Here is a 57,671-nt window from a genome sequence, read left to right as displayed (position 1 = left end):
TCGCCACTTGGCGCAAACGCCAGCGTGTAAGCCACGCCCAGGCTCATCAGCCAGAAATTGCCGATAAAGAAGCCAAGGGCGGTGCCGCCGAAGACATTTTTGGCGCGCTTGCCGAAGCGCGAGTAGTCGGCGATCAGCGGCAACCACGACAGCGGCATGGCGATGGCGATATCAAACCCCACCGCAAACGGCATCGAGCCGTCACCGGCCGTGGCCCACAGTGCAGCCAGGTCGGCCTTGGCGAACAGGTTCCAGGTCAGCCACAGGCAGGCGGCCAGCAACAGCCATATGCCCCATTTGCGCAGGATCTGGCGCACAAACGTCAGCGGGCCACTGACGGCGAGCAGCGTCGCCAAGCCGCCGAAAAACAGCGTCCACAGTAAAGGGCTGGCCAATAGGCTGCCTTCGCTGAAGGCTCGTGTGCCCAACACGCTGGCGGCATCGCGCATCACGATGATTTCGAACGAGCCCCAACCGATCAGTTGCAGCAAGTTCAGCAGCGCCGGCAGGCTGGCGCCCTTGGCACCGAGGCTAAGCTTGAGCGCGGCCATGGCCGACAGGCCGGTGTCGCTGCCAATCACGCCGACGGCGGCCAGCAACAGCACACCGACCAGGGTGCCGAGGAAAATCGCCAGCAACGAACCGGACAAGCCCAGGCCCGGTGCAAGCAAGGCGCCGGTTTGCAGGACCATCAGGCCGATGCCGAGGGAAAACCACAGGGAAAACAGGTCGCGGGCGCCGAACACGCGTTTGTCGCTCGGCACCGCTATATCAGGAGAGTAGGTACTCGGTTGAATGCTCAAGGGTGTTATCTCTGAGGGGCATGATCGTTCCCACGCTCTGCGTGGGAATGCCGCTATGGACGCTCTGCGTCCGCCTTTGTGACGCGGAGCGTCACTGGATGCATTCCCACGCAGAGCGTGGGAACGATCGTGGGTGTCAGACCTTCTTGTACAACTGACTCCCTTCCTGCTTGAACCGCTGCGCCTGCTCGGCCAAGCCCTTGGCCACGTCCACATCCACCGCTTCAATACGCTGGTTGGCCGCGTACTCACGCACTTCCTGGGTGATTTTCATCGAGCAGAATTTCGGCCCACACATCGAGCAGAAATGCGCGACCTTGGCCGAGTCCTTCGGCAAGGTTTCATCGTGGTACGACCGCGCCGTGTCTGGGTCCAGGCCGAGATTGAACTGGTCTTCCCAGCGGAACTCGAAGCGCGCCTTGCTCAAGGCGTCATCGCGAATCTGCGCACCCGGGTGCCCCTTGGCCAAGTCGGCCGCATGTGCGGCGATCTTGTAGGTGATGATCCCGGTCTTCACGTCATCCTTGTTCGGCAAGCCCAGGTGTTCCTTAGGCGTGACGTAGCAGAGCATGGCGCAACCGAACCAGCCGATCATCGCCGCGCCGATGCCCGAGGTGATGTGGTCGTAGCCCGGCGCAATGTCGGTGGTCAACGGGCCGAGGGTGTAGAACGGCGCCTCGTCGCAGCATTCCAACTGCTTGTCCATGTTCTCCTTGATCAGTTGCATCGGCACGTGGCCGGGGCCTTCGATCATGGTTTGCACGTCGTGCTTCCAGGCGATCTTGGTCAGTTCGCCCAGAGTTTCCAGCTCACCGAATTGCGCGGCGTCGTTGGCGTCGGCAATCGAGCCAGGGCGCAGGCCGTCGCCGAGGGAGAAGCTAACGTCATAGGCCTTCATGATTTCGCAGATTTCTTCGAAATGCGTGTAGGCAAAGTTCTCTTTGTGGTGCGCCAGGCACCACTTGGCCATGATCGAACCGCCACGGGACACGATGCCAGTGACGCGTTTCGCGGTCAGCGGCACGTAGCGCAGCAACACGCCGGCGTGGATGGTGAAGTAGTCAACGCCCTGCTCGGCCTGTTCGATCAGGGTGTCGCGGAACAACTCCCAGGTCAGGTCTTCGGCGGCGCCGCCGACTTTTTCCAGGGCCTGGTAGATCGGCACAGTACCGATCGGCACTGGCGAGTTGCGGATGATCCACTCGCGGGTTTCGTGGATGTGCTTGCCGGTGGACAAGTCCATGATGTTGTCCGAACCCCAGCGAATCCCCCAGGTCATTTTCGCCACTTCTTCTTCAATGGACGAACCCAGGGCGCTGTTGCCGATGTTGCCGTTAATCTTCACCAGGAAGTTACGGCCAATGATCATCGGTTCCAATTCGGTGTGGTTGATGTTGGCCGGGATGATTGCGCGGCCACGGGCGATTTCTTCGCGTACAAATTCGGGCGTGATAATTTTCGGCACGCTGGCGCCGAAGCTGTGGCCAGGGTGTTGCTGCTCAAGCAGGCCGTTGGCGCGAGCTTCTTCAAGCTTCATGTTTTCGCGGATGGCGACGAATTCCATCTCCGGCGTGATGATGCCTTTGCGCGCGTAGTGCATCTGGCTGACGTTGGCGCCGGCCTTGGCTCGGCGAGGGTTTTGCAAGTGGGCAAAACGCAGCGACGCCAGCTCCGGATCGTTGAGGCGCTCCCGACCGTAGTGGGAGCTCAGGCCTGCCAGGCGCTCGGTGTCACCGCGCTCCTCAATCCATGGCGAACGGATATCGGCCAAGCCTTTGCGCACATCAATGATGACGTTCGGGTCGGTATAAGGGCCGGAGGTATCGTAGACCACCACGGGGGCGTTGATTTCGCCACCGAGATCGGTGGGTGTCACGTCAAGACTGATTTCCCGCATCGGTACGCGGATGTCTGGCCGAGTGCCTTGCACATAGATTTTTTGCGAGCGGGTAAACGGCTGCACGGAACCGGAATCGACCTTGGCCGACTCACTCAAGTGCACGGTGTTTTTCAGTTTTGTACTTTTTATTTCTGTGCTCATCACGGGCTCTCCAACTATCCAGGTGGTGGATTTTTGTCGGAGCGAACCTGTGACGGATGGACGCACTGAAACCAGTGCTGTGCTTGACGCACAAGAGCTGTTCGATTGTCGAACAACATCCCGGACGAAGCACAAGAGGACTCGCCGGGTGACGAGAAATCTTGTTCCCTACGCAGGCGCTAACCTGATCAGGTTCAACGGGATCCGGTATTTACCGATCTCAGCCTTCCAACAAGGCACCCCGACAAGAACGCGGCCAGTCTAGACCATGGCGTGGGCAAATTGCCAATAGCGGTGCATTCAGCGTGATGAATGGCGTGATTGCGGGATTGTTGCGCCGGGTCAGCGCCACTACACTCGGGCACTGCCACAATGCTTGACGCCAGGAATGGCCAGCCTTAGCCTTGGGCGCTAAATTATCGCCGTAATATTCACACTAGGGATCGCCTCATGCTGCGCAAACTCTCACTGGCTCTTGCCGTGTCTTGTGCGACCAATGGAATGGTCTGGGCAGCTGAAGCGCCCTTGTCCGCCAACACCGATTTGGTCAGCGTCTACCAAGAAGCGGTGAACAACAACGCCGACCTGGCCGCCGCCCGCGCCCAATATGGCGCGCAAAAAGAAGTGGTGCCCCAGGCCCGCGCCGGCTTGCTGCCGAACCTGTCGGCCGGCGCCGACAGCAACAACGTGCGCACCCAGATCAACCAACCGGCGGCCACCGCCAACCGTGACGCCCACTCCTGGCGTGCGACCTTGAGCCAGCCGCTGTTCCGCGCCGACCGCTGGTTCCAGCTGCAAGCCGCCGAAGCCGTCAACGAACAAGCCTCCCTGCAACTGTCGGCTACCGAACAGAACCTGATCCTGCAAAGCGCCGAGAACTACTTCGCCGTGCTGCGCGCCCAGGACAACCTGGCCTCGACCAAGGCCGAAGAAAACGCCTTCAAGCGCCAGCTCGACCAGTCCAACGAACGCTTTGACGTGGGCCTGTCGGACAAGACCGACGTGCTGCAATCCCAGGCCAGCTACGACACCGCGCGCGCCAACCGCATCGTCGCCCAGCGCCAGGTGGACGACGCCTTCGAAGCGCTGATCACCCTGACCAACCGCGAGTACAACGCCATCCAGGGCATCGTGCACACGCTGCCGGTGCTGCCGCCGGCGCCGAATGACGCCAAGGCCTGGGTCGAAACCGCCGGCCGCCAGAACCTCAACCTGCTGGCCAGCAACTACGCGGTCACCGCCGCCGAAGAAACCCTGCGCCAGCGCAAGGCTGGCCATTTGCCGACCCTCGACGCCGTGGCGCAATACGAAAAGGGTGACAACGACGCGCTGGGTTTCAGCAACCCCAACCAACTGCCGATCCCTTACGGCGGTGATGTATCGCAACGCACCATCGGCCTGCGCCTGAACATCCCGATCTACAGCGGCGGCCTCACCAGCTCGCAAGTGCGCGAATCCTATTCGCGCCTCGATCAGAGCGAGCAGCAACGCGAAGGCCTGCGCCGCCAAGTGGTGGAAAACACCCGCAACCTGCACCGCGCGGTGAACACCGATGTGGAACAGGTACAGGCACGCCGCCAGTCAATCATCTCGAACCAGAGCGCGGTGGAAGCCACGGAGATCGGTTATCAGGTGGGCACGCGCAACATCGTCGACGTGCTGGATTCACAGCGCCAGCTCTACTCGTCGGTGCGCAACTACAACAACAGCCGCTACGACTACATCCTCGACAACCTGCGCTTGAAGCAGGCCGCGGGCACGTTGAACCCAGGGGATTTGCAGGACCTGTCGCGTTACCTCAAGGCTGATTACAACCCGGACAAGGACTTCCTGCCGCCAGACCTGGCAAAAGCGGCTGCCGAGCAGCTAAAGGCCCGCCCCGGCTACTAAGCACAGCGCAAAACCAATGTGGGAGCTGGCTTGGCTGCGATGCAGGCACCGCGGTGTTGCACTTGATGCTATCGCAGGCAAGCCAGCTCCCACATTTGGATCAGGTTGGGTCAGTGATTGATCAGCCTGTCCAAGCCATCCAGCAAGCGCTTGAGCGCGCCCTGGTTGGCCTGCATCACCGCAAGCCCCGCCTCTGCCATCTTGCACGCATCCTGCGGCAGCTCGAACAGTTGCCGCACAGCCTCGGCCAAACCCTCTGCATCATCCACCTCACGCAACGCCCCCGCCTCGCGCATCATCGCGCTGATTTCGAGGAAGTTGAACAGGTGCGGCCCCATGATCACGGGCTTGGCCAGCGCTGCCGGCTCCAGCGGGTTGTGCCCGCCGGTGGGCACCAGGCTGCCGCCGACAAAGGCGCTGTCGGCCAGGGCGTAGAGAAACAGCAGCTCGCCCATGGTGTCGCCGAGCAGCACCGAGGTGTGCGCGGTCACGGGCTCACCACTGGAGCGGCGCACCGTGGCAAATCCTTGGTGCGCGCATAATTCAAACATCGGGCCGAAACGTTCCTGATGGCGCGGCACCAGAATCAATAGTGCATTGGGATAGCTGTCGAGCAACTGGCGATGGGCAGCCAGCACCACGTCGTCTTCGCCTTGATGGGTGCTGGCCGCGATCCACACCGGGCGCTCGCTGGCGCCCCATTGCTCACGCAACGCGGCGGCGCGCACCGCAAGCTCGGGGTCGATGGTCAGGTCGAACTTGATCGAACCGGTGACTTCGACGGTTTCCGGGCGCGCGCCCAGGCTCAGGAAACGCTGGGCTTCGGTGTGCGTCTGTACCGCGAACAGGCTCATTTCAGACAGCATGGGCGCGGTGAGTTTGGCGAACCGCGCATAGCCTTTGGCCGAACGCGCCGACAACCGCGCGTTGGCCAGCGCCACCGGAATGCCGCGCTGGGCGCAAGCGTGGATGTGGTTAGGCCACAGCTCGGTTTCCATGATCACCGCCAGCTTGGGTTGCACGCGATCGAGAAAACGCTTGGCGGCGCAGGGCAAATCGTACGGCAAGTAGCAGTGCTGAATGCGCGGCTCATTGGCGAACAGCGCCTGGATGCGCTCGGACCCGGTGGGCGTCATGCAGGTGACGGTAATCGGCAACGTCGGATGGCGCGCCAGCAGCCCGCGAATCATCGGCGCGGCGGCGATGCTTTCGCCCACCGACACGGCATGCACCCAGATGCCACCGGGTTGCATGACCGGCAGGCCGTAGGAAAAGCGTTCGCCGATGCGTTTGGCATAGGCCGGCGCCTTGCGCGCACGCAGCCACAAACGTAAAGCCACCAGCGGCAGCGCCAGGTAAAACAGACAGCTGTAGAGAGTTCTATTCATGGCGGCGGAGTTTATCGGCTTTTTCAGTCGATCGCCTGCAAGCACTCGGCAAATCGTTCGGCCAGGAAGCGCGCAGCGGGGCCCAGGTGTTCGTCACGGCGCCAGACCAGCTCCACGACTAGCGCAGGCGGCGTCCATTCGCTGTCCAGTTCAACCATTTGTTGTTGATAAGTGGGGTACTGCACGATATGCCGCGGTAGCCAGGCCCAGCCCAGGCCACTCATCAGCCATTCGGCCAACACGTAGAAACTGTCGGCGCGCCATACCAGCGGGCTGGCGGCTTCGCTGCCGGGGTAGACACTGGTCTGGGTCGACATCAGCAACTGGCGGAACTGCGCCAAGTGCTGGCACGTCACGTACTTCTCCTTGGCCAGCGGGTGATTCACGCCGCACACCGTGACCATTTCCACACTGCCCACCACACGCCGCTCAAGGGCTTCGGGGATTTGGTCGTGATAGAACAGCAAGCCCAGGTCAGCCTTACGCTCCACCAACTTGCGCGCCACATCGCCCTGAGCGGCGCTGGACAGCTGCACTTCCAGCAGCGGATATCGCCCGGCCAGTGCCTCAAGGCTGTCGAGCACCGGTTGGAACAGCATGGCTTCGTCCTGGGCCAGACGCAGGCAGGCTTCCTCGCCGCGCGTCAGCGACAACGCGCGGCCATTGAGCCGCTCACACTGGCGCAACACTTCGCGGGCTTCTTCCAACAACACACTGCCGGCTTCGGTCAGGCGCGGCTGGCGGCCACTGCTACGGTCGAACAGGCTCAGCCCAAGGTCGGCCTCGAGCAGGGCAATGCCATTGCTCACCGCCGATTGCGCCTTGCGCTGGTCGCGTGCCACCGCCGAAAATGAACGCTGTTCGGCGACACTGACAAACAGGCGCATCTGTTCCAGGTTCCACTGCACGCTCATGGCTCAACCCATCTTTAAATCGGATAGGTAATGACTTTACCCCATCTTTCCAAGCGTTAGAATGCCGACCTTATCAAGCACGCATCGCACCGAGGATTACCCCATGAATGTCGCTTACCTCTATTTGGCCATTGCCATTTGCTCGGAAGTGGTCGCGACCGTTTCCATGAAAGCCGTCAAGGGCTTGAACACGCCGATCCCATTGCTGCTGATGATTGTGGGGTATGCCATAGCGTTCTGGATGCTCACCCTAGTGGTGCGCACGGTGCCGGTGGGCATCGCCTACGCGGTCTGGGCAGGACTGGGGATTGTGATGGTCAGTGTCGCCGCGCTGTTTATCTACGGCCAGAAGCTGGATATCCCGGCGATGCTGGGGATGGGCCTGATTGTGCTGGGCGTGGTGGTGATTCAGCTGTTCTCGAAAACCGCCGGGCACTGATCACCGCTCAACAGCCTGTATACTGCGCCTCTTGTCTTGAACACTGAGGTCGCCCATGCCATCCGTTATGTCCACCGACGTTCTGATTGTCGGCGCCGGGGTTGCCGGCCTCTGGCTCAATGCGCGCCTGCGCAGCCAGGGGTTTTCCACGGTGTTGGTGGAAAGCGCCACCTTGGGTGGCGGGCAAAGCGTGAAGTCCCAAGGGATTATTCACGGCGGTGCGAAATACGCCCTGCACGGCGCCCTCACCGGCGCCTCCGAAGCGATTGCCGACATGCCGCGCCGCTGGCGTGAAGCCCTGGCCGGTAACGGCGAGTTGGACCTGTCCGGCGTGCGCCTGCTGTCCGAGGCCCACTACCTGTGGTCGCCCGGCACCCTCGCCGGCAACCTCACCAGCTTCTTCGCCAGCAAAGCCGTGCGTGGCCGTGTCGACCAAGTCAAAGGCGATGAGTTGCCGCTGGCCCTGCAAGACCGCCGCTTCAAGGGCAAGGTCTATCGCCTGGCGGAGTTGGTCGTCGATGTGCCCAGCCTGATCGAACGCCTGGCGCAATTGGCCGGTGACGGTTTGCTCGCCGGGCAGCACATCGAACCGCTGCTGGAAGGCGACACCTTGGTCGGCTTGAAGGTGGATGGCCGCGAGATCCGCGCCCAGCGCATCGTATTGAGCGCCGGTGGCGGCACGGCTGATCTGCTGAGTGCACTGGGCCTCAGCCAGCCAGCCATGCAAAAGCGCCCGCTGCATATGATCATCGCCAAAGGCCCGGGCCTCAAACCGCTGTACGCGCACTGCCTGGGCGGCGGCACCAAGCCGCGCCTCACCATCACCACCCACCCGGCCGCCGATGGCAACTGGGTGTGGTACATGGGCGGCGACATCGCTGAAGCCGATGGCGTGGCACGCACACCTGAAGAACAGATCGCCACTGCGCAAAAAGAGCTGGCGCACTTGCTGCCGTGGATCGACATGAGCCAAACCCAGTGGGCAACCCTGCGCGTCGACCGTGCCGAGCCGCTGCAATCAGGCCTGTCCCGCCCCGACAACGCCTTCCTCGCCGAGCAGGGCCGCCTGTTGGTGGGTTGGCCGACCAAACTGGCGCTGGCGCCGGACTTCGCTGACCGCGTGCTCAGCGCCCTGGAACGCGACGGCATCCGCCCACGTGCTACCGAAGCCCTGCCCGAACTGCCAAAACCGGCCCTGGGCCAACCTGCCTGGGAGCAACTGTTGCCATGAGCCTGCCTACCCTGCACGACCTGCATCGCCCGCTGGGCAGCACCGGCTTGCTGGTGTCGCCACTGGGCCTGGGCACCGTGAAGCTGGGTCGCGATCAAGGGGTGAAATACCCCAGCGGCTTCCAGATTCCGGATGACGATGAAGCACGAATGTTGCTGCGCCAGGCCCGCCAGCTGGGCATCAACCTGATCGACACCGCACCGGCTTATGGCCGCAGCGAAGAACGCCTGGGGCCGCTGCTACGCGGCCAACGCAAGGACTGGGTGATCGTCAGCAAGGTCGGCGAAGAGTTTGCCGATGGCGTGTCCCATCACGATTTCAGTGCCGCCCATACCCGCATGTCGATCGAGCGCAGCTTGAAACGACTTGAAACTGATTTTATCGACCTGGTGCTGGTGCACTCCGACGGCAACGATTTGCATATCCTCAACGATTGCGAGGTGTACCAGACCCTGGCGGAGCTGAAAAAAGAGGGCAAGATTCGCGGTTTCGGCTTCTCCGGTAAAACCGTCGAAGGCGGCGTGAAGGCTCTGGAACAAGGCGATTGCGCCATGGTCACCTACAATCTGAACTCACGGTGCGAGAAAGCCGTCATTGATTATGCAGCCGCACACGGCAAGGGCATTTTGGTGAAAAAGGCCCTGGCCAGCGGCCACGTGTGCCTGGAGCCAGGAATGGATCCAATTCAAGCCAGTTTCATCTTGTTGTTTGCGCAAACGGGCGTCGCCAGTGCTATTGTCGGGACCATTAATCCGCTGCACCTGGCCCATAACGTGGCGACCGCTGCCAAGGTCATTCGTCAACTCTGATGCCGCCCACGCGGCCGACCCCGTCGCAAGAAGGAGCCGACATGCCGCGCACGCTCATTAGAAAAAACCCCAGCAACTTTAAAACACTGCCGCTGCACGTCGAAGCCACCCCCGAAGGCCTGAGTTACCAGAGCGTGGGCATGCCGCTCAACTTTGCCCAGACCCTGCAACGGCGCAAGCCGGTGGAGGTGGCAGACCCCGAGCGTTTCGCCCTGGAACTGGCGAACCTCGGCGTGTCGGTGCGCCTGACCCTGCATTGGCAAAACAAGGATTACTGGGTGCTGGTGCGCCAACGCCGCCAGGACCGTGGCGATGTGGTGCTCAAGCTGATCTCCGGCTACGTCCCCGCCCATGAGCTGAACCTGCCGCTGCACACCGCCATCCAGGAAATTGCCGAAGAATGCTTGCTGGAAACGCCAGAAGGCTGGCTGGGCGGGCGCTTCAACGACACGTGGCTTCCGGCGCCCTACTCCGCCGCCCTGCATTACCGCGAAGCCCTGCCATTTCGCCTGAGCCCGTTGTCGGGCGCCGCACGCCCGGTGCGCTGCGCGACCATGCAGTTGATCGAACGCCCACGGGCTTATGTGCACCTGCCGACCGCGTCGCTGCAATTGATTTATGACTTGCGTCTTGAGGTGCCTAAGGAAGCCAAATCCCTCAGCCTGTTTCACGTGGATGAGCGGCTCGAAGGCGACCAGTTGGTGGCGCGCCTGAACCGTCAGCGCCCGGACCTGTACCTGATGCCGCTAAAAGACGGCCAGCCGTTGGCTGAGCTGTACACGGTGAAGAAAGACCAACTGTATCCGGCCAGTACCCGCGGCCTGTACCTGGCCGAAAGTTTTGCCCAACAGGAAGGCTGGTTAGTGCGCGATGAGCGGATTCGTTGGAAGGATTGGCTGAGGCAGCAAGGGCTGGCTGAGCCTGAGAAGGAGTCGAAGCTCAAGCGCCTGACTGGCAAGGCGCGGCTGATGTTGCGCAAGATTGTGCCGAAGAAAAAAGCCAAGGGCTGATACCCGTCGATCGTTCCCACGCTCTGCGTGGGATGATTGGCATTGTGCCGAAGAAAAAAGCCAAGGGCTGATACCCGTCGATCGTTCCCACGCTCTGCGTGGGAATGATCTGGTGCTCAGCCGTTGAGCAACCGCTCCAGCCCAACCTTCAACGGAGTAGGCTCAGGCAACTTGAAACTCGCCAGCAGCCGCTGATTGTTCGCCCGCGAATGCCGGATATCCCCCGAGCGCGCCGGCCCGTAAGTGATCGCGGGCAACTGACCCACCACCTCTTCCAGCGCCTGCAACACCTGCTTAAGCGTGGTGGTACGGTTCCAGCCGACGTTGATCGCACCCAGCGGTGCTTCAGGTGCCTCAATGGCCTGCACCAGCACATCCACCAAGTCTTCCACGTACATGAAGTCTCGGGTCTGCTCGCCATCGCCAAACACGGCAATCGGCACACCCTGCTGCACGCGCTCACTGAAGATACTGATCACCCCGGAATACGGCGATGACGGATCCTGGCGTGGCCCGAAGATGTTGAAGAAGCGGAAAACCACCGGCTCCAGGCCATGCTGGCGGCGGTAGAAGTCAAAGTAGTGCTCACCGGCCAACTTGTCGGAGGCGTAGGGTGTCAGCGGCGCCTTGGTGGTCGCTTCGTCAATCGAATCGCCCTCGCCGTTGTTGCCATACACCGCCGCACTGGAGGCATACACCACCCGCTTGACCCCAGCCTTGCGCATGGCCTCGCAGACATTCAGGGTGCCGACGAAATTGCTTTGGTGAGTACTCACCGGGTCATCCACCGACGCCTGTACCGAGGCCACTGCCGCCAAGTGCACCACGGCGGTCACGCCAACGGCGGCTTGCGCCACCAGCTCGGCATTGGCCACGTTGCCTTCGATCAGTTGTACGCGCGGGTTGCCCAGCGGCAGATTGCTGCGCTTGCCGGTGGACAGGTCATCCAACACTCGCACGGCGTAGCCGCTGGCGAGCAAGGCATCAACCAGGTGCGAACCGATAAAGCCGGCACCGCCGGTGATCAGGACCCACTTATCAGCGTTACTCATTGTTGCGGATCTTCTCGACGATGGCCGTGGTCGAGCTGTTTTCAACCAGCCCCAGCACTTTGACCTTACCACCGTAGGCGCCGACGAGATCGGCACCCACGACCTGGTCGACGGAGTAGTCGCCGCCCTTGACCAGCACGTCCGGCTTGACCTGGGCCAGCAGGTTTTCCGGGGTGCCTTCAGAGAAGCTGATCACCCAGTCCACCGCGCCCAAACCTGCCAAGACTGCCATGCGTCGGTCGACACTGTTGATCGGGCGGCCCGGGCCTTTCAATCGGCTGACCGAAGCATCGTCATTGACCGCAACGATCAGGCGATCGCCTTGGGCGCGCGCCTGTTCCAGGTACGTCACATGACCGGCATGCAGGATGTCGAAACAGCCATTGGTGAACACAATGCTTTCGTTATGTGCGCGCGCATCGTCAATCGCCAGCAGCAACTGCTCGATAGTCAGCACTCCACGCTCGGAACCTTCGGAACGCTGGATAGCGCGGCGCAGCTCAGGTGCACTGATGGCCGCAGTACCCAGTTTGCCGACCACGATGCCCGCGGCCAGATTGGCCAGGGCCACGGCGTGGGGCAATTCCTCACCGGCAGCGATCGAGGCGGCCAGGGTGGAAATCACGGTGTCACCGGCGCCGGTGACGTCGAACACTTCACGGGCACGCGCCGGCAGGTGCATCGCCGGATGGCCCGGGCGCAACAGGGTCATGCCGTGCTCGCCACGGGTCACCAGCAAGGCGCCCAGGTCGAGGTCGGCCATCAACGTGGCGCCTTTGGTCACCAGTTCGTGCTCATCGGCGCAACCACCGACGATGGCTTCGAACTCACTGAGGTTTGGCGTGATCAGGCTGGCGCCCCGATAAATCGAAAAGTCCTTGCCCTTGGGATCAGCCAGTACCGGGATGTTGCGGGCCTTGGCGGCCTGGATGAGCATCTGGTGGTTCTTCAGGGCGCCTTTGCCGTAGTCGGACAAAACCAGCACCTTGATGCCTTCGAGCAAACTGTCGACCTGGTCGCTGAGGGCCAGGGCGTCGGTGGCGAAGGGTTCTTCAAAATCGATACGCAGCAATTGCTGGTGACGGCTCATGACCCGCAGCTTGACGATGGTCGGCTGATGGGCAATGCGCTGGAACAGCGCACGCACGCCGGCACCGCGCAGGCTGTTAGCCAGGCTGTCGGCGGCTTCGTCGTCGCCGGTCACACCCACCAAGGAGGCCGGGGCGCCGAGGGCGGCAATATTAAGGGCAACGTTGGCAGCGCCACCTGGACGGTCTTCGATTTGCTCGACCTTGACTACCGGTACCGGTGCCTCAGGGGAAATCCGTGAGGTACCGCCATGCCAGTAACGGTCGAGCATGACATCGCCGACCACCAAGACAGGGGCTTGATCGAATCGCGGCATGGACAACTTCATGGAGCAACCCACATACAAAATGAACAGGGGCGCGATATTAGCACAGGGTTACAGGAGGCTTGTGGAGGGCGTGACAGAAGATGTCGCGGCAGACACGGGAGTGAATCCGCTGATGAACACCTGTGGGAGCGGGCTTGCCCGCGATAGCGCTGAATCAGTCGAAACATTCGGTGACTGACACTCCGTTATCGCGGGCAAGCCCGTTCCCACAAAGGCCTTTAAGTAATATCGGCCGCTACGGGGGCATCCAGGCCCATGGCATGCAGGCGGGCGTAATAGCCGTTCTGCGCCAGCAGCTCGCCGTGGGTGCCGCGCTCGACAATTCGACCGTCGTCCATCACCAGGATCAAGTCGGCCTTCTCGATGGTGGACAGGCGATGCGCGATTACCAGGGTAGTGCGGCCCTGCATGACTTTGTCCAAGGCCGCCTGAATGTGCCGCTCGGATTCGGTGTCGAGGGCCGAGGTGGCCTCGTCGAGAATCAACAGCGGCGCGTTCTTCAGCAAGGCCCGGGCGATTGCCAGGCGCTGTCGCTGGCCACCGGAAAGCAGCACGCCGTTTTCACCGACCTGGGTGTCGAAGCCTTTTGGCAACTGGTCAATGAAGTCCTTGGCATAGGCATCCGCCGCAGCCGCTTCAACGTCCGCACGCGGCGCGCCGGCCAGGTCGCCGTAGGCGATGTTGTTGGTCACGGTGTCGCTGAACAAGGTCACATGCTGCGTTACCTGGGCAATGTGTTTGCGCAGGTTGAGCAGCTTGTAATCCTCAACCTCTACGCCGTCCAGCAGGATTTCGCCGCTTTCATGGTGGTAGAAGCGCGGGATCAGACTGGCGAGAGTCGACTTGCCGCTGCCGGAACGGCCCACCAGGGCGATCATCTGCCCAGGCTCAGCGGTAAAGCTGATGTCCTTGAGCACATGGCGTTCGGTGCCAGGGTAGGTGAAGTTCAGGTTGCGCACTTCCAGCCGGCCACTGACCTTGTCGCGCTCGAGGGTGCCGCCGTCGACTTCCTGCTCTTCGTCCAACTGCTCGAAAATGCTTTCAGCGCCGGCCACACCCTTCTGGATGGTCGAGCTGACTTCCGACAATTGGCGGATCGGCTTGGGCAGCAAGCCGGCCAAGGTGATGTAAGCCACCATGTCACCGGCCGAAGCGTCGCCGCGAAGGTAAAGCACCAGGAACATCAGCACCGCCATGGCAGTGTAGATCACCAGTTGCAGCAACGGGGTGTAGATCGCCCCGGTGCGGGTCATGCGCAGTTGCTTGTCGGTGTTGCCTTGGCTGGCTTTGAGGAAGCGCTTCTCCTCGTAGACTTCACCGCCGAAGCTGCGCACCACGCGATAACCCTGGATGGTTTCCGAAGCCACGTGGGTCACGTCGCCCATGGCCACCTGGATCTTCTTGCTCTGCTTGCGGAATTTCTTACTGGCCGTGCTGACCATCACTGCAATCAACGGCAGGATAGCGATCATCACCAGCGTCAGGCGCCAATTCATGTACAGCAGCGAGGCAAACAGGAAGATCACCGTCATGCCTTCGCGGATCACCACCTTGATAGCATCGGTCGCCGCCCCCGTGACCATGGTCACGTTGAAGGTGATGCGCGAAATCAGGTGCCCGGAGTTGTGGTTGTCGAAGTAGCGGTTGGGCAGCGTCAGCAGGTTGTTGAACAACTGCACCCGCAGGTCGTGGACCAGGCCCAAAGAGACCTTGGCCAGCAAGTAGTTGCCCAGGAACGAACCCAGGCCCTGCCAGGCTGCGATCAGAATGATCAACAACGGCACGGCTTGCAGCAATTGCAGGTCACGCAGGAACGGTACGTTGGGGAACAGCACCGCTTCAGGGTTGGACAGACCGTCGACGAAGTACTTGAGGATGTACCCCAGCATGGGCTGGGTCGACGCGAAAATCAGAAATCCGACGATACTCAACGCGAACAAGCCAGCGTAGGGCTTAACGTACATGAGCAGGCGGAAGTATATTTTCAAGCTCGAAGGGCTTGCGCTCGGACTGGAGTCGGTCATATCACGCGGCGTTTTGAAAAAGGAGGCTGACTTTAGCACAGCTTCTCTGTTGTACTTGCACCCGGCATGACCCTCGGCCCGGTTGGATCCAACCGACGACATTATATAGCCACTACTTTAAGATGGTCGGCTTTCTCTATTCTGGAATGGCTTTTCTGTATGCACTCCAAGCGCCTTACTTATGGCTCAAATCGCGTTTTCGACTTCGTGGTCCTATGGATTTTGCCCATTGGCTTATTGTTGCTGCTGAGCTCGCTGTTCTACGTCACTAATCGCAATGTAATGCACCGGTTCTACTACGGTTTCTTCAGTGTCCCGACCTTGCTGCTGCTGTGCTTGCGCCCCCAGGAACTCAAAGAGTTGCTGCGTGAGCCCTTAGTGGTCGCCCTCCTGGCATTTTGCGCCTGGGCGCTGACCACCGTGCTGTGGAGCCCTGAACCTACCGGCGACTCCAACCTGTTCAAGGTACCGCTGCAAACGTTCATGTTGTTTGCTGGCTGCGGGTTGCTGCTGCATTACCGCAACGAGCTGTTCAAGCCGGTCTTCTTCAGTGCCGCGGTGATTGCACTGGTGGTGTGCCTGGGCAACCTGGTGGCGTTCGCCAAAGGTTTTGAGCCGGGCATGCGCATGATCGGCGGCCTGGGCGCCCTCGACAACCCGCTGCTCAGTTCGCACCTGTTCGGCTTTTTCTGCGTGTACTGGCTGTACGTCTGTGTAACCACCAAACGCTTGCACATGCTCTGGCTCAGCGTTCCCGCCCTGGCAATCATGACCCTGGCAGTGCTGGCGACAGGCTCCAGGACGCCGTTGGTTGCGCTGGTTCTGGCGGTGCTCTGGATGGGCTTGCTCAGCCGCAATCGTCGTTCGGTGCTGATGGTTGCAGGCCTGATAGCGGCGGCCGCCGCATTGCTGCTGTTTTACCCACAACTGATTACCGAACGCGGCAGCTCATTCCGCCTGGAGATCTGGCGCATCATTCTGGGCCGTATCGCTGATCATCCATGGATCGGCCACAGCTACGACTCCGAACTCTACGTGCAGCCTGCGAACTACGACGGGACACTTCGCGAGCCCCACAACTTTGCCTTGGGCGTGCTGTATTACGTCGGCATCATCGGCTTTATCCCATGGCTCTTCATGCTCGGCTGGGGCTTGTACAAAAGCCTCAAAGAGCGGGCGCAGCCACTGTTTATCCTGGCATCGTCACTGCTGGCCTACGGCATCGGCGCCGGCCTGACCGAAGGCGGTGGCATTCTGTCGCGGCCCAAGGAGCACTGGTTTTTGCTGTGGGTTCCACTGGCACTGATCGCCGGCCTGAGCATCGCCCAACGCCGCCGCAGCCTGCTGCGCATGCCAGTAGCAACGCCCAAGCCACAGGCCTTTGAAGCGTTGTGCAACGGTGCCCACGTCATCGAGGAGGATGGTCTGGGCCCGAAGGTGCTACGCCTGGAGGACGGCAGCTTCCTCAAACTGTTCAGGGCGCGCCGCTGGTACACCTCCGGCCGGTTTAATCCCTATTCGGAGCGCTTCGCCAGCAACAGCGAACAGCTGCAGCAATTGAGTATTGCTTCGCCGCCTATCCTCGACCTGTACAGCTTGCAAGATGGCAGCAGCGCCGTGCGTTATCGGCCGCTACCGGGCCTGACCCTGCGCCAGGCGCTGCAAAGCCTGGACGCCAGCCTGCGAGAGTCGCTGATCGAACGTTTTGGCCGGTTCATGGCACAGCTGCACGAACGCGGCGTGTACTTCCGCTCGCTGCACTTGGGCAATGTCCTGCTTCTGGAAGATGGTGAGTTCGGGCTGATCGACGTGGCCGACATGCGCATTTACCCGTCAGCACTGCGCAACACGCTGCGCCAGCGCAACCTGAAGCACATGCAGCGTTACCCGCAGGACCGCAGCTGGTTGTTCGAAACCCATTTTGAACAGTTGGCCAAGGGCTATGCGTCAGTAGCCTCGCCGCAAGCCACGGTAAAGCTGCGTGAGCAAGTGCTGACACTCGCGCGCCCCGGCGCCTAACAGCAAGCCTGTGCGCCCCAGGGCTGGGGCGCACAATGCGCTGTCAGTCTTTCTCCAGCGGGGAAAAATACAACCGGCTCAAGCCGCGCCAGGTTTTCTTATTCCAGGCCCGGAACGGGATCTGCGCCAGCAGCTCGCGCGCCAACTTACGATCACGGTTGGCGGTCTTGAGGAACATGGAGCTGAGGAACTTGTAACGCACCTCGTCATAGAGCGGGTGGTCGCTGAACAACGCGTAGGAACGCAAGATATTGTCGATCATGAATCGATGGTTCTTGTACGAGTTGGTGGCGTGCTTGCGATAGCGGGCCATGACCACGTTCAAGCCATCGATGAAGTACCCGGCGTGGGTAATTTTCAACTCGATCAACAAGTCTTCCAGACGAATCTTCGGATCAAACCCACCGACCTTCTCCAGCGCCTCGCGCCGGATCATCAGCGTGGGTGCGGGCGGGTACGGTTTGCGCTCCAAGAACATATCGTCGAAGTCCAGGCGCCGAAACGGCACGTCGCGACGCTGGCGCTTTTCAGGAAACAGCTCGCCTTGGGCGTCGATCAGTTCGATGTTACCCGCGCAGATCCCCACCTCCGGCTTGCCATCCATATAGGCCACTTGGGTCGCAATCCGCTCTGGCAACATGATGTCGTCGGAACCGAACGGCACAACCAACGGGCCTTGGGAGCGTGCAATCGCGCCATTGAGCGTGTTGGTCAGGCCTTGGTTCTGCTGGACGCGAAAGTCGAAGGTGTGGTGTTCCTGCAACCGACGAATACGCTCGACACTGTCGTCTGTCGACCCATCATCAATCACCAACAACTCGATGTTTGGATACGTCTGGTTCAGGGCACTGAGGATGCTTTGCTCGATGTACGGCGCATGGTTATAGGACGCGATGATCACCGTGACCAAGGGCTGACTCTGGTTCATACATTGTTCCTGCGGGCTTGAGCCAATCCTGAATCAATCAGTTCGAGGTATTGCTGACGGAACACTTCAATGTCGTGCTCCGCCTGGAGGTACTGGTAGGCCCGCTCGCCTTTTTGCACGAGCGTTTCATCGGGCAGCGCCAGGTAGGTATCCAGCGCCTGGGTCAACTCGGGGACGTTGGCCGGCTCAACCGCCAGGCCGCCCGCCCCTTCAATCAGCGGCAGCATGGCCGGCACGCTTGACGCGATCACCGGCAGGCGCCCGCTCATGCCTTCCAGCAGCGCCAGGCCCAGGCCTTCGGCCAGGGAAGGCATCGCCCAGATATCAAAGGCGCGAACGTACTGCAGGGCATTTTCCTTGAAGCCCAACAAGTGCACACGCCCAGCCAAGCCAAGGCTCTGGATTTGCGCGGCGAGGTTGGACTCCTCACGCCCCGCGCCAATGATGGCGAGCTGCGCTGTGGGGTATTTGTCTTTGAGTGCGGCGAACGCCTGCAACAAATAGGTGTGCCCCTTGACCGGCACCAGGCGCCCCAAGGCGCCGATCAAACGCACCGAAGGGTCGATGCCCAGCAACTCACGCGCGCGTTCACGCGAATGCTGCAAGGCTTCGGCCTGCTCGATGTCGATGGCATTGGTGATGGCGTAGGTATTGCTATCGGTAAACCCGCAGTTGCAGTCCAACAGGTACTGCTTGACCGCCGGCGACACACCGACAAAACGCCAGTGCTCGTCGACCCAGCGCTGCGCCTGCTTGCGTCGGTACAGACGGTCATACTCGCCGAAGCCGTGGGAGATGCCGATACACAACGGGATCTTCAGCCAGCGGTTCAGCTGCAACATCATGTTGACCGGTTTGAAGCGGTTGCACACCACGACGTCAAACTTTTCCCTGCGGCAGAACTTATACAACTGCCACATGGCGCGCAGCCTCAAGCCCTTGAGTGACGCGTCGGAAAACTCGAAGTAGACGGAGGTCGCCGCGCGACTGACCGGCCCCCCAGGCTCCGGCTGGCCACGCAGGAACGCGGCGGTGACTTCATAGCGGTCCGCAGGCAATGCCTTGACGATCTGTTCGGCCAAGTCGGCAAAATCATGGGATTTAACATTGTAGTCAGGCTGCAATTGCAGGACCTTGAAAGGCCGACTCATAACTCTCCTCGATGGAAACCTGTGGCATCAACAACCCAGGATGACTCAGCGGCCAGCGCCTCGGTGTACTCAGCGCTTGGCGCGGGCACCAACGGCCACTGATTACGCTTCCAGCAGACAAAATGGAAATACGGAAATTCCCGGTCGCCATCTCTGTCGTTGGTCAAACGACCATTGTTCCAAAACCATTGGTGCGGGAAGCGATCAGTGCCGTCATGCCACTTGATCACACCACCCGGCGTACTGAACGCCTCGGTGAACTCACTGCGACGGCGCCACGGGTTGAGTTTGCCCACCAGATTGAACAACGGCTTGGGAAAATTCTTGCGCCACAGGAAAATACGGCTGAACGCGCCTTCGTCCAGCGCATGATGCTCCTGATCGGTGAAGCGCGCTTCCCAATCCTTGATCCGCATAAACACCTGGCGCTTTCTGGCGGTGTTACGCATCAGGCACAAATGGCCGGCAACCCGCCGTTCATGGGTCGAAAACAAGTCATAACCGGCCAGGCGGTCAGCCGTGAAATACCGGCGCAGGTCGCCATAGATCAGGTCCAGGTCGCCAAACGCCCAGAAATCGTACCCCTCTAGGCGATCGGCATGGATGTGCCCCAAGGCAGGCTTGATGTCGCACAACTTGTAGGCGGCCTGCGGCGCAAAATTGATGTACAAACGCTGTGAAACCAACGCGCAGTAATCAGCGAAGCTGATGCTTTCAATCCTGACATTGTCCGGGACGTTGTCCGGTATCGGGCAGTCGCTGAACAACAGCCAGTCAATATCCGCATTGCGCCGGCAGCTTTCGAGAAAAAACGGCATCCAGAAAGGCCAATGGCCAAAGTATGGGATGAGGAAGAGGATGCGGGGGCACGGATTGATCACTGGGGACTCACTGTCAGTTTTACGGGAGCGCTCAGCGCTCCAACACGTTGCTTAACGTTACTTGTGCTTGATGAACCAAAAAAGCTCATGCCGCCGAATGGCCTTGCGGAAAAACTCGTTCTCACCCCAGGGCGAGACAGCCCTTCCCGCCAGCCAGCGCTGTATGACACGCCGCACACGCCGCTTGAACGGCATCCTGGGCTGCAAGTCATGCATCATGCCCAGCGACATGGCCTTGTCACACTGCCGGCCTTCGGACACCGGCAGGCAATAAGGACGCAAAGTGTACGTCGAATCAAAACATGGTGGCAAAGCGATACCGGCGCCCGAATCGCCCATCGGCCAGCGGTCATTGTCATGCAGGTGATTGGCGTAACCGAGCAACGTCGTCGGCTGCCATTCAAGCCCCTGTAAGGCTTCCAATACGGCTTGCTGCGCGCAGATATGATCAGGATGCGGATCGAGCACCGGATGGGGCAACACGATGACTTCCGGGCGGGCCATGAGCAGCAACGCGCGCAGGTCGGCCAGCAGGTTGTTCCAGGTCGGCCGGCCATCGGCATCCGCCGGCAAAGGGAACGGATTGAATTGGCGGAACAGGCGGATGTCGCTCAACTCGGCCTCTCGCGAAGCCACGGCGCGATCCGGCTCGGCTTTCATCGCCGCTAATTGCAGGCAGAAATACCCCAGCTGAACGCAATGTTCCTGCGCCACCCCAGCCCAACGCGGTACGGCGACACTGTCCCAAGCACGCAAACGGCCCTTGAGGCGTGCCGCCTCAGGCTTGCCCAGGCCCATGTGCTGATAGTGCTCGGCTTCGATCTCGCCAGCCGTCAACGTCACGATCCAGGGTTGAGTCGCCTGGCTGTACAGGCCAAAGGCGGCCAACTCGGCATCATCGGCGTGCGGCGCAATGACCATCACCCGTTGCTCGCGCACATCAGGCTGACGGAATACCGACAGCACTGGCGTACCCAGCACACGGCAGCACCGAGCCCCCAGCAGCAGTTGCCCATCGAGCAGCGCTTGCGTTTGGCCGGTGAGGTTCAGGTAGCGCAGGCCATTGACGCCGCGCTCGAACACTTGGCGATCAGCGCCAGGCAAGGTAATAAACGGGTCGATAAAGCGGCCCAACGCGCTGCTCTTGAGGCGCAGCGCGAGGATCAGGGTCTCATTGCCCGCCAGCTCCAGCGCCTCGCCTAACACCAACCGGCCGTTGATCAGCGTGACCTTGGGCTGCTCGGTATCCGCTGCAAACTGATACTGGTAGTCGTCCTTGGGCGAGTAAAACAGGTGGTCGGCAAACCAGGCTTCATGGGCCACCCAGGCCAGCACTGCAAGCACCAGCGGCAGCCACCAGGCCACCAGCACACCCACGCCAATCAACAGCAGCAGGCCGATCAGCAGGCTGATGCGTTTATTACGGCGGTGGCGCTTGAGCAGCGCCTGCTTACGGCTCGTCGACTCGCTCATACGTTGAATACCGGTACAGGGTTGCACCAACGGTCCTTGTATTCGCGGTCAGCCCGGCCGAATGAGAACCGCAGCGGCTTGCCGGCTTCACGCGCCTGCTCCCAGGCACTTTGCGTGTTGAGAAAGCTCAGTACGCTGCCCGGGCTGAACGCGCGCGTTTCAGGGTCTACGCCGCCATTGATGTACTCGACGCTGATCCATTCGGGCGCTTCAACGCGGTAGACCAATTGAATGGCAATCGGCGCATCGTTGAGGAAAATCACCGAACCGATCAGCCATTCACGCAGCAACTCGATCACCTGCGCCATGCGCTCGGCACCGGTGGCGGCAAAACCCCAGCGGCGCTGGAACAGGTCGCAGTAAATCGCTGCCAGCTCTGCACTGGAGAATTCCTGGACCGCACGCACCACGCCGCCCGCCTCTTCCAGCAAACGCAACTCACGGCGCTGGTTATAGCGAAACTTCTTCGACAGTTCTTCCGGCGTACGCGCCATGGCCAACTGCTCGGCCTGGAGCTTGAGGCCAGCAAACCGGCCTTCATTCAGGGCCGAGAGGTAGCGCCCGCGATGGCGCAACGGCGCCTGGGCATCGGCGGCGGCAGGCAGGATCAACTCGGCATTGCCCAAGTCGAACAAGCCCTTCTTGCCATGGCGCTTGAGCACATCCTTGGACAGGGCCAAGTCGCGCCCCCAGGTCGCAATGCACGCCTTGAGCTCACCGCCTTGTTCCCACGCCAAGTAGCGCACAGGAATGTCGGCCAGCCCGGCCAGACGTTCAACCACCTGCGGATGGGTGGCGACACTGCCACCGTAACGCTGCCAGGCGTCACTGTAAGTGGGCGCGTCAACGACCGCCCAGCCACGCTCGCGCCAGCCTTGGAATCGATTGAGCATCAGGCCCTCGCGGTCAGTGCAATGACAGGCGGCAACAGCCAGAACGTATCGCGTACCGCCTGATCCGAAAACCGCTCGTGCAGGCGCTCGAGCATCATCTCGGCACACTGTTGGTGCTGTTGACGATCCATCGCCGCCAAGTGCCGAAGCCCTTGGCCCAGGCGTTCGGCGTCACCGAACGGAAACAGAATACCCACGCCCTCGACCACTTCCCGGGCGCCGCCACACGCAGTTGCCAACAGCGGCACGCCAGCGGCCATGGCTTCCAACAGCACCATGCCGAACGGCTCGTGATCGGAACTCAGGGCAAAGGCGTCGAACGCTCGGAAGTAACGGCGCGCCTCCGGCACCTGGCCGAGGAACAGTACCTGCTCGGCAATGCCCAACTCGCGGGCCAAAGCCTTGAGGTCTTGTTCCAGCCGACCGGTACCGAGGATCGCCAGGCGACTCTGCGCCGGCAAATGTGGCAACGCCAGGGCAAAACCCTTGAGCAAGGTGGCTTGGTCTTTGTCCGGGTGCAGACGGCCGACGTTGCCGACCACCCACTCGTCCGGCGACAGCCCCAAGGCATCCCGCGCCGCATCGGCCGACACCTGCTGGGCCTGCAGGGCGTCGACATCAATGCGGTTGTACAGCGTCTGAATACGCGCCGCCGGCCAGGTCGGCAGGCAACGGCGCATGTCATCGCGCACCGCATCGGACACACCGAGCAGGCTCAGGCGTTTGCGGAAAATCGAGGCAAACAGCTTGCGGGTGCGGCGCTCATAGTCACCGAACGCGTGATGCACACCGATCACCGGCAAGCGCGTGCCAAGCAAGGCGATATAGATCGGCTTGAACCGGTGAGCGATGCAGAAACTGAAGTTGCGCGACGCTGCGATCTTGCGCAGCTCACGGATGGCGCCCAGCTTCAGGCCACGAATGGCCTTGGAGCTGAATTCCATGAACAACACTTCATCAGAGGCGCAACCGGCGGCGACCTCGGGGTCAGCGACCCCGGTGAGAAACACCGTGGTCACTTTATAGCCCGAGCCTGCGAACAGGCTCGCGTACTGCCGCGCGCAATCCAGGAACGGCCCGTCATAGCCGTGGCAGAACTGCAGGACGTGGCGCTCAGCCGACCGAGTCATAAGGGTCCACGCCGTCTTTGACGACCAGGATGTCTTCCATGATCAGGTACTGCAGGTCGGAGCCGAAGAACATGTTCAGCGCGTCGGTCGGCGAGCAGATCATCGCTTCGCCACGACGGTTGAGCGAGGTGTTCAGCGACACGCCGTTGCCGGTCAGCACTTCCAGCTCTTTCATCATGTCGTAGTAGCGCGGGTTGTATTCGCGTTTGAGCACCTGAGCGCGGGACGTGCCATCTTCATGCACCACTTCCGGCACGCGGGTTTTCCACTCGTCCGACACTTCAAAGGTGAAGGTCATGAACGGCGCCGGGTGATCGACCTTGATCATCTGCGGGGCCACAGTGTCGAGCATCGACGGGCAGAAAGGCCTCCAGCGCTCGCGGAACTTGATCTGGTGGTTGATGCGATCCGCCACGCCGGTCGCGCTCGGGCAACCGATGATCGAACGACCGCCCAACGCACGCGGGCCAAACTCCATGCGGCCCTGGAACCAGGCCACCGGGTTGCCGTCGACCATGATCTTGGCGATGCGCTTAGGCATGTTCTCGATCTTGCGCCAGACCGGCTTGCTCGCGTGCTTGGCGCACGCGGCGATCACGTCTTCGTTGCTGTAGGACGGGCCGAGATAGACGTGTTCCATCTTCTCAACCGGTACACCACGGGCGTGGGACACGTAGGCCGCCGCACCGACGGCGGTGCCGGCATCGCCGGACGCCGGCTGCACGAACAGCTCCTTGACGTCATCGCGGGCAATGATCTTCTGGTTCAACTTAACGTTCAGCGCGCAGCCGCCGGCGAAGGCCAGCTTGCCGGTGTCCTTGAGGATGTCACCCAGGTAGTGGTCGATCATCTGCAAGGCCAGCTTTTCGAACAGCGCTTGCATGCTGGCGGCGTAGTGGATGTACGGCTCGTCGGCGATGTCGCCTTCGCGCTTGGGGCCCAGCCACTCGATCAGCTTTGGCGAGAAGTAGAAACCCTTGCCCTTCTCTTTGTAGCGGCGCAGGCCGATGACGTTGGCGTAGTCGGTGTTGATCACCAACTCGCCATTCTCAAACGAGGCCAGACGCGAGAAATCGTACTTGCTGGCGTCGCCATACGGCGCCATGCCCATGACCTTGAACTCGCCGTCGAGCATCTCGAAACCGAGGAACTCGGTGATCGCGCCGTACAGGCCGCCCAGGGAATCCGGGTCGTAGAATTCTTTGATCTTGTGGATCTTGCCGTTTTCGCCGTAGCCGAAGAACGTGGTGGCGTACTCACCCTTGCCGTCGATGCCCAGGATCGCGGTTTTTTCCTGGAAGCCGGAGCAGTGGTAGGCGCTGGAGGCGTGAGCCAAGTGGTGTTCAACCGGTTCGATCTTGATTTTCTTCGGATCAAAGCCCAGTTGTTCCAGGCACCAGACGATCTTGTTGCGATAGCGCTTGTAGCGACGGTTGCCCATCAGGATCGCGTCGAGGGCGCGGTCCGGGGCGTACCAGTAACGCTTGGCATAGTGCCAGCGCGCCTCGCCGAACAGGCTGATCGGGGCGAACGGGATCGCCACCACATCAACGTCGGAAGGTTTGATGCCGGCCTGCTCCAGGCAGAACTTCGCCGACTCGTAGGGCATGCGGTTCTTTGCATGTTTGTCGCGTACGAAGCGCTCTTCTTCGGCGGCCGCGATCAGCTTGCCGTCGATATACAAGGCTGCGGAAGGATCATGGCTAAGGGCGCCGGACAGGCCAAGAATCGTCAATGCCACAGGGGTCTAGCCTCTTTTAGTCTGCATACAGGCGGGTTGCGCCTGAAAAAAGTGTGCCTCTCGCCTGGACGAGAAACAGCTAAAGGGCGGGATTATAGCGTAAAGACGTCCGGTGATGATCTAGCGTTTATGGCGACCCGTTGTCACTGCGCCCTAGCGAAAGATCTCAATACTGCCGTCCTTGCTCTGCCGATAGACCGTGTAAGGCAGCACCAACGTATCCAGAACGCCTGATGCGACAAAATCAATGGCCATCCAAGGAATCGAGTTAACCTGCTGGTCCGCCATATTCCCGTGACTGTTGGGCTCGCCATTGAGGGAGCAGAAGTCATACACCACGCCACTGTAAACACGCGGAACATTCTCACAGTGAGTAGAAAACGGCAGCTTAACCTAGGGTTGCGAACTCCAGATAGATCGACAAACCACCGACGAGTCAGTCGGCAAACGCCTGCCGAGCCGTTAAACTTGCGCACTTTTGCGCGCCAGCGCTGCGCGCTATGGATGTCGGCTTGCTTATGAACGTTGTCACCCCCATCTGTTTCACGATGTTGCTTGCTGGCCTTTTGGGGGTGAGCTACAGCGTCAGGGCCGACGAGCCCCCACTGATCCTCGACCCCAGCGTGGTCACCGGTTCACGCAGCGCCAGCCCGACCTTCGACCTGCCGTACTCGGTGGACAGCATCAGCCACGAGCAAATCAGCGACGGCCAACTCGGCATCAACGCCTCCGAAGCCCTGTCGCGCGTGCCCGGCCTGGTGGTGCAAAACCGCCAGAACTACGCGCAGGACCTGCAGATTTCCTCGCGCGGCTTCGGTGCCCGTTCGGCGTTTGGCGTGCGCGGCATCAAGCTGATGGCTGATGGCATTCCCGCTAGCACCCCGGACGGCCAGGGTCAGGCCGCCACCTTCAACCTCGACACCGCCGAGCGCATCGAAGTCCTGCGCGGCCCGGCGGCCACTTTGTACGGCAGCAACGCCGGCGGGGTGATCCAGATGTTTTCCCGCAACGGCGAAGGCTCGCCGCGCATCGGCGCCGAAACCCTGGTGGGCAGCGACGGCCTGAGCAAGCACCACCTGACGGCCGAAGGCGCAGCCAACGGCGCGGGTTTCGTGCTCGACGCCTCGCGCATGGACACCGACGGCTACCGCGACCACAGCAGCGCCCGTCGCGACCAGACCTTTGCCAAGCTGAACTTCGAGCCGGATGACGACAGCAAACTGGCGCTGATTTACAGCAGCCTGGAGCAGAACGGCACGCAGGACCCGCTGGGGCAGAAATGGGCAGCCTATAAAGCAGATCCGCGCTCTGTGGATCCCGCCGCGCTGCAGTACAACACGCGAAAAAGCATCGATCATCAGCAATTGGGTATGAATTACGAGCGCTACATCGGTGATGCGACGTTGCAGGTGAACGCGTATACAGGGCGGCGGAGTGTGATTCAGTATTTGTCGATTCCCGACAAGACCAAGGGCGAACCCAACCTCGCCAATGCGCGCGGCGGCGTCGTGGACTTCGACCGCAAGTTCTACGGCGGCTCCATCCACTGGCTGCAACCGATCACCAGCGCCCCCGGCGACCTGACCCTGATCACCGGTCTCGACTACGACCGCAGCCAGGATGATCGCCAAGGCTATTCCAACACCCTCAACGGCGTGCACGGCGTCAAAGGCGCCTTGGGCCGCGACGAAATCGACACCGCCACCAGCCTCGACCCGTTCGTGCAAGCCAACTGGCTGCTGGGCGACTGGACCCTGCAAGCCGGCCTGCGCCACAGCACCCTGAAGATGGACGTGGACGACCACTTTCTCAGCGACGGCAACGACAGCGGCAGCAAGACCTACCAGAAGAACACGCCGTCAGTGAGCGTGATGTACGCCTTCACGCCAGACCTGCATGGTTACGTGAGCGCGGGCAAAGGCTTCGAAACGCCGACTCAGGCGGAGTCGGCGTATTCCAGCACCTCAAACGGCTTCAATTTCGCGCTCAAGCCTTCCGTCAGCAAACAATACGAGGTCGGCCTGAAAGCACGCATTGGCCAAGACACGCGCCTCAACGCCGCCCTTTTCCAGATCACCACCGAGGATGAATTGGTAGTGGCGCAATCCAAGGACGGGCGCACCACTTATCAAAATGCCGGCCGCACCCTGCGCCGTGGCTTCGAACTGGGCCTTGAAAGCCAGCTCAGCGACCACTGGAGCACAAGCCTCGCCTACACCCGACTGCAAGCCACCTACGACAGTTACTTCATCGGGAACGGGAAAGCCATCGACAAAGGCAACTACCTCCCGGGCGTGCCCCAAACCACCCTTTTCGCCGAGCTGAACTGGAAGCCCCGCGACTGGGTCAGCACCGCCATCGAAGGCATTTACCGCAGCAAGGTCTACGTCGAAGACACCAACCAGCAACGCGCCGCGCCGGGCTACAGCGTATTCAACTGGCGTGCGCGCTTTGAGCAGAAGGTCGAGCACTGGACCTTTCACCAGACCTTGCGTTTGGATAACTTGCTGGATCGCCAGTACGTGGGTTCGGTGATTGTCGGGGACGGCAACTTCCGCTATTACGAAGCGGCACCGGGAAGGTCATGGTATGCGGGGGCTGGGGCTGAATATCAGTTCTGATCAGGCCACGCGGCGCCTAGGTGGCCCTATTGCGGCATGGGTATCTATTTAGATACCTATGCCCGCGATAGGGCCGAAAGCCCGCTTTAACCGGCGACGCCGATCTCTTTGGGCAAACGCTGATCGATCAGTTGGTACAGCGCACTGCTCTGCGGCCAGTTGCGCATAAACCGCGCACGATCCTTGGCATACGCCGGCGCAAAGCTGGCGACTGAGCTGTGCTGACACATGGCGTCCAAGTCAATCAACGCCCAGCGGTCTGCGTGCCAGAACAGGTTATGGCCCTTGAAGTCGCCGTGACTGATGCGCTCACGAATCAGCTCGGCAAACAGATGATCCAGCGCCAGCAGCTCGCTTTCAGGCACATCGCCGTGCTCAACGTAAGGCGCGAAACGCTCGATGATGTCCGGCCCCGGCAAAAACTCAGTCACCAGATACGCACGGCTGCGCAGCCAGAAGAACCGCTTCTCCAACACCGCCAGCGGCTTGGGCGTAGCAATCCCCAGAAACGCCAGACGGTTGCCTTCGCGCCACGAATGCCAGGCACGGCTCGGGCGCCAGAAGCGCTTGAGCCAATGGGCAAAGCCCTTGATGTTGTAGCGTTTGATCACCAGCGGCCGACCGGCCACCTCGACCTTGCCCACGCTGGCCGCACCACCGGTTTTGTACAGGTGGCCCTGATCCAGCAATGCATCAGCCTGCTCCAATACCGGCAGCATCGCGGCCTCTTCCTCGCGACGAATCGCACGCAAGACAAAGGCGCCACGCACCACGCTGAACAGCGTGCATTCGCGGCCAACCTTGTTCAAAAAGTCCCTCAAGCGCCAGGCGCTGACTTTGCGCACCTGTTTTTCCAGGGCCTCCAGCGGCACAGCATGTTCGCCATTGCTCAGCAGGTAGTACACCAGCAGCTCTTCGGTGAACGGCTCAAGATTTTTCGGCAACTGCGCAAAAAACACCCCGAGGTTTTCCAGGACGCGGTTGCGCGACAGCGGTTTGCCCGCCTCTTCGACACGAATCCCGGCACCGTCAATCAGGTACAGCTTGCCGTTCTGGCGCAGCAGGTTGTCCAGGTGCAGGTCTTCCTGCCACAGGCCTTTGGCGTGCATCTGGGCAATCGCCGCCAGGGCCTCAGCGAGCACGGCGGTTTGTTCGTCAGCCAGCGGCGGCAAGCCTTCGACGGCCTGCCAGGCATCGGCAAGGCTTTGGGCGCCTTCAATAAATTCAAACAGCAGCCAGCCGCCCTCGCCTTCTTGCAGGCCATCGGCAAGCAGCAGTGGCGTGGTCAGGCCTTGCTCGGCGAGCAGGCGCACACCGCTGAGTTCGCGCTGAAAGTGGCGTGCCGCCTTGCTGCCGACCAATAACTTGGCCAGCACCGTGCGCCCGCGCCAGACGCCAGCACCCACGTAGCGCTCGCCCGGTAACACGCGCAACAGGCTGAGCAGTTGCAACTGCCCTGGGCCTGCGGCGTCCGCCAGCTCGATAGTCAGCGGCAGATCAGGCGTGCGGCCGGCTTTCTTCAGCTCGGACAAACGCATCAGCGGTTCTCCTTATGGCTGCGGCGCGCCGTCAGGCGTTGGAACCAGGCGGCCACCGGTGCGCTGTCTTCAGGCTGTTGCAGATAGGCGGCCAGCAGTTGGCGCACTTGCGCGTCCGACCATTGCGGCGCGCGGCGCAACAGCGGCTCCAGGTCCTTGACCCGATCACGCTGGCCGAACAACAGCGGGCGAGTTTTCTCAAGGTCAATCAACTGCGCGGCATAGCCGTCGCCGAGGGCCTGCAAAAAAATATGCTTGGGATAAAAACAGCCATGCACCTGGCCGACGCTGTGCAGATGACGAGCCAGTTGGCCGCACGCCAGCAGGATCGCGCAGTGCTGGGCGTCCGTCAGTTGCGGCCATTGCTCCAGCAACGAATCCAGGTCGTTCCAACCGTCCAGGGCGCGGGTCAGCAACATCGCGCGGTGCTCGCCATTAACCTTGCGCTCACCGAAAAACGCCGCCTGCAATGCCGGAATACCGAGCTTCTGATAACGGCTGATATTGCGGAATTCACGCGCGAAGGTGGGCTCGCCAAACGGCTTGTGCAGTGTGCGCGTCAAGTAGTCGCTTTGGCGCTTAAGGTAGTAACCCTGGCCTTCGAGCTCCAGGCGAAACACGCTGCTCCAGCCGCCTTTGCTGGTATTGGGTTCATCCACCGCGTCCAGTTGCCTGGCCCACAGGGCATCGAAGGTAGCGAGGCCGTTGCGCTCAAGTAAGGCGCGGTCTTCGGCCGCCAGGAAATCACTCATTCGCGTCCCTCGAAAAACTTCACCACGTGGCGAATTCGCTGTTTGTCCGACGCCGTCAGGTGCGTGCGTTGGCGGTATTGCATGTAGAAGCGCAGGCGCTGGGTGGCCGACAAGTGATACTTGGCGACCTTGTCCAAGCAGGCCAAGTCCTTGGTGACACGGTACTTGAGCCAGAAGCCACGCCAGAAGTCGCCGTTGGGGCAATCGATCAGGTACAGGGTTTGCTGGTCATCGACCAACAGGTTGCGCCACTTCAAATCGTTATGGGTGAAGCGGTGCTCGTGCATGGTGCGCGTATATTCGGCGAGCTGGCGGCTGATCGCGCTGACCCACTTGGGATCTTTCAAACACGGATCGTTGCGATCAGCCAGCACCGACAGGTCTTCGGTTTTCGGCAACTCGCGGGTGATCATCGCACCACGGGCGTAGGCCAGGCCCTTGCGCTCCAGGCCCCAGGCCACTACGTCAGCAGTGGGAATACCCCATTTGGCGAAGCGCTTGAGGTTCTGCCACTCGGACTTCACCCGTGGTTTGCCCAGGTAGCGACGCAGGCCTTTGCCGGCACCGACGTAGCGCTTGACGTAGTAATTGACCCCGCCGCGCTCTACCCGAACCACTTCCGACAGCGGGTCGTGGGTCAGTTGCTCGCCTTCCAGAGCAAATACCGCCTCAAGGCTGCCGAAATCATCCGCCAGGGCGGCGTAAGCGGGCTCCAGGTTCCAACCCGCCATCAGAGCGCATCCCCGTAGCGTTGTTTACGCGCGTAAAGCTTGTCAGCCTTGGTTTGCAGCCATTGCAACAAGGCGTTTTCTTCGGCGAGGATCTGGCGCAGCGGTTGCTGGAAGTAGCCCTTGAGGAAGCGCAACTTGTCGCGACGCGTGAGGCCGATATCCAGCGCCGAGAAGTACAGCGCGGCCAAGTCTTTGTCGCGCCAGCGATGGCTGATCCTGTCGCGGGTCTGGGCTCGGTGCAGGTCGATCAGCGACAGCTTGAAGTCATCGAAGGTCACCGGCTTATCGGTGTGCAGCAGGAAGTGGCAGATGTAGCAGTCGCGGTGATTGACCCCACCGCGATGCATCATGCCGGTCATGCGGGCCACTTCGGCGATCAGCGCGCGCTTGAGGCGTGGCTCCGGCGGCTGCTTGACCCAGTCGATGCTGAAATCTTCCAGGCTGACGGTGGGCGCCAACTCTTCAGTGATGATGAACGAGTGCTGGTCGGCCGGGTTACTGCCGCGCTCGCCGTAAGCCACGGCGGTCATGGTCGGCACGCCGATTTCCTGCAGGCGTTGGATGGCCTGCCACTCCTGGCCTGCGCCGAGCACTGGCAGCTTGGCGGTGACCAGGTTCTTGACGATCTCGCCCCAGCCGATGCCACGGTGGATCTTCACAAAATAGCCACGACCATCCACCTCGGTACGCAAGGTACGGCGGGCTTCGAGTTCACGGTACACCTCGCCTTCCAGCCGCTCGACTTCGGCAAAGGCATCACGCCCAGCCCAGAGGGTCTTGAACGGTTCGGCAAGCATCAACTTCATCGCTTTGGCTCCGCCAGAATCACATCGGCCGCGTGCTGCGGCATGCTATAGAGGTCGGCCGTCTCGGCGAACGCCAACCCATTGCGGCCCCAGGCCGCGCGCTGTGCAGTGTCGGTGAGCATTTGGGTCAGGTAGTGGTTGAGCTGCGTTTGTTCAAACGGCTCATCCAGCACCAGACCACTGTCGGCTTCGCGGATGTAGTGGGCATAACCACACACCGCCGAGACCAGCACCGGCAACCCGGCCACCAGGGCTTCGAGCAACACAGTACCGGTGTTTTCGTTGTACGCAGGGTGGATCAACAGGTCGGCGCCCAGCAGGAAACGCGGGATATCGCTGCGGCCCTTGAGGAACTGCACGTTATCGCCCAGCCCCAATGTCGCACTCTGCAATTGGAATACTTTGGGGTCGTCCTGGCCAATTACAAACAGTCGGGTGCGTTTTTTCAGTTCCGCCGGTAGCGCGGCCACGGCCTTGAGGCTGCGGTCGACGCCCTTGGTCTTGAAGCCGGAACCGATTTGCACCAGCAGCAAGTCGTCGTCGGCGAGGTTGAATTCCTTGCGGAAGCCTTCGCGGATTTCGGCGGCATTCGGCGGTGCGCGGCGGTCCTGGGCGATGCCCGGCGGCAGCAGGTGGAAGCGTTCCAGCGGGGTGTCGTAATGCTTGATGAACAGCGGCTGCTGCACTTGCGAGATCATCAGGATTTCAGTCTTGGCGCCCCTGGCGAACACCGCGCGCTCGTACTCGGCAAAGTGCTTGTAACGGCCAAAGCTTTTGTACAGCGAATGACGCAGGTTTTGCGCCTTGTCTTCAAAGCAGCCGTCGGCGGCGTAGTACACGTCCAGGCCGGGCATTTTATTGAAGCCGATCAGGCGGTCCACCGGGCGCTTGGCCAAGTCGGCTTCCATCCAGGCGCTGAGCTTTTCATTGCGACGGTGATTGAAGAACGCCTTGACCGGCGCCACCAGCACTTCGAAGCCCGGCGGTATATCGCCCTCCCAGATCAGCGTGTAGACACGAATCTGGTGGCCGCGCTGCTGGCACTCCAGGGCGATGCGCATAAAGTCGCGCTGCAGGCCACCGAAGGGGAAATATTTGTACAGAACAAAAGCCAGTTGCATCAGTGCAGCTCCTCAGCCAGTAACAACGTGCTCAGTCGGCTTGCCACACGCTCAGGGTTCAAGCGCGTGAAGCACAGGGGCGACTCGCGCTTGATGTCGAACCGACGCAGGTCGTCGGCCGTAGGTTGATAGGTACAGTGTTTTTGCAGGCAAGGCGCGCATGGGAAGTCGCTGGCCAGGTGAATCTGGCCCTTGCCGTAAGCGCCGGTCAGGCCAGGGTTGGTGGGGCCGAACAGGGAAATGGTCGGCACGTCCAACGCAGCGGCCAAGTGGCCAAGGCCGGTGTCGACCGCCACGCAAGCGCGGGCGCCGGCCAGGACGCGGGCCACACCGGCCAGGTTCAGCTTGGGCAGCACTTCGGCGTTTGGCAGGCCTTGGGCCAGGCGTTCGGCGCGGGCTTTTTCGTCGGCATTGCCCCACGGCAACTTCACGTCCACACCCAGGCGGCCCATGCGCTCAGCCAACTCGCGCCAATAGGCTTCGGGCCAGTGCTTGGTGTCCCAGGTGGTGCCGTGCAGCAGCAGTACAAAAGGTTTCTTCGGCGGCAGGCCGAGCAGTTTGTCGACGCTCAGGCCGTAGTCGCCCAGCCCTTTGGGCAAGTCATAACCCAGCGCCACGGCGAACAGCTGGCGCAAACGCTCCACCGCATGCTGCCCACGGGCTACAGCCAGGCGCCGCGAGTAGAAGCGCGAGGCCATTGGCTCGCGGGCCGAGTGTTTGTCGAAACCGGCCACTGGGGCACGCACGTAGCGCGTCAGCCAGGCGCTTTTCAGCAGGCCTTGAGCGTCGATCACCAAGTCGTATTTAGTCGCCTGGATACGCTGTTTGAAGCGCCGCCACTCGCCACTCTTGATGGTTTGCCAGATGTTTTTGCGCCAGCGGCGAATCGCCACCGGGATGACCTTGTCCACCGCCGGGTGCCAGGTGGGGATTTCGGCGAAGCCTTCTTCCACCACCCAATCAAAGCGAATGCCAGGGATCGCCCGCGCCGCGTCGGTCAGTGCCGGCAAGGCGTGGATCACGTCGCCCAGGGATGAGGTCTTGATTACCAATACTCGCAAACTAACGAACCTCGACCACAGAGCCCTGCAACCGCTGCAAGGCATCGCTGACCGGTTGCGGCAGCAACTGGCGCAGGCAATTGTAGTGGCCGAAACGGCAAGTGCGGTCGAAACACGGGCTGCAATCCAGGCCCAGGCGCACCACTTCGACTTTGTCGGCCAAGGGCGGGGTAAACCCTGGTGAGGTCGAGCCGTACACCGCCACCAGTGGGCGGTTCAGCGCGGCGGCCACGTGCATCAGGCCGGAGTCGTTGGACACCACCGCATCGGCGCAGGACAGCAGGTCGATGGCTTCGGCCAGGGACGTGTCGCCGCTGAGGTTCACCGCCTCTTCGCGCAGGCCGGGAATCAGGCGCTGGCGGATGTCTTCGCCCACCGAGTGATCATTTTTCGAACCGAACAGCCACACCTGCCAACCTTCGCGAATCTTCATCTCGGCGACTTTGGCGTAATGCTCCGACGGCCAGCGCTTGGACTCACCAAACTCCGCGCCTGGGCACAGCGCCAACACCGGACGGTCGAGCATCAGGCCGAACTTGGCCAGGGCCGCATCGCGGGTCACCGGGTCGATCTGCAGGCTTGGGCGCGGGTACGGCGTCGGCAACTCAGCACCGGGCTCGTAGGCCAGGGCCATGAAACGCTCGATCATCAGCGGGTAGCGCGCCTTGTCGAGGGTGCGCACGTCGTTGAGCAATACGTAGCGAAACTCGCCGCGCCAGCCGGTGCGTTTAGGGATGCCGGCAAAATACGGCACCAGCGCCGACTTCAGCGAGTTGGGCAGCAGGATCGCCTGATCGTACTGGCCGGCCAGGGATTTGCCGATGCGACGGCGCGTTGCCAGTTCGAGGGCACCGTGGCCGAGCGGGAAGCTCAAGGCCTTGCGCACCTCGGGCATGCGCTCAAGGATCGGCCGGCTCCACTCGGGGGCGAGCACGTCGATTTGGCAGTCGGGATGGCGCTGTTTCAGGCACTGGAACAGTGTCTGTGCCATCACCATGTCACCGACCCAACTGGGCCCAACGATCAGAATATTCATGTAGTTTCCACAAACGATGCGGGGAGGCTTATGCCTCCCCGCATCGATAATTACTGCAGATCGCGCTTTTTGTGGGAGCGGGCTTGCCTGCGATAGCATCGCCTCGGTATCGCAAGCCCGCTCCCACATAAAGCCGGTTTCCACATTAGATTGGCATCGCTCAATTCATCGGGTTTCAGCTTAAACCCAGTTCATTCCAGACTCGCATCACCTGACGCCGTTCGTCGGCGAACTGATCCCCGGCCACCGTACCGGCCTCGTTTTGCAAGGCCTGGCGGTGCGCGGCGGAACGGTAGGCCTTATACACCTCGCGCAGCAAATGAGCATCGGCGGCGGGCATCAACCCCACCTGCTCCAGGCCCTCCAGAATGCGGATATTGTCGGTGTAGCGCAGCAACGATGGATGTTGCGCAGACCACGCCAAAGCCGCGTATTGCACCATAAATTCAATATCGACGATACCACCGGCGTCCTGCTTGAGGTCGAACGCCACCGTGGGCTCGAAGGCATTGGCGCCGGTACCGGCCGCCGTAGACTTGGTGCCCAGGTTGCCGCGCATCTTGGCGCGCATCTCGCCGACCTCCTGGCGCAGCTTGGCCAAGTCGCGTTCGCGCCCCAGTACTTTAGCGCGTACCTGCTCGAACGCATGGCCTACGTCCTGGCTGCCCACCAGCACTCGCGCGCGGATCAGGGCCTGATGTTCCCAGGTCCAGGCTTCATTTTCTTGATAGCGCTCAAACGCACCGAGCGAACTCACCAGCAAACCGGACGCGCCGGAAGGCCGCAGGCGCATGTCCACTTCATACAGCTGGCCGGAGTTGGTCTGGGTGGTCAGCAGGTGGATGATCCGCTGGCCCAGCCGCGTGAAGAACTGCGCACCGTCGATCGGCTTGGCGCCGTCGGTTTCGGCCTGCGGGTCGCCGTCGTGGATAAACACCAGGTCAAGGTCGGAACCATGGCCCAGCTCGATGCCGCCGACTTTGCCATAGCCGACAATGACGAACCCCGGGTCGCACAAGGTGCCGTCGAGCCGCTGCGGCGAGCCGTGGCGCGCCACGGTCTGGCGCCAGGCCAGGGCCAGCACTTGTTCAAGGATGGCTTCGGCAAGCCAGGTCAGGTAATCGCTGACTTTCATCAACGGCAAGCTGCCAGCGATTTCCGAAGCGGCCACGCGCAGGCGGTGGGCCAGCTTGAAATGGCGCAGGGCTTCCATCTGCTGCTCAAGGTCATCCTCGGGGATACGCGTGAGGCGTTCACGCAGCTCGGCAGCCAGTTCCGGCGCCAACGGCGGCTTGAACAGGCGGCCTTCGTTGAGCAATTCGTCGAGCAACAGCGGGAAACGCGTGATCTGTTCGGCGATCCAAGGGCTGGCGGCGCACAGGGTCAACAGGCGGCGCAGAGCGTCGGGATTTTCCGTGAGCAGCACCAGATAAGCGGAACGGCGGGCGACGGCTTCGACCAATGGCAACACACGCTCCAGCACCAGGTCCGGGTTGGCGTGTTCGACGGCCTGAGCCAGCAGCCGCGGGATAAAGGCATCGAGCCGCTCGCGGCCCAGGCGCTGCATGGCACGTAGCTGCGGGCTGCCGCGTAGGCCGGCCAAGGTTTTCAGGGCTTTGGGCGCGTCGGTAAAGCCACCTTCCTGCAATTGGCGGCACGCGGCGTCTTCGTCCTGGGACTCTTCCCACAGCGGCAACCACTCACCGCCCACGACCAATTCGCTTTCTTCGCCCTCCGCTTCATCAGGGTCGGCAATCACTTGGCGGAAGTGCCAGGCCACCCGGCCACGCCAGTACATCAGGCGTTCATGGAAGGCGGCCCAGTCGGCAAAGCCAAGCATAAAGGCAATGCGTGCCTGGTCTTCCGGGCTGTCCGGGAGCATTTGCGTTTGGCGGTCGGCAATTGCCTGGATCGCGTGCTCGGTGTAACGCAAGAATTCGTAACCATTGCGCAATTCGGCAATGACCGCCGCCGGCAAGTAGCCCTGACCTTCCAGAGTGCCGAGCACCTTGAGCAAAGGTCGCTGTTGCAGGCTCAGGTCTCGGCCACCGTGGATCAGCTGGAACGCCTGGGCGATAAACTCCACTTCACGAATGCCGCCCGAGCCCAGCTTGATGTTCTCGGCCATGCCCTTGCGCCGCACTTCCTGCTGGATCAGCTGCTTCATGGTGCGCAGCGCTTCGATGGCGGAAAAATCCAGGTAACGCCGGTAGACGAACGGGCGCAGCATATCCAGCAGTTGCGCACCGGCCACCTGATCACCGGCGACCACGCGCGCCTTAATCATGGCGTAGCGCTCCCAATCGCGGCCCTGATCCTGATAGTACTGTTCCAGCGCATTGAAGCTGAGCACCAGAGCCCCGGCCGAACCGTAAGGGCGCAGGCGCATGTCGACGCGGAACACAAAACCGTCGACGGTCATCGGGTCGAGGGCCTTGATCAATTTTTGACCAAGGCGGATGAAAAACTCCTGGTTATCCAAGGCGCGCTTCACGCCCACCGTCTCGCCGCCTTCGGGGTAGGCGAAAATCAGGTCGATATCCGAAGACAGGTTCAGCTCCACGGCGCCGAGCTTGCCCATGCCGAGGATGACCATGTGCTGAGCTTCACCGCTGCGCCGGCCAGTGGGTGTGCCGAATTGCACACAGTGGCGCTGGTACAGCCACTGGTAGGCTTGGTCGATGCTGGCGTCGGCCATGTCGGACAGGTCGCGACAGGTTTGCACCAGGTCGGCCTGGCGGGTCAGGTCGCGCCAAATGATGCGCACTTGTTGACGCGTGCGCTGGCGGCGCAGTACGCGGCCCAGCTCATCTTCTGTTTCGGCCTGTTGCACGGCACCGGCGATCTGGCCGCACAGCTCGCCGGGCGCAAAGCCACGGTCCAGCTCGCCCCAGGCCACCAGTTCAAGCAACATCAAAGGGTCACGCAGGCTCTGTTCAATGACGAAATCACTGGCGGCGCACACGCGGGCGAAGTCAGCCCACCGTTGCGGCGACCACTCAGAAAGGCCATGATCGGCGTCCAGCGCGGCCACTGCGTCACGAAATGACTGCTCGGCTCGCTGGGCGTAAGGCAAGAGAATGGCCGGTAATGGGGCCAGCGTTGGAAGGCTCATGGTCTATCCTTGATCGGCGCGTGAATGGCTTGTAGCTGTGAACGCAAGAACCACGCTCGGTGAAGGACTGTCGAACAAAGGTTATAAATAGCTGAAATTAAATTAATCTTGGCAGGCAACATCAAACTTTCACCTTTTCTTGTTCGCAAAAGATCAACAATAACGATTATGCTCACCAGCCAGACCGAGCCATACGCTCAGTCTTGTGTAGTTTTACTACTCGTATATACATTCGAAAGGCTGAAATGGCCGACGATTTGTAGTAAAACTACAGGACGCCGAAGCAACCTTCGGCCATCCAAGAATTTATGTCGTCTGCCCACAAGGCCAGTCGCAAACTCAGGCAACCGATTCTGGTAGCCTTTCCGCCCTGGAGCAAGCCATGCAAGACCTCGATCCCGTCGAAACCCAGGAATGGCTGGACGCCCTGGAATCGGTTCTCGACAAAGAAGGCGAAGACCGTGCTCACTACCTGATGACCCGTATGGGCGAACTCGCGACCCGCAGCGGCTCGCAACTGCCCTACGCCATCACTACGCCATACCGCAACACCATCCCCGTTACCCACGAAGCACGCATGCCTGGCGACCTGTTCATGGAACGCCGCATTCGCTCGCTGGTACGTTGGAACGCCATGGCGATGGTAATGCGCACGAACTTGAAAGATTCTGACCTGGGCGGTCACATCTCCAGCTTCGCTTCCAGCGCAACCCTGTATGACATCGGCTTCAACTACTTCTTCCAGGCCCCGACCGACGAACACGGCGGCGACCTGATCTACTTCCAGGGCCACACCTCTCCAGGCGTTTACGCCCGTGCGTTCATGGAAGGCCGCATCACCGAAGACCAGATGAACAACTTCCGTCAGGAAGTGGACGGTGGCGGCCTGTCGTCGTACCCGCACCCTTGGCTGATGCCTGATTTCTGGCAGTTCCCGACTGTATCCATGGGCCTTGGCCCGATCCAGGCGATCTACCAGGCACGCTTCATGAAGTACCTGGAAGCCCGTGGCTTCATCCCTGAAGGCAAGCAGAAAGTCTGGTGCTTCCTGGGCGACGGCGAGTGTGACGAGCCGGAATCCCTGGGCGCCATCTCCCTGGCTGGCCGCGAGAAGCTCGACAACCTGATCTTCGTCATCAACTGCAACCTGCAGCGCCTCGACGGCCCGGTTCGCGGCAACGGCAAGATCATCCAAGAACTCGAAGGCGTGTTCCGCGGTGCTCAGTGGAACGTGACCAAAGTCATCTGGGGCCGTTTCTGGGACCCACTGTTGGCCAAAGACGTCGACGGAATCCTGCAACGTCGCATGGACGAAGTCATCGACGGCGAGTACCAGAACTACAAGGCCAAAGACGGCGCGTTCGTACGTGAGCACTTCTTCAACACGCCTGAACTCAAGGCGATGGTTGCAGACCTGTCCGACGACGAGATCTGGAAGCTCAACCGTGGTGGCCACGACCCGTACAAGGTCTACGCGGCGTACCACGAAGCGGTCAACCACAAAGAACAACCGACCGTCATCCTGGCCAAGACCATCAAGGGTTATGGCACCGGTGCCGGCGAAGCGAAAAACACCGCGCACAACACCAAGAAGGTTGATGTTGAAAGCCTGAAGCTGTTCCGCGATCGCTTCGACATCCCCGTCAAAGACGAAGAGCTGGAAAACCTGCCGTTCTTCAAGCCAGAGCCAAACAGCGCCGAAGCCCGTTACCTGAGCGAGCGTCGTACTGCACTGGGCGGTTTCGTGCCACAGCGCCGCGCCAAGTCCTTCGACATTCCGACACCGCCACTCGATACCCTCAAGGCTATCCTGGACGGCTCGGGCGACCGTGAAATCTCCACCACCATGGCCTTCGTGCGGATCCTCGCGCAGTTGGTCAAGGACAAGGAAATCGGTTCGCGTATCGTCCCGATCATCCCGGACGAAGCCCGTACCTTTGGTATGGAAGGCATGTTCCGTCAGTTGGGCATCTACTCCTCCGTCGGCCAGCTCTACGAGCCAGTCGATAAAGACCAGGTGATGTTCTACAAGGAAGACAAGAAGGGCCAGATCCTCGAAGAAGGCATCAACGAAGCGGGCGCCATGAGCTCCTTCATCGCTGCCGGTACTTCGTACTCCAGCCACAACCAGCCGATGCTGCCGTTCTACATCTTCTACTCGATGTTCGGCTTCCAGCGTATTGGCGACCTGGCCTGGGCAGCAGGCGATAGCCGTACCCGTGGCTTCCTGATCGGCGGTACTGCCGGGCGGACCACGCTGAACGGCGAAGGCCTGCAACACGAAGACGGTCACAGCCACATTCTGGCTGCCACCATCCCGAACTGCCGCACCTTTGATCCAACCTACGGCTATGAGCTGGCGGTGATCATCCAGGACGGCATGAAGAAGATGACCGAACAGCAGCAGGACGTTTTCTACTACATCACCGTGATGAACGAGTCCTACCAGCAGCCAGCTATGCCGGCCGGCGTGGAAGAAGGCATCATCAAGGGCATGTACCTGCTCGAAGAAGACACCAAGGAAGCGGCGCACCACGTACAGCTGATGGGCTCCGGCACCATCCTGCGTGAAGTCCGTGAAGCGGCGAAGATCCTGCGTGAAGAGTTCAACGTCGGCGCTGACGTGTGGAGCGTTACCAGCTTCAACGAACTGCGTCGCGACGGCCTGGCGGTGGAGCGTAACAACCGCCTGCACCCAGGTCAGAAGCCTGCACTGAGCTACGTTGAAGAGTGTTTGGCCGGCCGTAAAGGTCCAGTCATTGCCTCTACCGACTACATGAAGCTATTTGCTGAACAGATTCGCCAGTGGGTCCCGTCCAAGGAATTCAAAGTCCTGGGCACCGACGGTTTCGGCCGCAGTGACAGCCGCAAGAAGCTGCGTCACTTCTTCGAAGTTGACCGTCACTTCGTGGTGTTGGCAGCCTTGGAAGCCTTGGCTGACCGTGGTGAGATCGAACCTAAGGTGGTGGCTGACGCTATCGTCAAGTTCGGGATCAACCCGGAAAAACGCAACCCACTGGACTGCTGAGGAGATTTTTTGTGAGCGAACTCATTCGCGTACCTGACATCGGCAGCGGTGAAGGTGAAGTAATCGAGCTGTTTGTGAAGGTCGGCGACAAAGTCGAAGCCGACCAGAGCATCCTGACCCTGGAATCGGACAAGGCGAGCATGGAAATCCCTGCTCCCAAAGCCGGCGTGGTCAAGAGCCTGAAAGTGAAGCTGGGCGACCGCCTGAAAGAAGGCGACGAACTGCTGGAGCTGGAAATCGAAGGTGCCGCTGATGCGGCCCCTGCGCCAGCCCCTGCTGCCGCTGCTGCACCCGCCCCTGCTGCTGAAAAGCCTGCCGCCGCCGAAGCTCCAGCAGCCCCGGCCGCTGCACCTGCCGCCGCCACCGTCCAGGACATTCATGTTCCGGACATCGGTTCGTCGGGCAAGGCCAAGATCATCGAGTTGCTGGTCAAGGTCGGCGACACCGTCGAAGCCGATCAGTCGCTGATCACCCTGGAGTCCGACAAGGCCTCCATGGAAATCCCTTCGCCGGCTGCCGGCGTGGTGGAAAGCATCGCGGTCAAGCTGGAAGACGAAGTCGGCACTGGCGATTTCATCCTCAAGCTCAAAGTACAAGGCGCTGCGCCTGCTGCGGCACCAGCGCCAGCCGCTGCTGCCCCGGCGGCCAAGGCTGAAGCGGCTCCGGCCGCTGCCGCCCCGGCACCGGCTGCAAAAGCTGAGGCCGCACCGGCCCCAGCGGCTGCTGCACCTGCGCCAAGCGGTGCCAAGGTTCACGCCGGCCCTGCCGTGCGTCAGCTGGCCCGTGAATTCGGCGTTGAGCTCAACGCTGTGTCGGCCACTGGCCCTCACGGTCGCGTGCTGAAAGAAGACGTGCAGGTTTACGTCAAAGCCATGATGCAGAAAGCCAAGGAAGCTCCGGCTGCCGGCGCTGCTACTGGTGGTTCGGGCATTCCGCCGATTCCGGTCGTGGACTTCAGCCGCTTCGGCGAAACCGAAGAAGTGCCGATGACTCGCCTGATGCAAATCGGCGCGTCGAGCCTGCACCGCAGCTGGCTGAACATTCCGCACGTGACTCAGTTCGACCAAGCCGACATCACCGACCTGGAAGCTTTCCGCGTTGCGCAGAAAGCCGTGGCCGAGAAGGCCGGCGTGAAACTGACCGTGCTGCCACTGCTGCTCAAGGCCTGCGCGCACCTGCTCAAGGAACTGCCGGACTTCAACAGTTCGCTGGCGCCAAGCGGCAAGGCGATCATTCGCAAGAAATACGTGAACATCGGCTTTGCAGTCGACACGCCTGACGGCCTGCTGGTACCGGTCATCAAGAACGTCGACCAGAAGAGCCTGCTGCAACTCGCTGCCGAAGCGGCTGCGCTGGCTGCCAAGGCCCGCGACAAGAAGCTCACCGCAGACGATATGCAGGGCGCGTGCTTCACCATCTCCAGCCTCGGTCACATTGGCGGCACTGGCTTCACGCCAATCGTCAACGCACCGGAAGTGGCAATCCTGGGTGTTTCCAAGGCCACTATCCAGCCTGTGTGGGACGGTAAAGCGTTCCAGCCTAAGCTGATGCTGCCGCTGTCGTTGTCCTACGATCACCGTGTGATCAACGGTGCAGCCGCTGCACGCTTCACGCAGCGCCTGAGCCAACTGCTGAACGACATCCGCACCATCCTGCTGTAAGCCTCAACGGGCCTCCCTTTCACCGGGGAGGCCTGGCTGCACCGATTTCCGAGCGCCACGCTCGTACCTCAACCCCGCCATTTGGCGGGGCTTTTTTTGGCCTGCCGGTTTGTAGGAGCTAGGCCCGCCGTGCCTGCGTCAATGCGCCACCCATCACCTCGATTGTAGAAACCGCTCCCGCGGCCGATAACAGCCATATAGCACTTAGCCTTCATCCTCTCTTGTCAGTGCGTGCTGCATGATGAAACCTTGCCGCAGGTGACAGTAAAGAGGGCGTGAGCCCGGCGCCGTGCGCATTTTTCCAAGCGAGTTCCCCCATGAAAAGCCAACCCGATGTCGCCCGTATGGCGGCCGAGGTAGTGACGCAGTTACCGGTGCCTTCGCGCCTCGGCATGCTGCGTTTCGAGCGGCTTAATGAGGCAAGCTGGGCCCTCTTGTACCTCGACCCCAATTGCGAGCGCCAATTCGGCCTGCCGGCGGTTGAGCTGTGTGCCTTGCTCGGCACACCCTACGCCAGCCTGATGGAACCGCAGGCGCGCTACCAACTGCACGACGCCATCCAGCAACAACTGACCCAGAGCCCGCACTACCTGGTGCGCTACACCTTGCACACCAACGACGGCCCCCTGAGCCTGCTGGAAATGGGCGAGGCCTACAAACAACACAATCGCCACCTGCTGCGCGGCTACCTGATGGTGGTCGACGGGCTGTTCAGCGAAATCCCCGCCGCCGCCCCGACCGCAGACCTGGAAAACCAGAACAGCCGCCTGCAGATCGCCCTGGAGCTCAACCAGCGCGCCCAGCTGGAACAGTTGCAGCACCTGGAACGCGTGCGCGCCCAACAGGAGCTGATTCTGCTGCTCGCGCGCCAGCGCTACACCACGCCTAACTCGCTGCAGGAAGCCGCCGAGCTGATCACCCGCAGCGCGTGCGACATCTACCAGATCGATTGCGCGAGCATCTGGAACCTCGAAGGCCAGCGCCTGGTGCCGATCTCGGCCTACCACCGCGCCGACCAACAACACCATTTGCCGGAAGCGATCGACGCCAGCGGCTTCCCGGACTACCTGGAAGCCCTGCACTCGAGCCGCGCCATCGACGCCACCCATGCGATGCGCGACCCGCGCACCCGGGAAATGGCCGAGAGCCTGCGCGCTAAGGATATATACGCGATGCTCGACGCGAGCATCCGCGTCGATGGCCAGGTCATTGGCGTGTTGTGCCTGGAACAAAGCGGCAGCCCCCGCGCATGGCAGACCGATGAAATCGCCTTTGCCGGTGAGCTGGCGGACCAATTCGCGCAAGTGATCAACAACCACAACCGGCGCACCGCCACCAGCGCCCTGCACCTGTTTCAGCGTGCCGTGGAGCAAAGTGCCAACGCCTTTTTGCTGGTCAATTGCGACGGCGTGGTGGAGTACGTCAACCCCAGCTTTACCGCGATCACCCAATACAGCGCCGAAGAAGTCCACGGCCACCGCCTGGCGCAACTGCCGGCGCTGGAGAACCTCAGCGAGTTGCTCTTCGATGCGCCGTCGAGCCTGGCCAAGAGCAATAGCTGGCAGGGCGAGTTCAAGAGCCGGCGCAAGAACCTCGAACCCTACTGGGGCCAGCTGTCGATTTCCAAGGTGTATGGCGACAACCGTGAGTTGACCCACTACATCGGCATCTACGAAGACATCACCCAGACCAAGCTGGCCCAGCAGCGCATCGAGCGCCTGGCCTACACCGACAACCTGACCAACCTGGGCAATCGCCCGGCGTTTATCCGCAACCTGGATGAGCGCTTTGCCCGCGACAGCGACAGCCCGATCAGCCTGTTGCTGGTGGACATCGACAACTTCAAGCGGATCAACGACAGCCTCGGCCACCAGACCGGCGACAAGCTGCTGATCAGCCTGGCACGCCGCCTGCGCAACAGCCTGAGCGCCAGTGGCAGCTTGGCGCGGTTTGCCAGTAACGAGTTCGCGGTGTTGCTCGACGACACTGATCTTGAGACTGGCCAGCAGGTTGCCAGCCAGCTGCTGGCCACCCTCGACAAGCCGATGTTCGTCGATAACCAGCTAATCAGCGTCACCGGCTCCGTGGGCCTGGCGTGCGCGCCATTACACGGCCGCGACCCGCAAACCCTGATGCGTAACGCCGGGCTGGCGCTGCACAAAGCCAAGGCCAACGGCAAACACCAAGTGCAGGTGTTCACCGAAGCCCTGAACGCCGAGGCCAGTTACAAACTGTTCGTGGAAAACAACCTGCGCCGCGCCCTGACCCAGAACGAGCTGGACGTGTTCTACCAGCCCAAACTGTGCCTGCGCAGCGGCCGCCTGCTGGGCATGGAAGCGTTGTTGCGTTGGAACCACCCGGAAAAGGGCATGATTCGCCCCGACCAGTTCATCAGCGTGGCGGAAGAGACTGGGCTGATCATCCCTATCGGTAAGTGGATCGCGCGCCAGGCCTGCCGCATGAGCCGGCAGTTGACCGCCGCGGGCATGGGCAACTTGCAGGTGGCGATCAACCTGTCGCCCAAGCAGTTTTCCGACCCGGATCTGGTGGCCTCAATTGCCACCATCCTCAAGGAAGAACAGCTGCCGGCCAACCTGCTGGAGCTGGAATTGACCGAAGGCTTGCTGCTGGAAGCCACCGAAGACACGCGCTTGCAGCTCGACCAGCTCAAAAGCTTTGGCCTGACCCTGGCCATGGACGACTTCGGCACCGGTTACTCGTCGCTGAGTTACTTGAAAAAATTCCCCATCGACATCATCAAGATCGACCGCAGCTTTATCCACGAAATCCCGGACAACCAGGACGACATGGAAATCACCTCGGCGGTGATCGCCATGGCTCACAACCTCAAGCTCAAGGTGGTGGCCGAAGGCGTCGAGACCGCCGAACAGTTAGCCTTCCTGCGTCGGCATCGTTGTGATGTGGGCCAGGGCTATTTGTTTGACCGGCCGATCCCCGGTGCAGAGCTGCTCGAGAAGCTTAAACGCTACCCGCGCGGGCCAATCGCCTGACAGCGCTGTAACACTCGGGCACACTGAGTGTCTTCTTAATACATAACTCAATCTGACTGAGAGGACTGATCATGGTCTTGCGCTCGGAAATTCTGGTGAACAAAAACGTGTTGCCTACTCAAGAACAAGCTTTGCCTGGCCGTGAAACCCCGATGAATCTGCCGCAAACGCATTTCGTCAACGGCAACCCGCTGCTCGGCCCCTTTGTCGACAACGTAGAGTTCGCGATATTCGGCCTGGGTTGCTTCTGGGGCGCGGAGCGCAAGTTTTGGCAGCGCGACGGCGTAGTCAGCACCGTGGTCGGTTATGCCGGCGGCTACACGCCGAACCCGACCTACGAAGAAGTTTGCTCGGGCCTGACCGGCCATAGCGAAGTGGTACTGGTAGTGTTTGACCAAGACAAGATCAGCTACGAAGAGCTGCTGAAAATGTTTTGGGAGTTGCACAACCCGACCCAGGGCATGCGCCAGGGCAACGACATCGGCAGCCAGTACCGTTCGGTGATCTACGCGGTGAAACCTGAGCATCTGGAGGCGGCCAAGGCCAGCGCCGAGGCGTATCAGGGTGAGCTGACCAAGGCTGGCCTGGGCACCATCACCACAGAAATTGAAGAAGCACCGACGGTGTACTTCGCCGAGGCGTATCACCAGCAGTACCTGGCGAAGAACCCGCAGGGGTACTGCGGGATCGGCGGCACGGGCGTGACCTGCCCGATCTGACGCAAACAGCATCGCGGGCAAGCCCGTTCCATGGATTGCCCGCGATGGCGTCCTGACAGGCGACTAATTACTCAGCGATGAGCCAATCCATCTGCCACCCACCCTGGGTCTGCCCAAGCTTCTTGGACAACCACGGCAGCAGCTCACGCAACTCCTCCTCCAGCCCCCACGGCGGGTTGGCAATCGCCAGGCCCGAGCCGGTCAGGGTGTTGGGCGTGTCCAGCGGATGCACCAGCAACTCCACCCGCAACAACTTCGGCGCACCGGTGCCGGCCAGGTCCTGATAGAAGCGGCGCAACATGCGCTGGTCTTTCACCGGGTACCAAATCGCCGCGACTGTCTGGCGCATGCGGCTGACGGCTTCCTTGAGGGACGCTGCGCAGCGCTGCATCTCGTCCAGTTGCTCAAACGGCGGATCGATCAGCATCAGCGCGCGTTTTTCCGGCACTGGTAGCAGGGCGCGCGGCACATGCCAGCCTTCGCCCAGGTGCACTTTGACCCGGCGATCACCCTTCATGTTGTCCTTGAGCAGCACACCATCTTCCGGGTGCTTTTCGTTGAGCAACACACGGTCCTGGGGCCGCGTGAGGCGGCGCGCCAGTTCCGGCGAGCCCGGGTAATAGCGCAACTGGCCGTCCGGGTTCATCTCGTGCAGCACGCGCATGTAGTCGGCGGTCAACGGCGGCAAGTCGCTCGCGCCCCACAGGCGGGCGATGCCTTCCAGGTATTCACCGGTGCGGTTGGCCTGATCACCTTGTAAGTCGTACAGCCCGATCCCGGCGTGGGTGTCGAGGTAGGCGAACGGCTGCTCCTTGCGCGTCATCAGGGCGATGAGGCGGGTCAAGGTCAGGTGTTTGAAGACATCGGCGTGGTTGCCGGCGTGAAAGGCGTGACGATAATTCATGGTTGCTCCTGCGCAGGGGGCGAAGTTTACCTTCTACCGGGGCAAAGGTGCAGGGCTGCGTGTCGGCCGGTGCTTATGTCATAACCGCAGGCACACCGCCGAAAACAGTCTAATCGCCCCTGTGGGAACGGGCTTGCCCGCGAGGCAGGCGACGCGGTATTACCCTTGCACCGCGGTGATGCTATCGCAGGCAAGCCAGCGCCCACCGTGTACAGGGCGCTCAAGGAAACCAAGGAGGTCAATAACAATCATGAAAGACGCCACCATTGCACTGCACCACGGCTTCAAATCCGACCCGACCACCAAGGCCGTCGCCGTGCCGATCTACCAGAACGTCGCCTTCGAATTCGACAACGCCCAGCACGGCGCCGACCTGTTCAACCTGGACGTGCCCGGTAATATCTACACACGCATCATGAACCCCACCAACGACGTGCTGGAGCAGCGCATTGCCGCCCTTGAAGGCGGTATCGCCGCCCTAGCCGTATCAGCTGGCAGCGCCGCGATCCATTACGCGATCCAGACGCTGACCCGCGCGGGTGACAATATCGTCACCACGCCGCAGCTCTACGGCGGCACCTACACCCTGTTCGCGCACCTGTTGCCAAGCTTTGGCGTCGATGTGCGCTTCGCCCGCGACGACTGCGCCGAGGCCATCGCCGAATTGATCGATGACAACACCAAGCTGGTCTACTGCGAAAGCATCGGTAACCCCGCAGGCAACATCATCGACATCGAAGCCCTGGCCGATGTCGCCCACGCACGCGGCGTACCACTGATGGTAGACAACACCGTGGCAACGCCAATCCTGTGCAAACCTATCCAGTTCGGCGCCGACATTGTGGTGCACTCCGTGACCAAATACGTCGGCGGCCACGGCAACTCCCTGGGCGGCGTCATCGTCGACAGCGGCACCTTCCCCTGGACGAAGTACCCAGAGAAATTCCCCGGTCTCAACACCCCCGAGCCGGCCTATCACGGCGTGGTCTACACCGATAAATTCGGCCCCGCCGCCTTTATCGCCCGTGCCCGCACCGTGCCACTGCGCAACACCGGCGCAGCCCTCGCACCGATGAATGCCTTCCTATTGCTGCAAGGCCTGGAAACCCTGGCCCTGCGCATGGAGCGCCATACTGAAAACGCGCTGAAGGTTGCGCAGTTTCTGCAAGGCCACGTCGAGGTGGAATGGGTCAGCTATGCCGGGCTGCCGGATCACCCGCACCACGCATTGGCACAGAAATACATGCAGGGCAAACCGTCAGCGATTCTGTCCTTTGGCCTCAAGGGTGGTTACGACGCCGGAGTACGCTTCTACGACGCCCTGCAAATCTTCAAACGCCTGGTGAACATTGGTGATGCCAAATCCCTGGCCTGCCATCCGGCGTCCACCACCCATCGGCAGATGAATGAGCAGGAGCAGGCCAAGGCCGGCGTGAAGCCCGAAATGATTCGCCTGTCGGTAGGCATCGAGGCAATTGAAGACTTGATCGAGGATCTGCAGCAGGCGCTGGGTTCAACTCAACTCTGAGGTCAAATAGTCAGCCAGCGCCCCATGACTGACATCCGCCCCGCGCACGAAGTAGGCGACCTTGTGCTGCAAGGTCACAGGCTTGAAGGCGGTGTACAGGTCGGGGCGTTGTTCTTCGAGCCATTGCAGCAGGTTATTGATCAACACCTGGGGTGATTGCGCGGCCAGATGCTCCAACACCACGGCGGGCACGCGCCACCATGGGCTGGTTTTGGCGGCAACCACCGGGCCTGTCGCAACCGTCAGCGGTTGGCGGTTGATCAGGTAACGCTGAAATACCGGCAACACCATCCCCGCCTCGTCGCCCAATTTCTGCACAATCGGCAGAAATTGGCCGCCATCCCAAAAGCGCAAAAACACGTCCTGGCCCTCGGGCAGCAACACCTTGGTCAGGCTTTGCAGATGCGCGACCACTGTTTCCAGCGGGCTGGACGACACTGCCAACCACCCCCAATCCGTTGCTTCGGTGGTTGCGATCCAGTCGAGGAAGGGGCTGCCTGGCTCGATGATGCCAACGTAAGGCATCACCTCATTCCACTGCGCATAGGCCGTGCCTGCCCAGATTGGCTGGGGCGGCATTGCACCTGCCTTCGCTTGCCAAGCGGTAAACGGCTTGGCGTCGCTGGCACTGCCCAGCACGGCGAAAATCTGCTCATTGGCGAGCAAAGGGTATTGGTCCAGCCAGGCACGAGGTTCCAAAGGCTGAGGCATAAGGGTTAACTCCTTTTAAGGTCGAGCCTGGAGATGTTCGGCAATATCACACTGACCGTTCTTGCAGCGCTCACACTCTTCGCAAAACGGTGCACTGCGTTTCAGGCTGGCTACTTGCACGCGGCTGAGCAGGGCGGGAATAACCGCCAGCAGCTTTTCCTTGATGCCCGGCATTAACGGCGCAGCGGCGGCAGCCGGCACGCCGCCAAGCTGAATCGGCACGCTGCTGAATATGCCGCTCGCCGAAAGCGTGATCGACTGCCCTCCCGCCTGGATCGTCACGCTGGCGCCGGCGTCGATAACAATGCTTTGCCCTGCTCCGATCTGAATGGCCCGCCCTGCCCGCACCTGCTGCGAACCACCGACCACCAGATGATCATCCTGCTTGAGCTCGGTCAGGCGGTTGCCGTGGGTAATGCGTTGCTCTTCGCCTTGAAGCTCATGGTGCGACTCGCCGCCCACCGTCACCCGGCGCTGGTTATCGACCTGCACCTGTTGGTCATTCAAGACGTGCTGGGTCCAATCCCGCTGGGCGCGCAGGTAGATTTCCTCAGCGCCCTTGCGGTCTTCAATGCGCAGCTCGTTGTAGCCACCACCCCCCGGGCTGCTGTGGCTGCGCAAGATGCTGCGGGTCTTGTCTGCCGGCAGGTCGAGGGGCACAGGGTTCGCCGCGTTGGGCAGGCAGCCCATCACCAACGGCATGTCTATGTCGCCATTCACGAAGCCTACCAGCACCTCCATGCCGACCCTGGGGATCAGCACCGAACCATAACGGTCATGGGCCCAAGCGCTGGCGACTCGCAGCCAACAACTGGAATGGTCGTTGTGCTCGCCGTCGCGGTCCCAGGCCATCTGTACTTTGACCCGGCCGTATTCGTCGCAATGGATCTCACTGTCGGCAGGCCCTGTGACCACCGCGCTTTGGTAACCGGATATTTGCGGCCGCGACAGGATCAGGGGCGTTCGAAATGGCACGTCCCAAGGGGTGATAACAAATTCATTTCTGTAGCCCGGAGGTGATTCATCGCCATCGTCTTCGGGGACAGACTCCTCCAACACTTGAGGCTGATGCCCTGAATGGTGCAATTGGGTTACCAACCACAAATCATTCCATTCCTGACGAGGGTGCCCGGCCATTTTCAAGAACTGCCCGGTAACCAAGGCCGGCTGGTCGCTAAAACCGCTGGCCTGGCGATAATCGCTGCGGTGACGCTCCAACAGGCGTTGCGCCAGGTACTTACCATGCTCACGATCAGCAAAGTGCCCAGGGTAGCGCTGTTCGACCAGGGCGGGACCACCGGCCTCGCGCTCGGCTTTTTGGTGTGGTTTTTTGGTTTTATGGTGGTGGGCGGCGAATGGTTTCTGATGTGGCAATCCCATCAGTGGAATGGCCAGGAAGCGGCGTTCAAGTTCTACATGGCGATTCTGGGTGTGCAGATTTTTCTTAATCAGCCGGATACCGACTGAACCGCCCATAAAAAAGGCCCGCCATCCTTAGGACGCGGGCCTTTTTTCAATTCAGCGGGCGCTCAGCACCCGACGAATCACTTGTTGAGGTTGTAGTCTTTTTCCGCAGCATCAAAGCGCTCGACCATACCGGCAGTCGGTGCGCCCAGCTTGCTGACGAAGTAGATCGCCAGGCTGGCGAAGATGAAGCCTGGGATGATTTCGTACAAGCCCAGCAACTCGAAGTGCTTCCACACGATCACGGTGACCGCGCCGACCAGGATGCCGGCCAGGGCGCCGTTGCGGGTCATCTGTTTCCAGATCACCGAGATCAGCACCACAGGACCGAACGCAGCGCCGAAACCGGCCCAGGCGTAGCTCACCAGGCCGAGTACACGGTTGTTCGGGTTGGCTGCCATGGCGATGGCGATCAGGGCCACCAACAGCACCATCGCGCGGCCGACCCACACCAGTTCAACCTGGGAGGCGTTTTTGCGCAGGAAGGTTTTGTAGAAGTCTTCGGTCAGCGCGCTGGAGCACACCAGCAGTTGGCAGCTCAGGGTGCTCATCACCGCTGCCAGGATCGCGGACAGCAACACGCCGGCAATCCACGGGTTGAACAGCAGCTTGGCCAGCTCGATGAACACACGTTCGTGGTTCTCATTGACCGGGCCAGCCACTTCCGGGTGCGCCGAGAAGTAAGCGATGCCGAAGAAGCCCACTGCCACGGTGCCGCCCAGGCACAGGATCATCCAGGTCATGGAGATGCGACGTGCCTTGGCGATCGACTTCACCGAATCCGCCGCCATGAAACGCGCGAGGATGTGCGGCTGGCCGAAGTAGCCCAGGCCCCAGCCCATCAGCGAGATGATGCCGATGAAGCTGGTGTTTTTCAGCATGTTGAAGTTGTCGGGGTTCTTGGCTTCGATCGCCAGGAAGGTGGTGTCAATGCCACCGGTGGCCAGCAGCACGATGATTGGCGTCAGGATCAGCGCGAAGATCATCAGCGTGGCTTGTACGGTATCTGTCCAACTAACTGCCAGGAAACCACCGACAAAGGTGTAGGCAATCGTCGCAGCAGCACCAGCCCACAGCGCGGTCTCGTAGGACATGCCGAAGGTGCTTTCAAACAGACGGGCGCCGGCGACGATGCCGGAAGCGCAGTAAATGGTGAAGAACACCAGAATCACCACCGCAGAGATAATCCGCAGCAGGCCGCTTTTATCTTCGAAGCGGCTGGAGAAGTAATCCGGCAGCGTCAGGGCGTCGCCGTTGTGCTCGGTCTGCACCCGCAGGCGGCCGGCCACGAACAACCAGTTCAGGTAAGCGCCGACGATCAGGCCGATGGCGATCCAGCTTTCCGACAGGCCGGACATGTAGATAGCGCCCGGCAGGCCCATCAACAACCAGCCGCTCATGTCGGAAGCACCGGCCGACAAGGCGGTGACCACGCTACCAAGGCTGCGACCGCCGAGGATGTAATCGGAGAGGTTGTTGGTGGAGCGATAGGCCATTAAGCCGATCAGCACCATTGCTGCGATGTAGATCACAAACGTGATCAGGGTGGGATTGCTAACGCTCATAAGAGTGACGCCCTGGCATTGTTTTTATGTAGCGACGGTCTGTCAGACGGCCACCCGTGGATAAACGGGTAGACGAAACGACGTGCCGCGCATTTATGACTGACGTTTCCCCAGGAAAGCCGCCAGCCGATGAACCGAACCCTTCAGGTGGTTGCACCTTGGGCACGAATGCTATTCAACAAAGTAAATAAGGTGCAACCAGTTTCTTGAGAATAAGTTGCACCCATGCGTGTTTTGACTAAAACAGCGGTTTTTTGCTCCTTTTCGGAGCAAGAACAGCCAATGTCAGAAGCAAATGCACCACTGTGGAGCGGATTCGGTCGAAGGCCGAATTTTTTCCCGATCACGATCGAAAATTTCCTGAACAATTTGGGTTGCACCCGGTTGCACCTCTGGATGCGCAAAGCTAATCTTGCCGCCAGCAGATGCCACGCAGTAGTGGCACCCATGAGGATAAAAAGATGGCTACGACCACCCTTGGGGTCAAACTCGACGACCCGACCCGCGAACGCCTCAAGGCGGCCGCGACCTCCATTGATCGCACGCCGCACTGGCTGATCAAGCAGGCGATTTTCAATTACCTGGAGAAACTCGAGGGTGGTGCAACCCTGACCGAGCTCAACGGCTCGGGCAGCAAGGACGCTGAAGACGCAGGCGAAGTCCAGTCGGACCACGCCCACCAGTGCTTCCTGGAGTTCGCCGAAAGCATCTTGCCGCAATCCGTACTGCGCGCCTCGATCACCGCCGCCTACCGTCGCCCCGAGCCGGAAGTGGTGCCGATGCTGATTGAGCAGGCCCGCCTGCCGCAACAGATGGCCGAGGCCACCAACAAGCTGGCCGCCTCGATTGCCGAGAAGCTGCGCAATCAGAAGAGCGCCGGCGGCCGTGCCGGGATTGTTCAGGGCCTGCTGCAAGAATTTTCCCTGTCGTCCCAGGAAGGCGTGGCACTGATGTGCCTGGCCGAAGCGCTGCTGCGCATCCCGGACAAAGGCACCCGCGACGCGCTGATCCGCGACAAGATCAGCACCGGCAACTGGCAGCCGCACCTGGGCAACAGCCCGTCGCTGTTCGTCAACGCCGCTACCTGGGGCCTGCTGCTGACCGGCAAACTGGTCGCCACCCACAACGAAGCGGGCTTGACCTCGTCCCTGAGCCGCATCATCGGCAAGAGCGGCGAACCGATGATCCGCAAGGGCGTCGACATGGCCATGCGCCTGATGGGCGAGCAGTTCGTCACCGGCGAAACCATCGCCGAAGCCCTGGCCAATGCGAGCAAGTTCGAAGCCAAGGGCTTCCGCTACTCCTACGACATGCTCGGTGAAGCCGCGCTGACCGAACACGATGCCCAGAAGTACCTGGCCTCGTATGAACAAGCCATTCATTCCATCGGCAAAGCTTCCCACGGCCGTGGGATTTATGAAGGCCCGGGCATTTCCATCAAGCTCTCGGCACTGCACCCGCGTTACAGCCGCGCCCAGTACGAGCGCGTGATGGACGAGTTGTACCCGCGCCTGCTGTCCCTGACCTTGCTGGCCAAGCAGTACGACATCGGCCTGAACATCGACGCCGAAGAAGCCGACCGCCTGGAGCTGTCGCTCGACCTGCTCGAACGCCTGTGCTTCGAGCCACAACTGACCGGCTGGAACGGCATCGGTTTCGTGATCCAGGCTTACCAGAAGCGTTGCCCGTATGTGATCGACTACGTCATCGACCTGGCGCGCCGCAGCCGCCATCGCCTGATGATCCGCCTGGTAAAAGGCGCGTACTGGGACAGCGAAATCAAGCGCGCCCAAGTCGAAGGCCTGGAAGGCTACCCGGTCTACACCCGCAAGGTGTACACCGACGTTTCCTACATCGCCTGTGCACGCAAACTGCTGTCAGTGCCGGAAGTCATCTACCCGCAGTTCGCCACGCACAACGCCCACACGCTGTCGGCCATTTACCATATCGCCGGCCAGAACTATTACCCCGGCCAGTACGAGTTCCAATGCCTGCACGGCATGGGTGAACCGCTGTATGAGCAAGTTGTGGGCAAGGTTTCCGATGGCAAGCTGAACCGTCCGTGCCGCGTGTACGCACCGGTCGGCACCCACGAAACACTGCTGGCGTACTTGGTGCGTCGCCTGCTGGAAAACGGCGCCAACACCTCGTTCGTTAACCGCATCGCCGACCACACCATCTCGATTCAGGAGCTGGTGGCCGACCCAGTGGCCAACATCGAGCAGATGGCCACGCTGGAAGGCGGCTTCGGCCTGCCGCACCCGCGTATTCCGCTGCCGCGTGACCTGTATGGCAGCGACCGCGCCAACTCGGCCGGTATCGACTTGGCTAACGAACACCGCTTGGCGTCGTTGTCCTGCGCCTTGCTGGCCACCGCCCATAACGACTGGAAAGCTGCGCCGATGCTGGGCTGCGCGTCCAGCAATGAAGCGGCTGCGCCGGTGCTGAACCCGTCCGACCTGCGTGACGTGGTCGGCCACGTACAGGAAGCCACCGTCGAAGACGTCGACAATGCTATCCAGTGCGCCATCAACGCTGGCCCGATCTGGCAGGCCACCCCGCCCGCCGAGCGCGCCGCGATCCTGGAGCGCGCCGCCGACTTGATGGAAGGCGAGATCCAGCCGCTGATGGGCCTGCTGGCCCGCGAAGCCGGCAAGACCTTCGCCAACGCCATCGCCGAAGTGCGCGAAGCCGTGGATTTCCTGCGTTACTACGCGGTGCAGGCACGCAACGACTTCACCAACGATGCCCACCGCCCACTGGGCCCGGTGGTCTGCATCAGCCCGTGGAACTTCCCGCTGGCCATTTTCAGTGGCCAAGTCGCTGCGGCACTGGCGGCCGGCAACCCGGTATTGGCCAAGCCTGCCGAGCAAACCCCGCTGGTGGCGGCACAAGCCGTACGCATTTTGCTCGAAGCCGGTATTCCGGAAGGCGTACTGCAACTGCTGCCTGGCCAGGGCGAAAGCGTGGGTGCGCGCCTGGTCGGTGATGATCGCGTCAAAGGCGTGATGTTCACCGGCTCCACCGAAGTCGCGCGCCTGCTGCAACGCAGCGTCGCCGGTCGTCTGGATGCCCAGGGCCGTCCGATTCCGCTGATCGCCGAAACCGGCGGCCAGAACGCGATGATCGTCGACTCTTCGGCGCTGACCGAGCAAGTCGTGATAGACGTTGTCTCGTCGGCTTTCGACAGCGCCGGCCAACGCTGCTCGGCCCTGCGCGTCCTGTGCCTGCAGGAAGATTCGGCAGACCGCGTGATCGAAATGCTCAAAGGCGCCATGGCTGAATGCCGCCTGGGCAACCCGGAGCGCCTGTCGGTGGACATCGGCCCGGTAATCGACGCCGAAGCCAAGGCCGGCATCGAGAAACACATCCAGGCCATGCGCGACAAAGGCCGCAATGTGTACCAAGTGGCAATTGCCGACGGCGAAGAGATCAAGCGCGGCACCTTCGTGATGCCAACCCTGATCGAGCTGGAAAGCTTCGACGAACTGCAACGCGAGATCTTCGGACCCGTGCTGCACGTGGTGCGTTACAAGCGTAAAGAGATCGACCAGCTTATTTCGCAGATCAATGCTTCTGGCTACGGCCTGACCCTGGGCGTGCACACCCGCATCGATGAGACCATCGCCAAGGTGATCGACAACGTGCATGCAGGTAACGTCTACGTGAACCGCAACATCGTCGGCGCCGTGGTCGGCGTGCAGCCATTCGGCGGCGAAGGCCTGTCGGGCACTGGCCCGAAAGCCGGTGGGCCGTTGTACCTGTACCGTCTGCTGTCGACTCGTCCTACCGATGCGATCGAGCAATCCTTCGTACGTGGCGACAAGCTGACCGCACCGGACGTGCGTCTGCGTGATGCCATGAGCCAACCGCTGACCGCCCTGAAAACCTGGGCCGACAGCAACAAGTTCAGCGACCTGAGCGCCCTGTGCAATCAGTTCGCCGCGCAATCGCAAAGCGGTATCACCCGCCAACTGGCCGGCCCGACCGGCGAGCGCAACAGTTACGCCATCCTGCCCCGCGAGCACGTGCTGTGCCTGGCGGAAGTGGAAGGTGACTTGCTGACGCAACTGGCAGCAGTGTTGGCCGTCGGCGGTTCGGCGGTATGGCCGGAAACTGACCTGACCAAGGCAGTGTTCCCACGCCTGCCGAAGGAAATTCAGGCGAAGATCAAGCGCGTGCCCGATTGGACCAAGGACGAAGTGGTGTTCGACGCAGTCCTGCACCACGGCGACTCCGACCAACTGCGTGCGGTGTGCCAGCAAGTGGCACAGCGTGGCGGAGCGATTGTTGGGGTGCATGGTTTGTCGCAGGGTGAAACGGCGATTGCGCTGGAGCGCCTGGTGATCGAGCGTGCGTTGAGTGTTAACACCGCTGCGGCGGGTGGCAACGCCAGCCTGATGACCATTGGCTAACTAATGTGGGAGCGGGCTTGCTCGCGAAAGCGGAGTGTCAGTCGCCAGATGCATGCAGATGCATTGACTGATCCACCGCTTTCGCGAGCACCCGCCCCCACATTTGACCGCATTTCAAATCCCCCGCCGCTGTTCTGCCTCTCCATCACGCAAATCAATCTTGCTATCCAGCCTCTATTCGCACGCTTAGACTCAGGCCATTCCCTAAAAGGTAATCCGCCATGTCCGAGACGCTGCTCAGTTCCCGCAATCTGGCTTTCGAGCTGTACGAAGTCCTCGATGCCGAGGGCCTGACTCAGCGCGAGCGGTTTGCCGAGCACAACCGCGAGACCTTCGATGCCGCCATCAGCACGGCGCGCAACATTGCCGAAAAGTACTTCGCGCCGCATAACCGCAAGAACGACGAAAACGAACCGCGCTATGAAGACGGCAAGGCGATCCTGATCCCAGACGTCAAACCTGCCGTGGACGCGTTCCTCGAAGCCGGCTTTCTCAACGCCGCGCGCAGTTTCGAAGCCGGTGGCATGCAACTGCCCACCCTGCTGTCCCAGGCCTGTTTCGCGCATTTCCAGTCAGCGAACGCAGCGTCCACTTCCTATCCGTTCCTGACCATGGGCGCCGCCAACCTGATTGAAAGCTTCGGCACCGAG

At 61.2% G+C, this 57,671-nt stretch carries 39 protein-coding genes, 3 pseudogenes and 1 riboswitch (2 of these 43 running past the window's edge); of the genes and pseudogenes, 15 read left to right on the top strand and 27 right to left on the bottom strand.

From position 1 onward, the window contains the following. Together cytX and thiC are read right to left on the bottom strand one after the other, a co-directional pair. Positions 1 to 803 carry the 5' portion of a putative hydroxymethylpyrimidine transporter CytX gene (gene cytX, locus GJU48_RS02290; protein WP_094953737.1) on the bottom strand. It extends 487 nt beyond the left edge of the window, so only the first 803 of its 1,290 coding nucleotides appear in the window; it begins with the start codon at positions 801 to 803; its stop codon lies off the left edge, out of view. 136 nt (positions 804 to 939) lie between these two features. After that, positions 940 to 2,844, bottom strand: a complete 1,905-nt coding sequence (gene thiC / locus GJU48_RS02285; RefSeq protein WP_094953736.1) for a phosphomethylpyrimidine synthase ThiC — start codon at positions 2,842 to 2,844, stop codon at positions 940 to 942. A 148-nt stretch (positions 2,845 to 2,992) separates the two neighbouring features. Further along, a riboswitch (TPP riboswitch) is annotated at positions 2,993 to 3,098 on the bottom strand. A gap of 196 nt (positions 3,099 to 3,294) precedes the next feature. Here thiC and GJU48_RS02280 point away from each other — a divergent pair. Beyond that, positions 3,295 to 4,734: a TolC family outer membrane protein gene (locus GJU48_RS02280; protein ID WP_094953735.1), complete on the top strand. Its 1,440-nt coding sequence runs from the start codon at positions 3,295 to 3,297 to the stop codon at positions 4,732 to 4,734. 110 nt (positions 4,735 to 4,844) lie between these two features. On the opposite strand, the gene waaA is transcribed toward GJU48_RS02280, so the two are convergent. Beyond that, positions 4,845 to 6,122, bottom strand: coding sequence for a lipid IV(A) 3-deoxy-D-manno-octulosonic acid transferase (gene waaA / locus GJU48_RS02275; RefSeq protein ID WP_094952882.1), 1,278 nt, complete (start codon positions 6,120 to 6,122; stop codon positions 4,845 to 4,847). A 23-nt stretch (positions 6,123 to 6,145) separates the two neighbouring features. Beyond that, positions 6,146 to 7,036, bottom strand: coding sequence for a LysR family transcriptional regulator (locus GJU48_RS02270; protein ID WP_094952883.1), 891 nt, complete (start codon positions 7,034 to 7,036; stop codon positions 6,146 to 6,148). A 103-nt stretch (positions 7,037 to 7,139) separates the two neighbouring features. On the opposite strand from GJU48_RS02270, the gene GJU48_RS02265 reads away from it, so the two are divergent. Genes GJU48_RS02265 through GJU48_RS02250 form a run of 4 tightly spaced genes read left to right on the top strand, consistent with a single transcriptional unit; the run spans position 7,140 to position 10,525 of the window. Continuing rightward, positions 7,140 to 7,475 (top strand): DMT family transporter, encoded by a 336-nt coding sequence (locus GJU48_RS02265; RefSeq protein ID WP_094952884.1) that lies wholly within the window; start codon positions 7,140 to 7,142, stop codon positions 7,473 to 7,475. Positions 7,476 to 7,530: 55 nt separating this feature from the next. After that, complete coding sequence (locus GJU48_RS02260) at positions 7,531 to 8,706, top strand: NAD(P)/FAD-dependent oxidoreductase (RefSeq protein ID WP_094952885.1); 1,176 nt, start codon at positions 7,531 to 7,533, stop codon at positions 8,704 to 8,706. Further along, positions 8,703 to 9,515 carry an aldo/keto reductase gene (locus GJU48_RS02255; RefSeq protein WP_094952886.1) on the top strand — a complete coding sequence of 271 codons (813 nt, stop codon included), beginning with the start codon at positions 8,703 to 8,705 and terminating at the stop codon, positions 9,513 to 9,515. Before GJU48_RS02260 ends, GJU48_RS02255 begins: the two co-directional genes overlap by 4 nt. Positions 9,516 to 9,556: 41 nt before the next feature. Next, positions 9,557 to 10,525 (top strand): metal ABC transporter ATPase, encoded by a 969-nt coding sequence (locus GJU48_RS02250; RefSeq protein WP_094952887.1) that lies wholly within the window; start codon positions 9,557 to 9,559, stop codon positions 10,523 to 10,525. 116 nt (positions 10,526 to 10,641) lie between these two features. On the opposite strand, the gene GJU48_RS02245 is transcribed toward GJU48_RS02250, so the two are convergent. From GJU48_RS02245 to msbA, 3 genes are all read right to left on the bottom strand, one after another. Continuing rightward, complete coding sequence (locus GJU48_RS02245) at positions 10,642 to 11,577, bottom strand: NAD-dependent epimerase/dehydratase family protein (protein ID WP_094952888.1); 936 nt, start codon at positions 11,575 to 11,577, stop codon at positions 10,642 to 10,644. After that, positions 11,570 to 12,994 carry a bifunctional D-glycero-beta-D-manno-heptose-7-phosphate kinase/D-glycero-beta-D-manno-heptose 1-phosphate adenylyltransferase HldE gene (hldE, locus tag GJU48_RS02240; protein WP_094952889.1) on the bottom strand — a complete coding sequence of 475 codons (1,425 nt, stop codon included), beginning with the start codon at positions 12,992 to 12,994 and terminating at the stop codon, positions 11,570 to 11,572. Before hldE ends, GJU48_RS02245 begins: the two co-directional genes overlap by 8 nt. 218 nt (positions 12,995 to 13,212) lie before the next feature. Next, entirely contained in the window at positions 13,213 to 15,018 is a 1,806-nt protein-coding gene (gene msbA / locus GJU48_RS02235; RefSeq protein ID WP_094952891.1) for a lipid A export permease/ATP-binding protein MsbA, read from the bottom strand. Positions 15,019 to 15,177: 159 nt separating this feature from the next. Here msbA and GJU48_RS02230 point away from each other — a divergent pair, with 159 nt between their 5' ends. Then, the gene (locus GJU48_RS02230) at positions 15,178 to 17,037 is read left to right on the top strand and encodes an O-antigen ligase family protein (RefSeq protein WP_094952892.1); all 1,860 of its coding nucleotides are present in this window, start codon (positions 15,178 to 15,180) and stop codon (positions 17,035 to 17,037) included. A 43-nt stretch (positions 17,038 to 17,080) separates the two neighbouring features. Here GJU48_RS02230 and GJU48_RS02225 read toward each other — a convergent pair whose 3' ends face one another. From GJU48_RS02225 to GJU48_RS02190, 8 genes and pseudogenes are all read right to left on the bottom strand, one after another. Further along, positions 17,081 to 17,965, bottom strand: coding sequence for a glycosyltransferase (locus GJU48_RS02225; protein WP_094952893.1), 885 nt, complete (start codon positions 17,963 to 17,965; stop codon positions 17,081 to 17,083). Further along, positions 17,962 to 19,116, bottom strand: coding sequence for a glycosyltransferase (locus GJU48_RS02220; RefSeq protein ID WP_094952894.1), 1,155 nt, complete (start codon positions 19,114 to 19,116; stop codon positions 17,962 to 17,964). The genes GJU48_RS02225 and GJU48_RS02220 overlap by 4 nt, the downstream gene beginning before the upstream one ends. Continuing rightward, on the bottom strand, positions 19,113 to 19,997 hold the full coding sequence (locus tag GJU48_RS02215; RefSeq protein WP_094952895.1) for a DUF6625 family protein: 885 nt from the start codon (positions 19,995 to 19,997) through the stop codon (positions 19,113 to 19,115). The genes GJU48_RS02220 and GJU48_RS02215 overlap by 4 nt, the downstream gene beginning before the upstream one ends. Positions 19,998 to 20,054: 57 nt before the next feature. Continuing rightward, positions 20,055 to 21,470, bottom strand: coding sequence for a PIG-L deacetylase family protein (locus GJU48_RS02210; protein WP_094952896.1), 1,416 nt, complete (start codon positions 21,468 to 21,470; stop codon positions 20,055 to 20,057). Then, positions 21,467 to 22,363: an antimicrobial resistance protein Mig-14 gene (locus tag GJU48_RS02205; protein WP_094952897.1), complete on the bottom strand. Its 897-nt coding sequence runs from the start codon at positions 22,361 to 22,363 to the stop codon at positions 21,467 to 21,469. Before GJU48_RS02205 ends, GJU48_RS02210 begins: the two co-directional genes overlap by 4 nt. Further along, positions 22,363 to 23,493: a glycosyltransferase gene (locus tag GJU48_RS02200; protein ID WP_094952898.1), complete on the bottom strand. Its 1,131-nt coding sequence runs from the start codon at positions 23,491 to 23,493 to the stop codon at positions 22,363 to 22,365. The genes GJU48_RS02205 and GJU48_RS02200 overlap by 1 nt, the downstream gene beginning before the upstream one ends. After that, positions 23,477 to 25,234, bottom strand: coding sequence for a carbamoyltransferase family protein (locus GJU48_RS02195; protein WP_094952899.1), 1,758 nt, complete (start codon positions 25,232 to 25,234; stop codon positions 23,477 to 23,479). The genes GJU48_RS02200 and GJU48_RS02195 overlap by 17 nt, the downstream gene beginning before the upstream one ends. Before the next feature lie 153 nt (positions 25,235 to 25,387). Beyond that, positions 25,388 to 25,609 (bottom strand): annotated as a pseudogene (locus tag GJU48_RS02190) (YceK/YidQ family lipoprotein); the annotation flags it as partial. Between the two features lie 143 nt (positions 25,610 to 25,752). Here GJU48_RS02190 and GJU48_RS02185 point away from each other — a divergent pair. Next, positions 25,753 to 27,855, top strand: a complete 2,103-nt coding sequence (locus GJU48_RS02185) for a TonB-dependent receptor family protein (protein WP_094952901.1) — start codon at positions 25,753 to 25,755, stop codon at positions 27,853 to 27,855. Positions 27,856 to 27,941: 86 nt separating this feature from the next. On the opposite strand, the gene GJU48_RS02180 is transcribed toward GJU48_RS02185, so the two are convergent. The 8 genes from GJU48_RS02180 to glnE form a co-directional block, all read right to left on the bottom strand. Next, positions 27,942 to 29,393, bottom strand: a complete 1,452-nt coding sequence (locus GJU48_RS02180) for a lipopolysaccharide kinase InaA family protein (protein ID WP_094949236.1) — start codon at positions 29,391 to 29,393, stop codon at positions 27,942 to 27,944. Further along, the gene (locus GJU48_RS02175) at positions 29,393 to 30,145 is read right to left on the bottom strand and encodes a lipopolysaccharide kinase InaA family protein (protein WP_094949237.1); all 753 of its coding nucleotides are present in this window, start codon (positions 30,143 to 30,145) and stop codon (positions 29,393 to 29,395) included. Before GJU48_RS02175 ends, GJU48_RS02180 begins: the two co-directional genes overlap by 1 nt. Then, complete coding sequence (locus tag GJU48_RS02170; protein WP_094949238.1) at positions 30,142 to 30,876, bottom strand: lipopolysaccharide kinase InaA family protein; 735 nt, start codon at positions 30,874 to 30,876, stop codon at positions 30,142 to 30,144. The genes GJU48_RS02175 and GJU48_RS02170 overlap by 4 nt, the downstream gene beginning before the upstream one ends. Then, on the bottom strand, positions 30,876 to 31,682 hold the full coding sequence (gene rfaP, locus GJU48_RS02165) for a lipopolysaccharide core heptose(I) kinase RfaP (RefSeq protein ID WP_094949239.1): 807 nt from the start codon (positions 31,680 to 31,682) through the stop codon (positions 30,876 to 30,878). Before rfaP ends, GJU48_RS02170 begins: the two co-directional genes overlap by 1 nt. Then, positions 31,679 to 32,803: a glycosyltransferase family 4 protein gene (locus GJU48_RS02160; protein ID WP_094949240.1), complete on the bottom strand. Its 1,125-nt coding sequence runs from the start codon at positions 32,801 to 32,803 to the stop codon at positions 31,679 to 31,681. Before GJU48_RS02160 ends, rfaP begins: the two co-directional genes overlap by 4 nt. Next, positions 32,803 to 33,864 (bottom strand): lipopolysaccharide heptosyltransferase I, encoded by a 1,062-nt coding sequence (waaC, locus tag GJU48_RS02155; protein WP_094949241.1) that lies wholly within the window; start codon positions 33,862 to 33,864, stop codon positions 32,803 to 32,805. Before waaC ends, GJU48_RS02160 begins: the two co-directional genes overlap by 1 nt. 1 nt (position 33,865) lies before the next feature. After that, positions 33,866 to 34,900 carry a lipopolysaccharide heptosyltransferase II gene (waaF, locus tag GJU48_RS02150; protein ID WP_094949242.1) on the bottom strand — a complete coding sequence of 345 codons (1,035 nt, stop codon included), beginning with the start codon at positions 34,898 to 34,900 and terminating at the stop codon, positions 33,866 to 33,868. A 175-nt stretch (positions 34,901 to 35,075) separates the two neighbouring features. Continuing rightward, positions 35,076 to 38,015 (bottom strand): bifunctional [glutamate--ammonia ligase]-adenylyl-L-tyrosine phosphorylase/[glutamate--ammonia-ligase] adenylyltransferase, encoded by a 2,940-nt coding sequence (gene glnE, locus GJU48_RS02145; RefSeq protein ID WP_094949243.1) that lies wholly within the window; start codon positions 38,013 to 38,015, stop codon positions 35,076 to 35,078. 382 nt (positions 38,016 to 38,397) lie between these two features. Between glnE and aceE the strand changes: the two genes are divergently transcribed. From aceE to msrA, 4 genes are all read left to right on the top strand, one after another. Beyond that, a complete protein-coding gene (gene aceE / locus GJU48_RS02140) occupies positions 38,398 to 41,043 on the top strand; it encodes a pyruvate dehydrogenase (acetyl-transferring), homodimeric type (protein ID WP_094949244.1) in 2,646 nt (881 codons plus the stop codon). Between the two features lie 11 nt (positions 41,044 to 41,054). Next, on the top strand, positions 41,055 to 42,704 hold the full coding sequence (gene aceF / locus GJU48_RS02135) for a dihydrolipoyllysine-residue acetyltransferase (RefSeq protein ID WP_094949245.1): 1,650 nt from the start codon (positions 41,055 to 41,057) through the stop codon (positions 42,702 to 42,704). Between the two features lie 317 nt (positions 42,705 to 43,021). Beyond that, complete coding sequence (locus tag GJU48_RS02130) at positions 43,022 to 45,715, top strand: putative bifunctional diguanylate cyclase/phosphodiesterase (RefSeq protein WP_094949246.1); 2,694 nt, start codon at positions 43,022 to 43,024, stop codon at positions 45,713 to 45,715. A gap of 71 nt (positions 45,716 to 45,786) precedes the next feature. After that, positions 45,787 to 46,434, top strand: a complete 648-nt coding sequence (msrA, locus tag GJU48_RS02125; RefSeq protein ID WP_094949247.1) for a peptide-methionine (S)-S-oxide reductase MsrA — start codon at positions 45,787 to 45,789, stop codon at positions 46,432 to 46,434. Between the two features lie 67 nt (positions 46,435 to 46,501). Here the strand turns inward: msrA and GJU48_RS02120 are convergent, their stop codons facing one another. Then, positions 46,502 to 47,338 carry a 23S rRNA (adenine(2030)-N(6))-methyltransferase RlmJ gene (locus GJU48_RS02120; protein ID WP_094949248.1) on the bottom strand — a complete coding sequence of 279 codons (837 nt, stop codon included), beginning with the start codon at positions 47,336 to 47,338 and terminating at the stop codon, positions 46,502 to 46,504. 250 nt (positions 47,339 to 47,588) lie between these two features. Between GJU48_RS02120 and GJU48_RS02115 the strand changes: the two genes are divergently transcribed. Beyond that, on the top strand, positions 47,589 to 48,866 hold the full coding sequence (locus GJU48_RS02115; protein WP_094949249.1) for an O-acetylhomoserine aminocarboxypropyltransferase/cysteine synthase family protein: 1,278 nt from the start codon (positions 47,589 to 47,591) through the stop codon (positions 48,864 to 48,866). Here the strand turns inward: GJU48_RS02115 and GJU48_RS02110 are convergent. Further along, a complete protein-coding gene (locus tag GJU48_RS02110) occupies positions 48,852 to 49,577 on the bottom strand; it encodes a DUF4123 domain-containing protein (RefSeq protein WP_094949250.1) in 726 nt (241 codons plus the stop codon). The two genes, GJU48_RS02115 and GJU48_RS02110, sit on opposite strands and share 15 nt — an antisense overlap. A 15-nt stretch (positions 49,578 to 49,592) precedes the next feature. Beyond that, a pseudogene (tssI, locus tag GJU48_RS02105) lies at positions 49,593 to 50,870 on the bottom strand (type VI secretion system tip protein TssI/VgrG); the annotation flags it as partial. A 6-nt stretch (positions 50,871 to 50,876) separates the two neighbouring features. On the opposite strand from tssI, the pseudogene GJU48_RS02100 reads away from it, so the two are divergent. Beyond that, a pseudogene (locus GJU48_RS02100) lies at positions 50,877 to 51,044 on the top strand (DUF2165 family protein); the annotation flags it as partial. A 77-nt stretch (positions 51,045 to 51,121) separates the two neighbouring features. Here GJU48_RS02100 and putP read toward each other — a convergent pair. After that, positions 51,122 to 52,606, bottom strand: coding sequence for a sodium/proline symporter PutP (gene putP, locus GJU48_RS02095; RefSeq protein ID WP_094949253.1), 1,485 nt, complete (start codon positions 52,604 to 52,606; stop codon positions 51,122 to 51,124). A 461-nt stretch (positions 52,607 to 53,067) separates the two neighbouring features. Between putP and putA the strand changes: the two genes are divergently transcribed. Further along, positions 53,068 to 57,021 (top strand): trifunctional transcriptional regulator/proline dehydrogenase/L-glutamate gamma-semialdehyde dehydrogenase, encoded by a 3,954-nt coding sequence (gene putA / locus GJU48_RS02090; protein ID WP_094949254.1) that lies wholly within the window; start codon positions 53,068 to 53,070, stop codon positions 57,019 to 57,021. 221 nt (positions 57,022 to 57,242) lie between these two features. Next, on the top strand, positions 57,243 to 57,671 hold the beginning of the coding sequence (locus GJU48_RS02085; protein WP_094949255.1) for an acyl-CoA dehydrogenase. 1,374 nt of this gene lie beyond the right edge of the window; only the first 429 of its 1,803 coding nucleotides appear in the window; it begins with the start codon at positions 57,243 to 57,245; its stop codon lies off the right edge, out of view.

The sequence above is a fragment of the Pseudomonas sp. IB20 genome (assembly GCF_009707325.1).
Lineage (GTDB): Bacteria > Pseudomonadota > Gammaproteobacteria > Pseudomonadales > Pseudomonadaceae > Aquipseudomonas.
Note: the sequence above shows the minus strand (reverse complement) of the source record. Positions and strands in the feature narration are given on the sequence as shown.

What these genes read in the sequence shown, in the direction of transcription:
- aceE (WP_094949244.1), top strand. Translation starts at nt 38,398, where the DNA reads ATGCAAGACCTCGATCCCGTCGAAACCCAGGAATGGCTGGACGCCCTG.
- GJU48_RS02180 (WP_094949236.1), bottom strand. Translation starts at nt 29,393, where the DNA reads ATGCGTTTGTCCGAGCTGAAGAAAGCCGGCCGCACGCCTGATCTGCCG.
- GJU48_RS02230 (WP_094952892.1), top strand. Translation starts at nt 15,178, where the DNA reads ATGCACTCCAAGCGCCTTACTTATGGCTCAAATCGCGTTTTCGACTTC.
- GJU48_RS02220 (WP_094952894.1), bottom strand. Translation starts at nt 19,116, where the DNA reads ATGAGTCGGCCTTTCAAGGTCCTGCAATTGCAGCCTGACTACAATGTT.
- GJU48_RS02280 (WP_094953735.1), top strand. Translation starts at nt 3,295, where the DNA reads ATGCTGCGCAAACTCTCACTGGCTCTTGCCGTGTCTTGTGCGACCAAT.
- msrA (WP_094949247.1), top strand. Translation starts at nt 45,787, where the DNA reads ATGGTCTTGCGCTCGGAAATTCTGGTGAACAAAAACGTGTTGCCTACT.
- hldE (WP_094952889.1), bottom strand. Translation starts at nt 12,994, where the DNA reads ATGAAGTTGTCCATGCCGCGATTCGATCAAGCCCCTGTCTTGGTGGTC.
- glnE (WP_094949243.1), bottom strand. Translation starts at nt 38,015, where the DNA reads ATGAGCCTTCCAACGCTGGCCCCATTACCGGCCATTCTCTTGCCTTAC.
- GJU48_RS02265 (WP_094952884.1), top strand. Translation starts at nt 7,140, where the DNA reads ATGAATGTCGCTTACCTCTATTTGGCCATTGCCATTTGCTCGGAAGTG.
- GJU48_RS02205 (WP_094952897.1), bottom strand. Translation starts at nt 22,363, where the DNA reads ATGCTCAATCGATTCCAAGGCTGGCGCGAGCGTGGCTGGGCGGTCGTT.
- GJU48_RS02250 (WP_094952887.1), top strand. Translation starts at nt 9,557, where the DNA reads ATGCCGCGCACGCTCATTAGAAAAAACCCCAGCAACTTTAAAACACTG.
- GJU48_RS02185 (WP_094952901.1), top strand. Translation starts at nt 25,753, where the DNA reads ATGAACGTTGTCACCCCCATCTGTTTCACGATGTTGCTTGCTGGCCTT.
- msbA (WP_094952891.1), bottom strand. Translation starts at nt 15,018, where the DNA reads ATGACCGACTCCAGTCCGAGCGCAAGCCCTTCGAGCTTGAAAATATAC.
- GJU48_RS02210 (WP_094952896.1), bottom strand. Translation starts at nt 21,470, where the DNA reads ATGAGCGAGTCGACGAGCCGTAAGCAGGCGCTGCTCAAGCGCCACCGC.
- GJU48_RS02175 (WP_094949237.1), bottom strand. Translation starts at nt 30,145, where the DNA reads ATGAGTGATTTCCTGGCGGCCGAAGACCGCGCCTTACTTGAGCGCAAC.
- GJU48_RS02115 (WP_094949249.1), top strand. Translation starts at nt 47,589, where the DNA reads ATGAAAGACGCCACCATTGCACTGCACCACGGCTTCAAATCCGACCCG.
- GJU48_RS02160 (WP_094949240.1), bottom strand. Translation starts at nt 32,803, where the DNA reads ATGCAACTGGCTTTTGTTCTGTACAAATATTTCCCCTTCGGTGGCCTG.
- GJU48_RS02260 (WP_094952885.1), top strand. Translation starts at nt 7,531, where the DNA reads ATGCCATCCGTTATGTCCACCGACGTTCTGATTGTCGGCGCCGGGGTT.
- GJU48_RS02130 (WP_094949246.1), top strand. Translation starts at nt 43,022, where the DNA reads ATGAAAAGCCAACCCGATGTCGCCCGTATGGCGGCCGAGGTAGTGACG.
- putA (WP_094949254.1), top strand. Translation starts at nt 53,068, where the DNA reads ATGGCTACGACCACCCTTGGGGTCAAACTCGACGACCCGACCCGCGAA.
- rfaP (WP_094949239.1), bottom strand. Translation starts at nt 31,682, where the DNA reads ATGAAGTTGATGCTTGCCGAACCGTTCAAGACCCTCTGGGCTGGGCGT.
- GJU48_RS02170 (WP_094949238.1), bottom strand. Translation starts at nt 30,876, where the DNA reads ATGGCGGGTTGGAACCTGGAGCCCGCTTACGCCGCCCTGGCGGATGAT.
- GJU48_RS02255 (WP_094952886.1), top strand. Translation starts at nt 8,703, where the DNA reads ATGAGCCTGCCTACCCTGCACGACCTGCATCGCCCGCTGGGCAGCACC.
- GJU48_RS02245 (WP_094952888.1), bottom strand. Translation starts at nt 11,577, where the DNA reads ATGAGTAACGCTGATAAGTGGGTCCTGATCACCGGCGGTGCCGGCTTT.
- GJU48_RS02225 (WP_094952893.1), bottom strand. Translation starts at nt 17,965, where the DNA reads ATGAACCAGAGTCAGCCCTTGGTCACGGTGATCATCGCGTCCTATAAC.
- GJU48_RS02120 (WP_094949248.1), bottom strand. Translation starts at nt 47,338, where the DNA reads ATGAATTATCGTCACGCCTTTCACGCCGGCAACCACGCCGATGTCTTC.
- GJU48_RS02200 (WP_094952898.1), bottom strand. Translation starts at nt 23,493, where the DNA reads ATGACTCGGTCGGCTGAGCGCCACGTCCTGCAGTTCTGCCACGGCTAT.
- waaF (WP_094949242.1), bottom strand. Translation starts at nt 34,900, where the DNA reads ATGAATATTCTGATCGTTGGGCCCAGTTGGGTCGGTGACATGGTGATG.
- putP (WP_094949253.1), bottom strand. Translation starts at nt 52,606, where the DNA reads ATGAGCGTTAGCAATCCCACCCTGATCACGTTTGTGATCTACATCGCA.
- GJU48_RS02110 (WP_094949250.1), bottom strand. Translation starts at nt 49,577, where the DNA reads ATGCCTCAGCCTTTGGAACCTCGTGCCTGGCTGGACCAATACCCTTTG.
- thiC (WP_094953736.1), bottom strand. Translation starts at nt 2,844, where the DNA reads ATGAGCACAGAAATAAAAAGTACAAAACTGAAAAACACCGTGCACTTG.
- waaA (WP_094952882.1), bottom strand. Translation starts at nt 6,122, where the DNA reads ATGAATAGAACTCTCTACAGCTGTCTGTTTTACCTGGCGCTGCCGCTG.
- GJU48_RS02270 (WP_094952883.1), bottom strand. Translation starts at nt 7,036, where the DNA reads ATGAGCGTGCAGTGGAACCTGGAACAGATGCGCCTGTTTGTCAGTGTC.